This is a genomic window from Staphylococcus capitis subsp. capitis (genome assembly GCF_040739495.1).
In the GTDB taxonomy this organism is placed as follows: domain Bacteria; phylum Bacillota; class Bacilli; order Staphylococcales; family Staphylococcaceae; genus Staphylococcus; species Staphylococcus capitis.
Window position 1 is genome coordinate 461,371 of record NZ_CP145263.1, and the last position, 57,671, is coordinate 519,041.

Consider the following 57,671-nt stretch of genomic DNA (forward strand, 5'->3'; position numbering starts at 1 on the left):
ATTACGATTGCTAACATTATCCAAACAGTACCTGCCATTGCGATGCTAGCGATTTTAATGTTAGCTATGGGTCTAGGACCAACTACTGTTGTTGTGACCGTGTTTTTATATTCTTTACTACCAATTATTAAAAATACGTACACAGGTATCGTAGAAGTTGATGATAACATTAAAGATGCGGGTAAAGGTATGGGCATGACGGGCAACCAAATTTTAAGAATGATTGAGCTTCCTTTATCATTATCTGTGATTATTGGAGGTATTAGAATCGCACTTGTAGTAGCAATTGGTATTGTAGCGATAGGTTCATTTATAGGCGCGCCAACACTTGGGGATATTATCATTCGTGGTACAAATTCTACAGATGGAACAACATTCATTTTAGCTGGTGCCATTCCTATTGCATTAATCGCTATAATTATTGACATTGGATTACGCTTTTTAGAGAAGCGTTTAGATCCAACTCGCAAAAATAAAAAAACTCAGTCACAAGAAGACCAAGTTCAAAAATTAGGATAATATTCAGTGATTTGTAATTGTTAATAAGAAAGAGCTACATTTCCTATTAAAAGTATAAGGAAATGTAGCTCTATTTTTATATTATAAAGTTTAAAAATTTATAATAAGATTGGTGCGAGAATAGGTACAACAGCTACGACAATTACGCCTACAATAACAACGGCGATACTTCCCATAGATTCTTCTGTTTCACCTAAATCTTTAGCAGCAGCTACACCCAGAGTGTGGCCACTAGTACCTAAAGCTAATCCTCTCGCAATGGGGTTTGAAATTCTAAACATTTTAACTATTTTAGCACCTAGTGCAGAAATAACTACTGCATTTAAAATAACAGCCAAGGAAGTTAATTCTTTTACTCCGCCAATGCCTTCAGATACAGGTAAAGCAATTGCTGTTGTTGCTGCTTGAGGTAGCATTGATGCTGTAATCTGAGAACCAAATTGGAATAATCTAGCAACTAGGTATATTAAAATAAGTGCTACGACTGTACCTATGGCAATTCCACCAAATATTTGAATCCAGTATTTTTTTAATACATCACGTTTTTTATATAAAGGTATCGCAAAACTAATAGTAGCCGGTTCTAAGAAGAAGTTAATGATATTACCACCAATTTTGTAATCTTGATAGCTAATGCCAGTTACCTTTAAAAACACTATTCCTACAACCATACTGACAAATAATGGTGCCAATAAGAAGAAACCATTTGTTTTTTTATATAGGTATGTAGCAATTACGAAAGGAATTAATGAAAGTAATATTCCAAAGTATGGTGTGTGAATTCCTAAATGATCAAGCATTGTTTAACCTCCGATTTGACTAGTTTCTTCATTTTTTTCTTTAGATGGGAAAAGTGATTTCGTAACTAAAAGTTGTGAAGCAAAACCAGTGCTAATAAGTAATAAAATAGTTGAAATAATAATTAATAAAATAATTAAAACAGGACTCTGACTTAAGATTGGTAATGAGTTAATAACTGAAATACCAGCTGGAACGAAAAGAAAACTAATATTATTTGTTAAAGCAGTTCCTACAGATTCAACTTGTCCTAACTTGACTATGCCAGTGCATAGAGCGATGAATAATAATACTAAACCAATAACTGAAGCTGGCATAGGAATCGGGATAAATGATTCGATTATTTTAGAAATTAATAAAATAACTGCCAGTGTTAAGGCTTGTTGAAAAACATTATATGTTTTCTCTTGGGGGTTTTTATTATCTTCCTTATTTGAATTAGAGTTTGACAACTTTAATTCCTCCTTTGCTTTCTATAAAACACATTGTAATATGTATTTATTTTTTAAGGGTAATTCTATTGAAATAATACTAAAAACGTAAATAAATTGTCATGGAAATTATATTTTTTTGACTTATTTTTGTGAGTTCCAAGAATTCAATCAATAAATTAAGCCCTTACATATCTTAAACCTATAAGTTCAAACATTATAGTATGGAAATATTAAAGTAAATAGTGTAGAATAAGTTTCTATATTTACAAATTTTCTAAAAATTATAAGAAGTCATTTCTTGATAGAAGGTACTATACATAATAAGACTTAATTTAAAAATTTTACCATATTTGTTGGTATCATTTAAAAAGTAAATTTAAATGTGATAAAGTTTCTTAATGTAAAATTACGAAAAAATAATTAGGGGTATTTTCGTTAATTAAGATAAATAAATATATTTAAAGTGAGTTAGTCTTTCAGATTTAGGGTTTCTAATTCAAGTAGGAGGAATAAATGATAGATGAATACTTCAAAAGAATTTAGGGGAGATAACCGCCTTTTACTAGGGATTATATTAGGAGTTATCACGTTTTGGTTATTTGCACAGTCACTGGTTAACTTGGTTGTCCCGTTACAATCATCTTATAACAGTGATATCGGTACGATAAATATTGCTGTGAGTTTATCTGCATTATTTTCTGGCTTATTTATTGTTGGTGCCGGTGATATCGCGGATAAATTTGGACGCGTTAAACTTACATATATTGGATTAGCATTAAATATCATTGGTTCAATTCTTATCATTATTACACCATTACCGAGTCTATTAATTATTGGTCGTGCAGTTCAAGGACTTTCTGCTGCATGTATAATGCCCGCGACGTTAGCGATTATTAATGAATATTACATCGGCACAGCTAGACAACGCGCGCTCAGTTATTGGTCTATTGGCTCATGGGGTGGTAGTGGCGTCTGTACATTATTTGGTGGATTAATGGCGACAAATTTTGGCTGGCGTTCTATTTTTATTATCTCTATTATTTTGACGATATTAGCAATGTTTTTAATAAAACATACTCCCGAGACGAAAGCTGAACCTATCGGCAATAAACCTCTGGAACCTAAGAAATTTGATGTTATTGGATTAATCATTTTAGTGATTTGTATGTTAAGTATTAATGTTATTATTACTCAAACATCTAATTATGACTTGATGTCTCCACTTATATTAGGTTTAATTGCCGTTTTCGTTATCTCACTCATCGTATTCGTTATGTATGAGAATAGAATCAAACATCCTCTTGTTGACTTTGATTTATTTAAAAATAAAGGCTATACCGGTGCAACAGTTTCAAACTTTATGTTAAATGGTGTTGCAGGTGGTACGTTAATTGTGGTTAACACTTATTATCAACAGCAATTAGATTTTAATTCTCAACAAACAGGCTATATTTCACTTACATATTTAGTAGCGGTATTAATTATGATTCGTGTAGGTGAAAAGATTTTACAAGCATTAGGACCTAAACGACCACTACTTATGGGAAGTGGTTTTACAGTTATAGGTTTAATTCTACTTTCTTTAACATTTTTACCTGACGCATGGTACATCGCAGCGAGTGTTGTAGGGTATTTATTATTTGGTACTGGTTTAGGTATCTATGCGACGCCTTCAACAGATACAGCTGTTGCTCAAGCGCCAGACGAAAAAGTAGGTGTAGCTTCAGGTGTATACAAAATGGCTTCTTCTTTAGGGAATGCCTTTGGTGTCGCTATTTCAAGTACAGTTTATAGTGTGCTTGCTGCGCAATTAAATTTATCACTCGGTGGTTTTATGGGTGTGATATTTAACGCAATTGTAGCACTCCTCGCTCTAATAGCTATCTTGTTTTTAGTTCCGAAAAAACAATCAAATTTATAAATATCATGGATGGCGTATTGGCCATCCATTTTCTAAAATAAAAAATTAACAGAAAATTTAGAAAAAAGAGCGAATGTGCATTGACGCTTTATCTTTTAAGTAGTAGTTTAAAAATAATATCATTTAATAAAGGGGATGTAAGGAATGAAAATAGCAATTGCGGGTTCTGGCGCACTTGGAAGTGGGTTTGGAGCCAAACTGTTTCAAAATGGTTATGACGTATCTCTTATAGATGGTTGGGAACCCCAAGTCACATCTATTCAACAGGAAGGCTTACATATTGATATTAATGGTGAGGGATATCATTTTGACATTCCTATGCATTGTCTCTCACAAATTCCGTCAAATGAACTTTACGATGTTATATTTTTATTTCCTAAATCTATGCAATTAGAGTCAGTGTTAGATGCAATCAAACCTCATATTCATAAAGAAACCATTGTGGTTTGTACGATGAATGGGTTAAAACATGAACGACTCATTCGCAATTATGTAGAAGATGCCCGTATTGTTCGTGGTGTCACTACATGGACAGCGGGTATAGACGTTCCGGGTCATACTCACCTTATGGGAAGCGGTCCCGTAGAAGTTGGTTGTCTTGTTCCAGAGGGGATCGATAACGTAAAAATTATCGTAGATATCCTCAATCAAAGTGAATTAAATGGAGTCGTAAGCGAAGATTTACATCAATCAATTTGGAAGAAGATTTGTGTTAACGGCACAGCGAATGCATTGTGCAGTATCTTGGAGTGTAACTTAGCCACTTTAAATGAAAGTAGCTATGCCAAAAATTTAATTTATAAATTAACACAAGAAATTGTTCATGTTGCAACATCTGATCATGTTCACCTTAATGTTGATGAAGTTTTTGAATATCTAATAGACTTGAATGAAAAGGTAGGTCCGCACTATCCTTCTATGTATCAAGATTTAATCAAAGATCATCGTAAAACTGAAATTGACTATATTAATGGTGCAGTTGCACGATTAGGCAAAGAAAATCATATACCCGCTCCAGTGAATGAATTTGTGACAAATCTGATTCATTCAAAGGAAAGTCAGTTAAACGCACAATAAATAATGAAGTAGGACATTTGTTTTAACTTTTTTATAAGATGATAAAGAAGTTATTCAATGTGCTACTTCTTTTTTACAATATGCTTTAGCTTTTTTGAAAAGGGTAAACACAAAAGTGAGTATAAAAGGAGATGTTATGATGTCAAGTACATGTAAAAGAATCATGGTTACAGGCCTTGTTGGAGGCTTCATTGGAGGAGCTATTAAAATGGGATGGGAAGCGTTAGTACCGCCGAGAACTCCTGAACGTGAAGAAGAGCCGCCACCTATGACTTTATTAAATCAATTAGGCTTACCTGAGAAGATTAAACATGCTACTTATAACTACAATCAAAATGAAATACCAATAGCTGTGATGGGCATTCATTATGGCTTTTCAATTGCACATGCGTTCGCATATGCGATTCTTGCTGAAAGATATTCCAAAGTAACTGTTTTAAGAGGGAGTTTATTTGGCATAGCTATAAATATTGCATTTCATGAATACTTGTTACCTCGTGTAGGTTTAACTCCTGAAATTGATGAGTTACCTAAAGAAGAACGTATTTCTGAATTACTAGGTCATATTGTTTGGATGAATGCTATTGATTACGTTAGATCAGCTTTAAAATAAAGTTAAAGTTATTGAGGAAATTCATTTTAAAAAATAGAAAGAAAAGGTGAATAAAATGACTAAAATATTTGTAACAGGAGCAACAGGTTTAATTGGCACGAAATTAGTAAAACGTCTTAAAGAAGAGGGACATGAAGTCGCAGGTTTTACTACATCAGAACATGGTAAACAGAAATTGGAAAATGCAGGTGTGCAACCTTATGTCGGTGATATTCTTAAAGCCGACACAATTGATGCAGCTATAGAAGCTTTTAAACCTGAAATCATTATCAATCAGATTACTGATTTAAAAAATGTAGATATGAGTGCGAATACTAAAGTGAGAATTGATGGTTCTAAAAATTTAATGGATGCTGCAATTAAGCATAACGTTAGAAAAGTAATCGCGCAGAGCATTGCTTTTACCTATGAAGCTGGTGAAGGATTAGCTACAGAAGAAACGCCTTTAGACTATAATTCTACTGGAGACAGAAAGGTTACAGTCGATGGCGTAGAAGGTCTTGAAAATGAAACTAAACGTCTAGGAGAATATGTTGTTTTACGTTTTGGTTGGTTATATGGACCAGGTACTTGGTATGGCAAAGATGGCATGATTTATAACCAATTTATCGACGGTAATGTTACTTTAAGTGATGGTGTTACATCATTTGTGCATCTTGATGATGCTGTAGAAACGTCTATTCAAGCGATTAATTTTGATAATGGTATTTACAATGTAGCTGACGATGAACCTGTAAAAGGTTCTGATTTTGCTGAATGGTATAAGAATCAATTACAGGTTAATCCAAAAATAACAATACAACCCGCACAACCATTTGAACGAGGTGTGACGAATGACAAATTCAAAGCATAAGGTGGTAAACTCATCTATTCAACATGGAAAGATGGTATGAATCCTATAGAATAAAAGAAATGCACTATTTAGAGTGTTTAGTTCATCTACTATATAGATGTCTTCACGCTCTAAATAGTGCTATTTATATGGTCTATTAATTCAAATTATTACTCTGTTTTATTAGCTTGGTTTAGTTCTAATTGATTTTTAAGTTTGGCTGCTTCTTTTTTAGCTTGTTTCCCATAATAAGAGTGTGCAAGATGCATTTGAACTATTAGGAATGCTGCACTGATACTCCAGTATAGACCAAGTGCTGAAGCGGAAGTTAAAGAAGCATATGTAATGAATATCGGCGAAACTACCATAATTACATAATATGTTTTTCTTTGATCTTTAGGGTAATGAATTGAATTGACTAATGGTTGAATAAAGTACATACTAGCTGCGATGATTGTCATAATTAAATTTGGTTCTGTTAAGTTAAACCACAAGAAGTGAGGATACTTAGTGATTCCATCACTTGTTGGATATTTCAAACTCATGTATAACCCCATTAGTATTGGTATTTGAATAATTACCGGAAAGCATCCAATCATGTTTTTAAAAGGGTTAATTCCATATGATTTATATTTCTTCATTAATAATTGATTAGCCGCATTACGTTCTTCTTGAGTGTCAGCCTTTTTGATTTTCTCTCTAATCGCATCTAATTCTGGTTTTACCACATTCGTTTTCTCACGCATCATATGCATATTTTTCACTTGAATTACCATTAAAGGTAGTAATATAAATCGTACAATAAGAACAATAACAATAATAGCTAAACCATAATTGTCATTAAATAATCTACCTAAAAAGTGAAGTAAGCTGTCCATTGGTTTAACAAATAAATTATAGAAAAAGCCTGTTTGATTCTCTTTTTTCGAGTAATCACAGCCGGCTAAAAATATTATTAAACTTAACAATATTAATGCAAGTCGTTTGTGCATAGTCATCTTCCTTTTTATCTCTATCTCTAACAATATAATTGAATTTTAACAAAAAATTACGTACAAAGTATTTATAGATATAAAAAATTGCACACTCTAAAAGTATCAAAATTGAAACTTTAGAATGTGCAATCATTCTTAAATGTAAAGATTCATTGCTTAAGTGTTAAAATCTGATATTTAACTTTTGGGATGACGTGTCAAAACATTAATGGATAACCATATCATCATCATTAACAAGAAAAGGTAAACACTCGTTAACAGCCACTTCGCATGTGCAGGTAACCATGATAATACAAATGTCCAACTTACATTTCCTAATATAAACAGAGGAAGTAAATAAATAGCAATACTCAATATGACAAATAATGTGATGATCAGGAGGAATGTTATAAATGGAACTTTCCTTTTATCATAGATTACACGTTGGTGTTTTAAGTGATTAAGTCGTATTAAACTCAGAAGTAAAAACATGAATGCCCCAAGACCGGTTATAATAGTTATCGTATGATTAAAACTTTTAGACTCATCAATTTTTTGTTCAATAGTTGTATAGTGATCATTATTTAAAATTTGTGAACTTAAGTTTTCAGCTAGATTTGCTACTTGAGATGAATTCATATTTCCTAACACGACAATTCCGTAAGATTTCGTAGGATTAAGTAAAATTTCTGACGAGAAATTATTAAGAGTACCTGGATGAGAAATAATATGGATGCTCGAATTAATAAACCAACCTGCAGCATAACCATCATCGTCTGATTGATTTTCAGTTTCTGAAATCTTTTGATGTGATTGTTTGATTATAGAATTCATTTTAGATGAAGGTTTTAATTGTTGTTTAATCCAATTTTCTAAGTCTTTGGTGCTCGTCATCATAAAAGCTGATGGGGTATCACCAATATTAAATTCAGGTGTAGTCTTTATAGCTTCACCACTTACTAATTCATAGCCAGTAGCTTCGTTTTTACCTTTTTTACTTGTAGTTTTGAAACTAGTATGTCGCATGTGTAACGGCTCTAATATATGTTCTTTAATATATGATTGATAAGATTGATGTGAGACGTTTTGAATAATTAAACCTAGGATATCATAATTCATATTTGAATATTCGAAGCTGTCACCAGGCGCATTATTCAATTCTTTCCCTTTAGCATATTCAACGATATGTTTCAGACTATTATAATCTTCCGAATAATGATCCTCTTCAGTAATATCACTCGGTATGCCACTTGTATGTCCTAGCAATTGTTTAATAGTGATATCTTTTTTCTCATCGTTATATGTCATATAAAAGTCTGGAATGTACTTTGATACTTTATCATTTAAATTTAATTTACCTTCTTCAGCAAGTTGAAGAATCCCATATCCAGTAAAAGCTTTCGTATTTGAAGCAATTTCAAATTTTGTTTGAGGGGTCACTTTCATTTTTTGATCCACATTGGCATAACCATAACCTTTGTTTAAAAAGACTTTATTATCTTTAACAATAAGCACGGAGACACCAGGTATCTTACCATTATTCATTGCTGAGTGAACGATATGATCGATTTGTTTCTGTGAATGATGGGTAAGCATACTCTCCGTTTTACTATGAGCGGTATAATGTTTTGTTAATATACCACTTAATATAAGAATCATCATGGCTACAATAGTGATGATAAAATGTTTCTTTTTCATTGCGCTTTCCTCAATTAATCTTGGTATTTACATTCGATTGTGTACAACCCAAATGCGATAAGTGTTTATTATTATACCAGCTTTCTTGAAAAATACTTCATAAAAAGACTCATTACATTGCTATCAATCTTTTGTATAGTTAAAAATTTTGTAAAACGCAACTAAAAATAAGTGTACTTTAACACTAATGGAGTAAATGATATATTAAAAGATGACTTGAAAACCTATACATTTTATAGAGATGGGAGTATAGTTTAGCCATTGATAAAGAGTTAAAGAGGTAAGCGTTATGTTTAATCAATTTAAAAGACTTTTAATCGGGCGTCCAAAGAAAAATAGAGACTTAAAGGATGAAAAAATTACTAAATTTAAAGGTTTAGCAATCCTGTCTTCCGATGCTTTATCATCTGTCAACTATGGACCAGAGCAAATATTGATCACTTTATCAATAATTGGTGCTGTTGCTTCATGGTATACTTTACCAATCGCTGGTGCAGTTCTTATCTTACTTGCAGCTTTAATCATGTCATACAGACAAGTTATATACGCATATCCTAAAGGTGGAGGTACGTATATGGTTTCTAAAACGAACCTCGGTGAGAAATGGGGATTGCTCGCAGGTGGTTCACTATTAGTAGACTATATTCTAACCGTTGCAGTTAGTATTTCATCAGGTGCAGATGCGTTTGTCGCTGCTTTTCCAAGCTTATACCATTTTAAAGTGTTAATTGCTTGTTTATTAGTTTTGTTCATTTTAATTATGAATTTAAGAGGGCTTACAGAATCAGCCACTGTACTTTCTTATCCAGTCTATTTATTCATAATAGGATTAATTGTATTAATTATTGTAGGAACATATCGTGTTGCTATAGGAGACGTGCAACCACATATGCATTCAACTGTTGGCACTGCAGTACCGGGGGTAACATTATTCTTACTGTTAAAGGCTTTCTCTTCTGGAGCTTCTTCTTTAACAGGTGTGTAAGCTATTTCTAATGCTGTCACCAACTTTAAGGATCCTGCTCCGAAAAATGCAGTCAAAACATTAGTAACTATGGGGACTATTCTAGCAGTTTTACTTGTAGGAATCGTAGGGCTCTCTTACGTTTATGGTGTAATGCCTCAAACAGAGACTACTGTGTTATCTCAACTGGCCTCAAAAATATTTGGTAATAACGTTGCATTCTATTTCGTTCAAGCAACAACAGTAATGATATTAGTATTAGCTGCCAATACTGGATTTACTGCATTTCCAATGTTGACTGCATCAATGTCTAAAGATAAGTATATGCCACGTATGTTCATAGTTCGTGGTGATCGTTTAGGATATTCAAATTCAATTATTGTTTTAGGTGTCTTGGCGATTATATTAATTATTGTGTTTAACGGAATGACTGAAAATTTAATTCCATTATATGCTGTAGGTGTGTTTATTCCATTTACATTAGCACAATTTGGTATGGTCTTGAAGTGGGTAAAAGAACGTCCTAAAGGTTGGGGTATTAAACTATCATTTAACTTAGTGGGTGGAACAATTACTTTTATCGTATTTATGATTCTTCTAATCACTAAATTTACTCAAGTATGGCCAATATTATTCTTCTTACCATTTGTAGTATCTGTATTTATGAGAATTAATACGCATTATAAAAATATAGCTCAACAATTACGCTCAGATATCGATGTACATGACATTCCTGTTGTAGATCGTAATTTAGCTATTGTGCCAATACCTAGTATTACGACGGCGGTTGATAAGTCAATTTATTATGCTCAAATGTTAGCTGATAACGATGTTATCGCAGTCCATGTCACTTTTGGAGATGAAGATGATAAAGCATTAATGGAGAAATGGAAATGACACTTCCCAGATGTAAGATTAGTTATTTTACATTCAGAATATAGAAGTATCATTCGTCCAATCTCAAGATTTATCGACAAAATTCGTAAAAAAGCGAATGATCAAAACTATTTAATCACAGTAGTTGTGCCTGAATTTATTCCCAAAAAACCATGGCACAATCTACTTCACAATCAAACAAGCTTCAGATTGAAAATGCATTTGATCTATCAAAAAAACGTTATATTATGTACCATTCCATTTAAATTAACTAAATAATGTGAGACAGTATGAGAGAACAAGTAACCATACTAAATAAGGCTCAGAAAGATTGATCACAATCTTCTTTCTGAGCCTTTTTATATACATAGCTATTTAAAAGTCATATTTTTGAAATGATACGCCTTATTCTTTTGATTCGTGAGATAAAACAATTTCATTGTAATTAATATTTTCACGAATTTGTGTTGCAACATCATTCGTTATTTTATTACGTTGGATTAACTTATCCAGAATAGTTCTTTGTTTATATAAACCTTCTAATTTTAACTTTCTTAAATTTTCCGGAACAAGGTCATTTTTACTTTGTGTTTGGGATTTAGTGGATTTAAAGTCTTGGCGTGAACGACTACGTAACATACGTAATAATGAATAATACTGATTGATTACTAAACTTACCTCTAAAACATTCGAGCTATCTTGTTCCTCTCGTAATCTCAACACGATATGGTGGTTGACGATGCGCAAGATTTTTTGAACTTGTTTGTAACTATCATGGAACTGCTGTTTTCTCAATTTACGTTCTTCTTTTAATTCTTGTCTTGAATTTTTATATGCTTCACGCTGCTCACGAATTCTAGTTTTATTGTCACTTGTTGATTGGTGTAATTCTTTAAGTCTCGCATGCTCTTGTTTATGAACTAAACGTTCTTCTTTTTTACGATTTTTTCTAGCTTTAAAACGCAAGTAAATCATTTTAAAGAGTCGAGTAAATTTCTCTACAAACGTTTTCTCATTATAAGCTTGAGTAGCATCCATGACATTACGATAGTCTCGAACATTTGTAGCATCAATTTTCCCATTATCGATAAGCTTTTGTAACGTATTTGTTTCCACATCTTCTGCAATATCTTCTAAACGTCGCAACTCTTTTGTATTTTTACTATCAGGTTCAATATTTAATAGAAATGCTAATTCTTGAAAGTATTGGTTCATCACTTGTCTATAATCTATGGAAGTATTGTTTTTAGATTCATTTTTAAAATGATCTATCACATTCTGAACGATAAATATTTTCGCTTCTTGGTAACTCATGCCTTTGAAATGAGATACTTCTTCAGAAGGCGTGATGAGCGGTAAAATGACTTGAGCTAATATTAAGCTGATTAATACCATCAATGATGCAATAAATAATAAATCGTTGCGATATTCAAAACGATGTCCATTACTAATTACATACGGCAAGGTCAATGCCATAGATAGTGAAATCGTTCCGTGAATCCCACACATTGTCATTATAAAAGCATAGTGTGCTCGATTGGGAGGTGTTTCTTCTTCATCTGAGTTATCCATGTAATATTGAATATTTTTCGGGAAATAAAAGTCTTTATACCATACAAATACCCAAATAAAACGAAATACATAAATAGCAAGCGCAATGAGTAGGGTGATCATAATTAAGAATTTAATATTTTCAGGTTCATCTTTAACAATTTCCATAACAACCTCAGGTACGATGAATCCTAGTACAACAAAGACAAAGCCATTCAGTGCATAACTAAACGTATTCCAAATTTGTGTAAAGTTCATTTGTAATTCTGTTTGTGCACGGATTAATCTATCACGTTCTAAACCATGAATTAAACCTGCTACTACTACAGCTATAATACCTGATGCATGCAATGTTTCAGCTATATAGTAAATAGCGAAGGGTGTCAATAATTGGATAAATGTTAATGTGTTATTATCTTTTAATCCTTTGTTCGCTGTAAGGTAGATACGTATTCTCACGACAATAATACCGAAGATGGCACCGACTAATATTCCGATGATTGTCGAAATAATAAATTGTTCGATAGCGTTAATTGCTGAAAATGCACCAGTGACAAGCGCAGTGACCGCAATTTTAAATGAAATGATACCTGCTGCGTCATTCAGCAATGATTCCCCTTCTAGAATAGACATTGATCCTTTAGGTAAAACTTTCCCATTTGTAATGGCTGATACGGCCACAGCATCAGTAGGACATAAAATCGCAGCTATCGCGAAAGCAGCTGGCATTGGTAAATCGGTCCAAATCCAATGTATAAAGTAACCGACGCCAATAACCGTTGTAAAAACTAAGGCCATTGCCATTAAAATGACGGGTTTACGGTATTCCAATAATTTAGAACGAGACACATGCGTTCCTTCAACAAATAATAATGGGGCAATAACGGCCATCATAAATACTTCTGAATCAAATTCGAAATGCATTGGAATAGGTAGAGTAAAGATGATAACACCTAAACCAATCTGAATAAATGCAGTTGGAATTTTAGGAAACATATTATGTAAGACAGAACTTACAATGACTGCAAATATAAAAATTAAAAAAGCTTCTAATAATTCCATATGATTCTCCTCTATAAATCAATAACATATATTTTACCATTTAAAAATGTAAATCACATATACACAACTTTTAGCAGAATTTAACTTTAATTTGTATTAATTATTACCCCAAAAAAAGAAAGCGGAACAAAAAGAATTGTTTATAATTCTTTTATAGTTCCGCCACTCTAAGAGTAATAATTGAAGACATCTTATATAAGCGCAAGAATAACAAATATTATTCTTTAAGATGTTTTTAAAGAGAACATTTATATGTTTTTAGTTTGCTTTTGATTGCTTAAATGTTGTTTTTCAGCTAACGCTTTGGCATTTGATTTATATTTTTTATAGTAGAAGAATAAGAATATGAACCAGATTGGCGAAATAAAGATTGCTGCACGTGTATCAGCACTAAAGAATAATAATATAAATACAAAGAAGAAGAAAGCTAATACGACAAACGCAACCCCTTGACCACCGAATAATTTAAATTTACTATTTCTATGTGCTTCAGAATTCTTTCTAACATAAACTATATATGACACGATAATCATTGCCCAAACTACTAAAAAGAGTACAGTTGATAAAGTCGTAACATATATAAATAGTTTAATTGCATCTGGGAAGATAAAATTTAACAACGCTGCTACAAGTAAAGTAATCGATGATACGAACATTGAAAGGTAGGGTACGCCGTTAGAATTTGTTTTAGTTAATACTTTAGGTCCCAAACCTTGTTTAGCTAAACCAAACAAGATACGACTGTTAGAGTAAATACCGCTATTTGTAGCAGAAGCGGCTGCAGTTAGGACAACAAAGTTCACTATACCAGCTGCAAAAGGTATGCCAATAATACTAAATAGCTTTACGAAAGGACTACTATCTGGGTCAATGTTATCCCATGGAATGACTGACATGATGACTAATAAACCACCGATGTAGAAGAGTAAAATTCTAATAGGAACGTTATTAATAGCCTTAGGGATAGTCTTTTCAGGATCTTTTGTTTCACCAGCTGTTACACCGATAAGCTCAATACCAATAAAGGAATAGACTGCTATTTGAAATGACATTAAGAATCCGAAAGGACCATGTGGGAACATGCCTCCGTGCTTAACTAAATTGGTGAATGAAGCATGACCGTAATGCGTTTTAAATGATAGGAAAATTAAAACCAACCCAACAATTACCATCGCTACGATAGTTACAACTTTAATGATTGAGAACCAAAATTCAAGTTCTCCAAATAAACGGGCGCCTAATAAATTAAATGAAATTAAAATCAGTACAATAAATAACACAGTTAACCAATGAGGGACCTGAGGATACCAAAATGCGAAATATTGCCCCATGGCTGTTAAATCTGACATACTCGAAACGACCCAACAAATCCAATAAGTCCAACCTATTACGAATCCTCCAAAAGGCCCTAAATATTCATTTGCGATATCTACAAATGAATTAAATTTAGAGTTACTTAATAACAATTCTCCCAAAGCACGTATAAATGCGAATAAAATAATCCCAATAATCATATAAGTAAATAATAGTGACGGTCCAGTTAAAGAAATAGTTTGCCCAGAACCTAGAAATAATCCAGTTCCAATAGCACCACCAATAGCAATTAATTGGATATGCCTATTATTTAACTCCCTATGCAATTGTCTAGCCATAGACTTCCTCCTCAGAAAAACAAATGTTTATGAAAGCGTTTTCTTTCGTCTAATATTATAGAAACAATTTTGATAAAGCAATGATTTACAGAAATATAAGTAAATACATTTATAAGAGTGTTTATGATAATAAATACTTATGATTTTTTAGAATAATCAAAAAAATTAGATTGATATTATTTGTATCTATAAAAATTCAGTAAAGCTAAAAAATATACTTAATTATAATCTTATTTTTGTAAATAGCAAGTAATATTACTAAACTGATTAATTAACTTTAATTTCTGGATATGTAATAATAAAAATTATTGTAATCTAATGTAAGAAGGGTCAAATCATGAAAATAGGTACAATTTCAGATTTACATATTGATCGCCACCCAAAACTCAAACCGGAAAGCTATCTCAATATTTTGGCAGAGGTAGTTAATGAGAGGAAATTGGATATATTATTGATTGCCGGAGATATTTCTAATGATTATAAAATGAGTTATCAGTTTATTGTCCATTTAAAAGCCATGATACAAATTCCAACTTATTTTATACCTGGGAATCACGATTTGTGGTCCGATGGCTCGGATAAATCATCAACTGAGATCTTAGAATTTTATAAAACACAAGAAGAATGTTTAATAGGACGTCCATTGATTGTTAATGATGAGTGGGCCATCGTTGGTCATACAGGTTGGTATGATTATAGTTATGCAGATAAGCGATTTTCATTAGACAAAATTAAAAAAGGCAAACATTACGGGGCGACATGGCAAGATAAAGTAAGAATTGACTGGACTACGTCAGACCAACAGTTGTCAAAAGTGGCAGCCCAAATGGTAGATGAAGATATCAAGAACGTTGATGACCGTAATATTATTTTAATGACACATGTGGTTACACATCCACAATTTGTTGTACCTACACCACATCGAATTTTTGATTTTTTTAATGCATTTATTGGGACGCAAGATTTTGATTATATTTATGAGAAATATCCTATTAAATATAGTATTATGGGGCATGTTCATTTTCGAAAAGAACTAAGAGATAGTGATACAACTTACATGTGCCCATGTCTAGGTTATCAAAGACAATGGAGAACATCAGATTTAGCTAAAGAAATCAATCATGCGTTAATAGATTTCCATATTTAAAATTTAATTGTAATTAAAAAATATCTCGAGACAACAACGCTTTGTCTCGAGATTTTACTTTTTATTATGGTTGAACGAATACACACATTTGGCCTGGTGCATTATAACTACGTTCTAATTTTTGTTTTTTTATTTTGATTATCTGTTTATGATTTGGAATGATTGAAGGTATGACAATTCCTTTAGTTAGTTGTGTCCACAAAGGATCAATATAATAGTAATAAGTATCATCATAACCTATTAATAATGTGACATGAATGTTCGATACAAGTCTAGTAGGTTTATTATCAAGACGGAACACGCGGTGAAAGGGTCTAGCACCTAAACTTGTATGATATATAATGACAGGTTGTCCTTGATCAATTACGCGTTCAAGTTGTTTTAAGCTAGAACCTGAACCATCTTTAACACGATTGTCATATTGCTTGAGGAAAGGAACGAATGCAGCAGGAAAGATGGTTTGGTGGTAACCTAACTTCACTAACAGTGGGTGGCCGACGTAACCTTTATATGGATTGTTAGGATGTTTAGGCCATTTGCTCATAATTTCCATTGCTTTAATTGAATGATGATTAAATTGTAGTAACATTGCTGCAGATACGCCTTCACATCCCATAACCATAGGGATTGGAAATAATTGACTTATAGGTTTAACTGGTAAAATGGTTTTCTTCATAATTTCTTCCTCAACAAATTGGTATTCATTTAATATTTAATATTATATAACGTGCCATTCATTTAGTATATTAAAATGTTTGTTCTATTTGATGAGGTTATTATTTTGAAAATGGGTTATAAGATAATTGAGTAAAATTAAAATGGGGGAGATGAACATGGACTATAGAATAGAAAATCTTGAAAGCACAAAAGTCATAGGCGCTTATAGGCATTATAAAAGCGGAGGACACGCTCAAAGTAATATTCCGGATTTCTGGGAAGATGTGCATACTATGAAATTAGATGAACGATTATTGCAAAAAAGCGATAACCAATTGAACGGTTTGTTAGGTGTTTGTCTGCCTAAAGAAGATAGAACAATGGATTACGCTATAGGTGTGACAAGTACAGAAGATCCTCATGATGGTTTAGAGACATTCAACTTAGAAGGTGGAAAGTATTTAGTTGTCGAAGCTAAAGGACCTGTCCCTAAAAGTGTTCAGCAAACAATGAATGATATACATCATGAACTTATTCCTAGAGAAAATATTGAAATAAAACAAGCCCCATTCTTTGAGCTATACGGACCAGGTGATACACAAAGTGAATCTTACGTCACTGAGATATGGATGCCAATTCAATAATAATAATGAAACCTCACTTCTACATTTTGAAGGGAGGCTTTACTTTTTAATGAGATATAGTGTTTTTTGAATAAAGCTTAAAATAAATGAATTGTAGTAAAACTAGTAAGATAGCAGTAACACTAATTATAAGTAAGTAGGGAGTCATATCATGTTCACCATTTAAACCAACTAATGGAGAGATAATTCCTCCTAATATAAATTGGAACAAACCTAGCAAGCTAGAGGCATTACCACTACCTCCTGTTCGCTCTTCCATTGCCATTGAAAAGCCTAATGGCGCAATTGAAGTAACTGGCGAAATATTAATGAAAAATGCGATGAGTAATACATATAAAGGAAGATGTAAAGCTAACGTCGCAATAAGTAATATTACACCTACAATTTGCATAATCGTTAAATAAATTAATAATTTTTGACGACTAATTTTTTCTACTAGTAGTGCAACAATTTGGCTAACTATGATTAATCCTACACCGTTAATAGCAAGCATCACGCTGAATTGAGGTGCACTCATGTGATAAATTTTTTGAGTAATAAAAGGAGATGCTGATGAATAACTAAATAACATCACATAGGTTAAACCTTGTAGCAACATAGGAATAACGAATGTCGGTTTTTTAAGTAAATACAAGAAATCTTTAAGTATATCTTTAAATTGAAGACGTGTTTGCATTGTTTGAGTATGGGCTGGCATTTTTAAGAAAATACCAATTAAAACTATAAAAGCGATAAGCGTTAAAAATGCAAATATCATTCTCCAGTTAGATATAGATAATACAAAACCGCCTAGCAATGGTGCTAATATGGAAATAATCCCGTTAACTACCATTAATGAGGCTAAAAATTTAGCTAATTCATTACCATGGTATTTATCTCCAACAGACGCTTTGGCGATGACGATAGCACCGCCACTTGTTAAACCTTGTATCAATCGTAGAATTAAAAATAACGTTAAGTGACCGATAAATATAGATAAAAAAGTGGCTACTAAATATATCATCATTAATATCGTGGCAATTCGTTTACGACCAAAGACATCTGAAATAGGTCCAAATAAGAATTGCCCAAGCGCGAGTCCTATCATTGCAAAGGATAGTGTCAATTGGATTTCTGAAGTTGTAGTTCCAAAATCATGTTGTACTTTAGGTAAAGAAGGTGTATATGTATCGATCGTAAGTGGACCGAATGCTGTCATGACACCTAAGATAATGATTAATATCATTGAAAAGTGCTTGGCACTTGAATGAGTCATAAATAATCTCCTTTGAACAAATTACAACATCAATTATATACGTTTTACATGAGTTTGTAAGTACTAAACTTAAATACTAATTTGTGTATACATAAAAAACCTAGCAAAGTCGTTATCCTAAACGACCTTGCTAGGTTAGTATGATTAATTACTTTGTCCATCAGAACTTGAACCGTTTAATATACTTTCTAATTTTGATTTAATGCTATCAAATTTAGTGTTGATATCTTCAAGCATACTATTAATTTTACTTTGATTTTCATTGTTTTGTTGTGCGTTATTAGCATTTTTTAGTTTATCAAGTTGTTTTTGATAAAATTGTGTGAATTTAGAATCAGCATTATTTTCTTCTTTTTGTTTTAATTTATCAATTTCATTTTGTAATTTGCTAATTTGAGATTCACTATTTTTATTATTTTTAATATCACTTTTCGCTGAGTCAACTTGTTTGTTGATATCATCATTTTGACTTTCAACTTGCTTTTTATAATTTTGAGACACATTAGGATCATTATTTACTTTATCATCATTGTGATTCATGATGGCACGGGTAACAAAAATGGCTACTATAATAAGTAAAATAACTATGATAGCAATAAGCCATTTTTTAGTTCGACCTGATTTTTCATTTTCCTCTTCAAGTTGTTGTTCACGACGATAATCACGACCATTATAGTAACGTTCTGGTTCATCCTCAAATTCTCGTTGATTAGAACGTTGACCGTTCATTTTATTTGGAGATTGAGCTCGATTTCGAAATTCGTCTTCTTCAGCTCGACGTCGGTGGTTTTGATATTGATTATCGTATTTGTATGAATCTCTATACTTATCTGTTCTTTTCATAATGTCACCTCATTGTAATGGTAAACTTCAATTTTATGGTTTTAATTTCAAATTCAATTTGATGAGACGGGCGATATTTGTTGCAGTTCTTTGCATGAATTGTGGTCCATTTTCAAGGGTGGTCTTTAAATCAGAAGGATACTCAGTAATGCTAAAGACAGTGTCAATGCCGTGGCGGTAAACTTCTTGATACTGATCACCGAGGCTACCACAAATTGCAATAACCGGGATGTCATATGCCTTTGCAACTTTCGCAACGCCTATGGGTGTTTTACCATAAATCGTTTGCTTATCCATTTTACCTTCCCCTGTAATAACAATTTGAGCATCTTTCACTCTCTCTTGAAAACGTGTTTCATCTAGAACTACATCTATACCTGCTTGCAAATTAGCATCAAGAAAAGCTAGTAAAGCAGTACCCATGCCACCAGCTGCGCCTGCACCCGGTATATCTTTGACAGACTTTTGTAATTCTTCTTTAATTTTATCATGATAGTGACTTAATGCGGAATCCAACTTTGGTATCATCTTTTCAGTAGCGCCTTTTTGAGGTCCATATATTACAGTAGCGCCTTGGTCACCCAATAATGGGTTTGTAACGTCACAAGCTACTTTAATTTCAACGTTTTGTAGCAAAGGATTGAGATGAGAGGTGTCAATCTTATCAATTGTGTTTAACGCTGCTCCACCAGGTTTAATTTCATTATGCTCAACATCTTTAAAAGAAACTCCTAATGCTTGCAACATACCCACGCCACCGTCATTGGTCGCGCTTCCTCCTATTCCTAAAATGATTTTCTTTACACCATGTTTAAGTGCTTCATTAATGAGTTGTCCAGTTCCATAGGAGGAAGTTTGAAGTGGATTTCTCTCCTCATGGGTTAATAAATGAAGGCCAGACGCCTCAGCCATTTCTATAATAGCTGTTTCATATTGATCACTTCTTGCATAACTTGCATCAATATTTCTAAAGAGAGGGTCTTTAACTTGAACGGTATAGGAAGTCGCCTTTAAAGCTTCTTTCAAAGCTTCAGTTGTTCCTTCGCCACCATCCGCCATAGGTATAAGGTCGTAAGTAACTTGATCATTAAACACTTCTTGAAAGCCATTTTGAATTGCAGTAGCTGCCTCTTTCGCTGTCATACTCTCTTTAAACGAATCTGGGGCAATAACTATTTTAAATTGTGACACGCAATCACTTCCTATTATTATGTTTTATTGCTATTTCATAAAAAAATAAACTTCAACTAAAGTCACACTTATCATTATCTTTTGGAAAGGTATAGTCATTTATATGTTTTTAAGTCTATAATAAAATTAAATAAATTAAGCTTACGATAAAACATCATGAACATGCAGAGAGGACATCTTATGAAACAACTTAAACAACACGAACAATTATGTTGGTATATAGGTATTATATTATTTTATTTCATTATGGCTATTCTAACACCATTATCTTTTGTGGACTGGCATTGGTATTTAAATTCACACATAAGTTCACTTGGGCAAGATTTAATGAGAACGAATGGAAGATATCTCGGGAATTTTTTAGAGATTCTCGCGATGCATAGCGCTATTTTCAAATATTTAAGTTATACTGCTTTATCGTGTTTAATGATTTACTTTTGTTCAATGATAGTGAATGTAAATAAAAAGTTTATATATATTTTGATATGTTTTACATTGTTAATAATGATTCCAAGTGGAGTTTATAGTGAAAGTTATGGATGGATAGCAGGATTCTACAATTATATTCCTTCATCAATAATCTCATTATTCATCTTATATACTATCATTTATATTCTTTATGGAGATGAGGAGGCTAGTATTAATCATCTTTGGCTGTTTCTCACAGCTTGTTTGTTTGGGCAGTTATTTATTGAAAATATCACTATATACAATAGTCTTATCATTTTAATTGGTGCTAGTATATATGGCATCCAACATAAAAAGCTAAACTACTATTTAATTGTAGGCTTTATGCTAAGTTGCATTGGCGCAATCATTATGTTTTTAAATCCTATTTACTTTAAAATCATCGATGGTAAAACAATCTACCATTCTATTTCAGATAAAGTAGGCATTATACATAAAATAGGAACGACTTTATTAATGGACTTTCCTAAGTATATATTTCTTAATCAATATTTAATACTCGTAGTTATTTCGGTTATCATTACAATACTTTTGGTTCGTAATACAATTTTTGTAAACCAACATGTTGTTATTAAATTTGCAATTATGTATGGTTTGTACAGTTTACCGTTTTATAAATTACTCATCTATGATCAATTCCATTTTGAAATATATACAAAATCATTTTCAATAGCTTTATTAAACTTCTTGATTTGTGCAGTTTTCTTTGCGGTCTTTATATATAGTACAGTCATATTAATATCAGAAAAATATTTAAGAGCCATCGCTTTAGGATGTTTAATTTCAATCGTGTTATCGACACTACCATTATTGGTTGTGGCTCCAATAGGAAATAGAAACTTTTATTTCATATACGTGCTGTGGTTAATATTTTTACTTTGTTTTGTAAAGCAATTTGATGGAAATATCAATAAAGTAACGACTATCGTTAAGGCAATTGCATGTGTTTATAGTTTGATATTCGTTATAGGATTTAGCTTGATTTATCAAAGTAGTGTCAATAGAATTGAAAATGTTGAAGAACAATTAAAAAATGGTAAGCGTCATCAAAGTATTATATTAGAGAGATTACCTTTCGAAAAATATACGCATTTAACAACACCGTCAACGAAGACGGATTTCAATGACTTTAAAGCATATTATGATTTGCCAAAAGATCTAAAGTTTAAAGTAGTACCATTTGGTTATGATGGAGAATAATTAAAGGAGATAGAGAATGAGATTAACCCAGACACATTTTGAAATTATCAAATTTGTAATAGTGGGTGGAATCAATACTTTAAATTACTATATTGTATATTTATTACTTCTAAAGTTATTAGGTGTTAATTACTTGGTCAGTCATATCACGGGATTTATTGTGAGTTTCATCATTTCTTATTACTTAAATTGTTATTTTGTTTATAGGGTAAAACCAACGCTAAAAAAGTTTTTAAGTTTTCCACTTACACAGGTGATTAATATGGGAATGCAAACATTACTTTTATACATATTTGTGCAGTGGTTTCATTTCCCTTCAGAGATAGCCCCATTTGTAGGATTAATTATTACGATACCGGTAACATTTATTTTGTCTAAGTGGATCTTACGAGATTAATTGAGTTTAGATAAAGCAACCGACTAAGTACGTTGTACTGAGTGGGTTGCTTTTTTTAAAAAGAGATTTGAGATTGTGATTAAATTTGAATAAATATAAATTATAAATTAGGCAAATCTAAAAATTTCATTAGTTTATTTTCATAAAAAATATAGAAATAAAAAAACGTTGTAATACCTCAGTTATTGTTTCATACTAAAGTTATTAAAGCATATTAAGGTGGTAAATAAGCATGTCTCAAAGTGAAAATTTGAAGATTGCTCAACGTGGTGCCTATCTTAGTTTAGTCGTGTATATTATTCTTTCAATAGCCAAATATGTTACCGGATATATATACCAATCTGCAGCGGTTCGAGCAGATGCGTTAAATAATATGACAGATATTATCGTTTCAATTGCAGTTATTGTCGGACTAAAAATTTCTATTAAACCTGCAGATAAAAATCATCAATACGGTCATTTAAAATCTGAGAATATTTCGACATTACTTGTATCTTTTATTATTATGTTTGTCGGGATACAGGTTGTAACGGAAAATGCACCAAGACTTATTACACAAGATAGACATGTACCTAATGTAATTACAATTATTGTCAGTGTAGTCAGTGGTGTGATTATGTTAGGTGTATTTTATGTTAATCATAGACTCGCTAAAAAAACTAATAGCAGTTCGTTACGATCTGCAGCAAAAGATAACTTATCCGATAGTTTAGTCAGTATCGGTACAGCTATAGGTCTTATATTCACGCAAATTGGATTTCCAATTGTAGATATTATTTTAGCGACACTTCTAGGTTTATTAATAATTTATACCGGGTTTGGGATTTTTAAAGAGTCAATCTTTACTTTAAGTGACGGATTTAATGAAAGAGATCTAGAAGACTATCGTAATGATATATTAGAAGTGAAAGATGTTATCGACGTGAATAATATTAAAGGGCGTTATCATGGAAGTAGTATTTTTCTTGATGTAACTATCGTCGTGAAACCGAATCTGTCATTGTATGAAGCTCATCAAATTTGTGATAGAGTAGAGCATCATTTACATGAAAAAGGTATTTCTTCAGTATATGTTCATCCCGAACCTTATAATCAAGAAGAAAATGGTAAAACGATTAAAGAGTAAAAACATAATTAGAGTGAGAAAATAATTTAAAATAAACCCCTAAATGAATTGATTTTAAAAAGTTCATTTAGGGGTTTTGGCTATATTAATACGTAGAGAGATGTTGAATTATTAAGATAATAGTTGAAATATAGCTTTAGTTAATAGTAGATCGTATCTTAAACAATCATTATATTTTTATAGGTTTAACCTAATTATAAATTACCAATACCCGTTAGTTTCGCGGAAAGAAATAGCATCATCTATAGAACCATAACGTTCTTTGGCATAATTAATCATACCTTTAGTTTGAGTAGCGACTGAACCATATCCCCATGATTGATTAGTTTGACCTAATCCATGATATTGTCCATTAGATGCATTTGGATCTCCGCCTGATTCAGGAAGTACGATTTTTTCCCAAAGTGCTTTTGTACCTCCAGCTTTTATGAATTCTTGATATACTTCGCTTGTTGACTCACTACTTGCATTAGAGCTATGGCTAGATGATGTTTGAGTAGCTGTAGAATTATAATTTTGATTAGTATTTTCGGCAGCATGTGCATTACCGGCTTCTAAACCTGTAGCGCCTATTGAAACTGTAGCTAGAATTGCTAGTATTGATTTTTTCATAATTAATAACTCCTTTTACTAGAATCTGTCTGAAAATGCAGTTCATGATGCAGGTATCACAGATCTATTTTAATTTGTGTCTTTCTCAAGTTGTAAATACACTATATCATCGCAATTGTTTTCATAGGTTACATCAAAGTAAAAATACAAAGTCAGATATTTTATTCATAAAACAAACATTTCAATATATCAATGTCTTGTGACAATATATTACGAAAATAGCCATACAATTACTTGGGAAAATAAGTTTTAACGGTCTATAATAATAGTAGTGAGAGAGAAAAATGAGGTCAGTTATTCATGTAATCATTAAGTCATGTTAGCAATCTCATTGTTATATTTACGCTCATGTTTTGAGATTGTGTAGTGGTTGATTACGTAATTTTAAATTAGGAAGGTGTTTTTTTATGCCAAAATTAATATTATGTCGTCATGGACAAAGTGAATGGAATGCTAAAAACTTATTTACCGGTTGGGCAGATGTGAAGTTGTCTGAACAAGGAATTGAAGAAGCTAAAACTGCAGGTGAAAAAGTAGCAGATAATAAATTAGAAATTGATGTTGCCTATACATCGTTATTAACTAGAGCTTTAGAAACAACACAATATATTTTAGCAGGTTCTAATCAACAGTGGATTCCAGTGCATAAAAGTTGGCGATTAAATGAACGTCACTATGGTGGATTACAAGGTTTAAATAAAGATGATGCACGTGAAAAATGGGGAGAAGAACAAGTTCATCAATGGAGACGTTCTTATGATGTGCAACCACCAGCAGAAAGTGAAGAACAACGTGAAGAATATTTAAACAATCGTAGATATAGACATTTAGATAAAAGAATGATGCCATATTCTGAAAGTTTAAAGGATACATTAGATCGCGTTGTGCCTATTTGGACTGATCGAATTTCACAACATCTATTAGATGGTGAAACTGTACTTGTGTCTGCACATGGTAACTCCATTAGAGCATTAATTAAATACCTTGAAAATTTATCTAGTGAAGAGATTGTTGGTTATGAAATAAAAACAGGTGCGCCACTTGTTTATGAATTAACTGATGATTTGGAAGTGAAAGATAAATACTATTTATAATAGACCAGAATAGAGTAAGCCATTAAATGATAAGTTTAAATCATTTAATGGCTTTTATTATGTGAAGTTATAAGTTGAAAGAATAATAAGGAAATTGTCTGGGAAATATGTCTTACTCATTTCGGGTAAATGATTAACATATCAAATTTAGATGTTTAAATATAAGTGTTAGAATTTAAAAGATTTTATTTCGCTCTTTTATGTTGTTTTATTATTTTCAGAGCACGTTTTCTTGTTTTTATATTTGGACTATTCAAATTGCGTCTAGCAGTTTGTAAATCTAATTTCATTTTATCTTCCTCCTTGTGTATCTATATTATGGAAGAAAATGATGCTTTTGTAAATAGTAATAATTACGATTTAACAGAAATACATAAGTCGTAGTATTTTTTTAGAAACAAAAGTGAGCCAACTAAATGATTAACTTATTCAAAATATGTATAATAGGCAAATATCTGTTTGATGTTATAAAAGGGGGGAAGGTCATGTCTTTAAAAACAAAGTTAGTCATGATTATCACTATGTTACTTGGCGGATTTTTTGGTTTGTTAAATGAGACATTATTAACAACAGCTTTACCAAGTATAATGAAAGATTTTCACATTCAGTATTCTCAAGTTCAATGGTTAACAACAGCGTTTTTACTTACCAATGGAGTGGTTATTCCATTATCAGCATTAGTTATACAACGATTTACTACAAGACAAGTTTTCCTAACAGGAATTTTAATCTTCTTTGTAGGTACAATTGTTGGAGGTTTTAGTCCCAATTTTACTACGTTATTATTTGCAAGAATTGTTCAAGCTTTAGGTTCAGGTATTATGATGCCTTTAATGATGACATCTATTCTAGATATCTTTGAACCTCATGAACGTGGTAAATATATGGGATTCTTTGGACTTGTAATCGGCTTAGCACCTGCGATTGGTCCAACATTATCTGGTTATTTAGTTGAATATTTTAATTGGAGATCTTTATTCCATGTTGTTGCACCGATAGCAGCAATCACGTTTATTATCGCCTTATTCACTGTTAAGAATGTAGGACAAAATATTAAAGTTCCTATTGATGTAATCTCAATTATATTATCTATATTAGGATTCGGTGGTTTACTTTATGGTACGAGCTCCATTTCACATGATGGTTGGGACGATCCAATAGTCTTGTCTACGATTATCGGCGGTATTATTTTAGTGGTGTTATTCATTTGGAGACAATCACGCTTGGATACGCCTTTACTCAATTTTGGTGTCTTTAAAAATAAACAATTTACAATTGGTTTACTTATTATGGCAGTAACAATGATTTCAATGATCGGTTCAGAAACAGTGTTACCAATGTTTGTTCAAAATTTATTAAATAAGCCCGCTTTAGACTCAGGACTCATTTTATTACCTGGCGCAATCGTGATGGCTATCATGTCAATGACTTCAGGAGCAATGTATGAAAAGTTTGGTGCTAAGCCTTTAGCTATCATCGGAATGTTAATTGTAATCATAACAACTTCGTATTTTGTGGTGATGGATGAACATACCTCAACAGTAATGTTAGCTACAGTTTACGCGATTCGTATGATTGGTATAGCATTAGGATTAATGCCAGTAATGACACATACCATGAACCAATTAACTCCTGAAATGAATGCGCATGGCTCGTCTATGACTAACACCGTACAACAAGTGGCAGGTTCAATTGGAACAGCTGGATTAATTACTATTTTAAGTCAAGCGAGTCAACATTTTTCACCTAAAATGAGTGATTATAAAGGTATGAATAAACAAGAAATGGTCAGTCAAATTAAAATAGATACGATGTTGCATGGTTATCATGCAGGATTTTTATTTGCAGTGATAATTACGGTGATCAGTTTCTTATGCACATTTATGCTTAAAAAACGTACTAAAAAAGAAAAAGAACAAACTTCATGAACGGTATAAAAAATATATTAGAACTTTCTGAACACTTGATATAAGGGAACTTCTTATTGACTATTACACTCTAAAGGGATAAAATATTTTTATTCCGATTAGAATAATAAGATTAAGGAGTTTAACTAAATGAAGAGACTTTTATTTTGCATTATCGCTTTAGTATTTGTATTGGCAGCATGTGGTAATAACGATTCATCAAGTGATAAAGATAGCAAATCAAGTAGTAAAGATGATAATACATTACGAGTAGGTACTGAAAGTACTTACGCACCATTCACTTTTCACAATAAACAAGATAAATTAACTGGTTACGATATTGGTGTTATTAAAGCTGTAGCGAAAGCAGAAAACCTCAAATTAAAATTCAATGAAACATCATGGGATTCTATGTTTGCAGGTTTAGATGCAGGGCGCTTTGATGTCATTGCAAACCAAGTTGGTATCAATAAAGATAGAGAGAAGAAATATAAATTCTCTAATCCTTACACTTATTCAAGCGCAGTATTAGTTGTACGTGATAATGAGAAAAATATTAAATCATTTAATGATGTTAAAGGTAAAAAATTAGCACAAACATTCACTTCTAACTACGGTAAATTAGCAAAAGATAAAGGTGCCGACATCACTAAAGTTGATGGTTTCAACCAATCAATGGATTTATTACTTTCTAAACGTGTGGATGCTACGTTTAATGATAGTTTATCTTATTTAGATTATAAGAAACAAAAACCTAATGCTAAGATCAAAGCTATTAAAGGTAACGCTGAACAAAATAAATCAGCTTTCGCATTTTCTAAGAAAGTAGATGATAAAACAATTAAAAAATTCAATGATGGTCTTAAGAAAATCAGAGATAATGGTGAATTAGCTAAAATAGGTAAGAAATGGTTTGGTCAAGATGTTTCTAAGTCTAAATAATGAACAGCAACACGCTTTAGATGCAGCTAAGCAAGCATTTGGTCCAATGTTAGAGGGATTGGTGAAATATTCAATCCCTATTACTATAGTTACATTTATTCTAGGCCTTGCTATTGCTTTGTTTACTGCATTAATGCGTATTTCAACAAGTAAAATTTTAAGAGGCATAGCACGCGTATATGTATCAATTATTCGTGGAACACCGATGATTGTTCAATTATTTATTATATTTTATGGTATTCCAGAATTAGGAAGACTCATTACGAATGATGCGGATAATCAATGGACTTTAGCACCGGTTGTAGCTGCTATTATAGGTTTATCATTCAACGTGGGAGCGTATGCATCTGAAATTATTCGTGGTGGTATTATTTCAATTCCTAAAGGGCAAACTGAAGCGGCGTATTCAATCGGAATGAATTATCGCCAAACAGTTCAACGAATTATATTACCTCAAGCAATACGTGTTTCCATACCAGCATTAGGTAATACATTTTTAGGATTAATTAAAGATACTTCACTATTAGGTTTCATTCTTGTGGCTGAAATGTTCAGAAAAGCACAAGAAGTTGCGTCTACTTCATACGAATATTTAACTATTTATATTTTAGTAGCAATTATGTACTGGGTTGTATGCTTTATCATCTCAATTATTCAAGGATGGTATGAATCACGCATTGAAAGAGGGTATCGCTCATGATTGAATTAAAAAATATCCATAAGTCTTTTAATGAAACCGAAGTGATTAAAGGCATTGATTTAACTGTAGATAAAGGTGAAGTTGTAACTTTAATAGGGCGTTCAGGTTCTGGTAAGACAACGTTACTTCGTATGATGAATGCTTTAGAGATTCCAACAGACGGTACAGTCTATGTTAATGGTAAAACTTATACTGAAAAGGATAAAAAATCTCAAATCGAAGTACGCAAACAGTCTGGAATGGTCTTCCAAAATTATAATTTATTCCCACATAAATCTGCTTTAGAAAATGTGATGGAAGGACTTGTTACGGTTAAGAAAATGAAAAAGTCTGAAGCCGAACGTAAATCAATGGAATTATTAGAAAAAGTTGGACTTGATCACGTGAAAGACCAACGTCCTCATGCTTTATCAGGTGGACAACAACAACGTGTTGTCATTGCTCGAGCATTAGCAATGAATCCTAAGGTCATGCTATTTGATGAACCTACATCAGCACTTGATCCAGAATTAGTTAATGATGTTTTGAAGGTAATCAAAGAACTCGCTGATGAAGGTATGACGATGGTCATTGTGACGCATGAAATGCGTTTTGCTAGGGAAGTCTCAAATCATACAGTTTTTATTCATGAAGGTAAAATTGCTGAGCAAGGCTCGCCAGACGAAATGTTTAATCAACCTCAAACTGAGGAATTAAAACGCTTTTTAAATGTAATTAAATAAGTTTGATACATGCTATGCTGACGGTTATTTGACGTTTGCATAGCTTTTTTATGTTAAAATAATTATAAATTAATTTTCACAAAGAAGATTTGAGGAGTGAAATAATGGAACACTCGATGAAGTTAAATGTGGAGCCATTCGAAGCCATTCGTAATCATAAGAAAACGGTAGAAATTAGACTGAATGATGAGAAAAGACAAAAAGTTAAAATTGGTGACACGATTGTCTTTACAAATATAGACGACTCAGAGAAAAAATGAGAGTCAAAGTAACTGAAAAGCGAGTTTTTGATACATTTCAGAAGTTATTTAACTACTATGATAATGCTGAAATAGGTTATGAGACAGACGCGACCTTGGCGCAAAAAGTAGCAAGTATTTATTCCATCTATAACCAAACTGATGAATTAAATTATGGTGTAGTTGCTTTAAAAATAGAGCTTGTATAATATAAAAGGATCACATCTAAAGGGGAGTTTAGATGTGATCCTTTTTAATTTATGATTTGCGATTATCTAAGATTTCTTTTAGTTTGTAGAATATAGGTTTTATTGGTTTAACAAAATCACCAATATATTCATAAACGTCAGCATTGAAACCTTCTTTGAATTTTTGTACACCTGCGTCTTCAGCATCTTCACTAAAGTCTCCAGTGATACCATAGAAATTATAACGATTAATATCATGCTCTTTAGCAAATTTAATCATTTCCCACTGTAAACGGTAAGCACCCATATAAGCATTATATTTAGGGTTTGAACCACTAGAGAGATAATATACTTCATGGTCATTATAAATATATAACGCAGCGGCTAGATTAAGTACTTGTCCTTCTTCAGCAATCTTATCTTTAGTTTGATTAATTTTACGTTCATTACTATCATATTGCTGTTTTACTTGCGTGTGTTTAGTTTTATTTTTCTTAGAATTTGGATTTTCTTCTAATGTTTTTTCAACTTCTTTTAGTTGTTTTTCTAAGTTATCATGTTTTTCTTGTAATGTATTTAGGTAGTCTTGTAAGTCTATATAAGCAAGTTTCAGCATTGCATGATCTTCATACGTTTTTTGCATATCTTCGAAGTAAGGTTTTTCACGGAATTTGAAACCATGTTTTTCCTCAGCCATTTGGAACAATTCAAAGAATGTGTCTGTTTCTTCTATAGGAAGTGTTTTAACTTGAACACCCATCTCATAAGTTTTCTTAATATTACGACGTGTTTGGTAATCCATTTCTTTTAATAGTTGATCTTCAGTCTTGTCTTTAAGATCTAATACTGATAGCCAACGAATTTGGCTCATTGTATCATAGCCGACTGTATAACCTTGATGTTTATAACCTAAATCTTCCATTGTTTTGATGAATGGTCGATTGTCGAATGATTCGATAATCTCACCATCAGCGTTTCTCAAGTTTTCTAGTAGGTAAGGATCAACAAGAACGTATAAGCAGTTACGTTTTTTCAAGTAATCTGTAAGAGATTTAAAGAAGAAACGAACTAATGATTGATTATTATAATCCATTACTGGACCTCTATGTGTGTAGAAATATTTAAAGAATTTAAGCGAGCGTGCCTCTGTTAAAAGGCAACCAGCAATGACTTTGTCATCTTCATCTTTAACTCCTACAAGATGAACATCGCCTTTCATTTTATTACGGTTATCAAAATGTATACTTGATTGTGTATAATGTGAAAAATTTTCTGAAGTAAATTGATCGAATTCTTCAGAAGATAAGTTAACAAATTTCATCATTAATCTTCCCCTCTAAATCTATTTAGTTATCTAAATTGTCATGATTTATCTATTTTACCAAACCCAAGTCATCATTACACATAATAACACAAAACATTGCATCATACTTTTGTATGAGATAAATTTACCCCAACTTAAATTTAATTAATAGAAAAATCACAAAAAATAAAAACAACTAGCTTCGTCGTAACACTTATTATGTGATAATATTTATAATGAAAGAATGGAATCTAACATGGGACAATAAATGAAGAATGTATAGATTTTCAAGGTAATTTATTTTTTCTATAGATAAAATAGGTTGAAAAGGTAGGAGTGAGTAGTTTGAAGAAATTAGCAGTTGCTTTATCAGTAGTAGCACTTATATTGGCGGGATGTAGTAGTGGTAAATATACTGATAAAATTGATAAAGCTGTAAAAATGCAAGACAAAAAACAAGAAAAAATAGCTAAGCACGATACAGGAGATGAAGTAAAACACTTTGATAAGAAAGATGCGAATATTTATGTATTTAAAAAAGGGAAATACGTTATTCTTGCATATAAACCATTGAGTGATGATGCTGAAGTACATTATTACACATATGAGTTTAAAGGCAAAAAAGCGCATTACAAAGAAAACTTTAACTCCAAAGGTTATTATGAAGAACATGAACCTGATTACAAGGAAGAAAACATGAATTAATCGTTGTATAGCTACAAAGGGAGTACTAATGAAAAAATTAATTGGAATTATAGCCATTTTAACCATCATTTTTATATATGGGTGTTCAAAACAACCAAGTTCTATTAAAGCTAAACAAGATGGCAAGCCATTAATAGTTATGTATGGAGATTTTAAATGTCCATATTGTAAAAAAGTAGAAGATAAAGTGATGCCAAAGTTGAGAAATAAATATATTGATAAAAATAAAGTTAAGTTTCAATATGTGAACCTTGCCTTTATAGGAAAGGACTCAATTATTGGTTCAAGAGCACAACAAGCAGTAAATCATTATGCACCAAAGTATTCACTCCAATTTCAAAAGTTAATGTTTGAACATCAAAAAGACGAAGATAAGAAATGGATTACACATACATTAATAGATAAACAAATTGATAAATTAAACATTAGTAATAAAACTAAAGATAAGATTAAAACAAATTATAAAACTAAAAATTCAACATCATGGAAAGCTGCTGAAAAAGATAAAAAACTAGGTAAGGAACATCATATAAAACAAACTCCTACAGTATTCATTGAAGGTAAAAAAGTTAAAGATCCATATGATTTTAGTAGTTATCAAAAACTTTTAGAAGAGTAATTTTCTTTAATGAAGATTAGGGCATAAATAATTTTAAAGAATATAATATGTCAATCTTCTTTGCAAATGTCGACAAGGCTTAAGCTTTTGTCGGCATTTTTTATTTTTAAAAGTTACTTGCAGATGATGCACTACAAAACTACCAATAGTTCTATTTTCCAAATGATTGTGAGAAATATTTTTAAAAGCCCTTGTCAATTAAGAAATAAAAGTATATACTTTTAAATCGTAATAATAACTATTTAGGAGGTTGTTTATGAAAAGACTATTGAGTTTATTAGTCATTCTCCCTTTATTTGCCCTCATTTTAACGGCGTGTGGAAATGATGATAATAAAAAAGAAGATGGTAAGATTACTATCAATACTACAGTTTATCCACTTAAATCTTTTGCAGAACAAATTGGTGGTAAACATGTAAACGTTAAATCAATTTATCCAGCAGGTACTGATTTACATAGCTATGAGCCAACACAAAAGGATATCTTAAATGCGAGTAAGGCAGATTTATTTATCTATACAGGTGATGATTTAGATCCAGTTGCTAAAAAAGTAGCAGGAACAATCAAAGATAAAGATAAGAAATTATCTTTACAAGATAAATTAAGTAAAAGTAGTTTACTTCCTGATCATCACCATCATGGAGAAGAGCACGAGGAACACGAACATCACCATCATGGTGAATATGACCCGCACATTTGGCTAGACCCAAAAATGGATCAAACATTCGCTAAAGAAATCAAAGATGCTTTAATTAAGAAAGATCCAAAACATAAGAAAGAATATGAAAAGAATTACAAAAAACTTAACAAAGAACTTGCTAATTTAGATAAAGAAATGAAGAAAGTAACTAAAGACAAGAAAGATAATGTTGTATTTATCTCTCATGAGTCAATCGGTTATCTAGCTCATAGATATGGATTTAAGCAAGAAGGTATTCAAAATATGAATGCAGAGGATCCATCGCAAAAAGAATTAACTCAAATTGTTAAAGAGATAAGAGCTAGTAAAGCGAAATATATTCTTTATGAGGATAATGTAGCAAATAAAGTTACAGATACAATTCGTAAAGAAACAGATGCTAAACCGCTTAAGTTTTACAACATGGAATCTTTAAATAAAGATCAACAAGAAGAAAAAGACTTGTCTTATCAAAAATTAATGAAAGAAAATATTAAAAACATAGATAAGTCATTATCAAGTAATGTGAAAGAACAATAATTAATTCTTAACCACCGAAGCATGATTTTTTATTACGTTGGTTAAACTGAGAGCCTCCATTCATATGAGTGGGGGCATTTTATTATTTGTTATTTGACGAATTTTGTTACTATATAATCATTAAAATAAAAGATAAAGTGTGAGGGTTCGTTATGCCAATTAAAAAAGAAAAAAATAGAATTATTTTTTCTAGAACATTTCAAGCATCTATTGAAAAAGTATTTGATGCTTATACTAAGAAAGAATTATTTGAACAGTGGTTTCATCCTAAAGGCGCTTCAATAGAGGTTTATCATTTTAACGCTGTTGAGGGTGGAGAGGCGTTTTTCGCGATTCAAGCGCCTAACATGACAAGTTATACTGTTACTAAATATCAAAAAGTAGACAAACCTAATCATATTGAATATCTAGATTACTTTGCTAATTCTAAAGGTGAGAAAGATACTTCAATGCCTGGTATGCAAATTTTCATGAATTTTGAAGAGCAAAATGGCCAAACAACAGTTACCTCAACATCAGTATTTCCAACTCAAGAAGCTGCTCAACAAGCATTAGATATGGGCGTTGAGCAAGGGATGGATTCAACTTTAGATCAATTAGATAAGTTACTTAAATCTTAGTTGTCAAAAATCTGTCAGAGTCAGTCGCTTCTTTTTCAATTATAATTGGTATAGAAATCAATTATTTGTTAAAGAGGTATTATTATGAAAAAAAGATATTTAAAAGTATTGGGATTGTACACATTTACTACAGGCATCTCGTCTATCGTAATTAACTCAAATTGTGTATCTAATAAAATTCTGAGATTTATTTTAAGAACTGCATTGGGTTATGGCATTTTCGCGTATAGTTTACATTTTTTAGCACAACGTAAACATTAACTATAACTAAAGGTGAATAGCTTTATATCGCCCTAGGTACAGGGCGATATTTTTATTAGAAATTTTATTATAGAGATACACAATACATAGATGAATTAGTATAATGTATTATTATAAATGTTGAGTTTAATTAAGGAGAGATCGCATGATACATAATAATAAAAATGTTCAAGATACACATGCAACAAAGACAATTGTTCAAAATATTGCCGGTCAAGTACAAATGAAAGAGGTTATGGCTGATAAAACTCCGAGTCGATATGCTTTAAAATCAATGATGGCCGGTTTTTTACTTTCAATTGTTACAGTGTTTATGTTAGCAATCAAAACCCAATTTGCTTCAACACATATTGACGGCTTAATCAATTTGATGGGTGCAATTTCATTTAGTTTAGGGCTAGTGCTTGTTGTATTAACTCATTCTGAATTACTTACAAGTAATTTCATGTATTTAACCGTCGGCTGGTATTATAAAGTTATAAGTATGAAGAAAGTGACGTGGATATTCATCTTTTGTTTCATAGGAAATATTGTTGGTGGATTTATACTATTCTTCTTACTTAAATTTTCTCATGTAATGACACCAGAGATGACCAATAGTTTAACGACACTAGTACATAAGAAAACAGTTGAATCTACATGGGTGAGTATATTAATTAAAGGTATATTTTGTAATTTCTTTATCAATATTGGCATCTTCATTTCTCTACAATTTAAAGAGGGCTTAGCTAAAGCGTTTTTCATCGCTTGTGGTGTGATTGTCTTTGTATTTATGGGTTATGAACACGTAGTATTTAACGCAGGTCTTTATGCAGGAATGATATTCTTTAATATCGAGGCATTGTCTTGGTTAGACGTGTTAAAGAATATTGTTTTTGCATTTATTGGTAACTATATCGGTGGCGGTATATGTGTTGGTTTAGTTTACGCGTATCTTAATGGGAAACGTGATAGTTTAACTGAATAATTGGTTAAGCAGGTTCATATAGATGGATCTGCTTATTTTTAAAAAGATGGTTAAAATTGAAAATAACTTTAAATATAGTCTGACCTTCTTAAGCTTAATCAATGGACGTTCATTTGATTAAAAGTTAGCCTATTATTCAAGTAGAATGTTAGATTTGGGGGAGTGAAATTATGCCAGAGACAAATATAAGAATTGCTAACTTGGGAGATGCAGAGGAGCTACATCAATTAATGTATGATGCTTTCACACCATTAAGAGAGCTAGGAATTGATTGGCCTTCAGTCAATGCAGATTTAGAAATGGTTAAAAATAATTTAGAAAACAATACGACCTTTGTTATGGTAAAGGATAATGAAATTATTTCCACAATTACTGTACGTTATCCTTGGGGCAGTGTGAGAAGTATTTCTGGATATCCTTTTATATGGTGGTTTGCGACTAAACCATCTTATGATGGTCAGGGCTATGGTAGTCAATTGCTACGTTATGTTGAAGAGGATTTTTTAAGAGATACATTAAAAGCGGCAGCTGTAACTTTAGGTACCTCTGCAAGACTCCATCCTTGGTTACTTAAAATTTATGAAAAAAGAGGCTATGAAAAATATGCTGAACATGAAAATGATGATGGTGATTTAGGAGTCATAATGCGTAAAATTTTAATCCCTGAACGTTTTGAAGAACAAATATTAGGGCAACCACCATTTTAAGACAACTATGAGTATCATTGTCTAAGTATTAAAAGTCTTTATTAGTAAAATAAAAAACTCCTTATAAAGTAGACATTTCAAAGTGAATACTTTATAGGGAGTTTTTTATATAATTATTCTTTTTTACTTACTTTGTAATCAATAAGGTAAATTGATTCAGGAGTGACATTGAAAATTTTAACTTTACTACTTACGCCATCAATTTGATCATTGTACGTAATATAACTATTTGGAATGTCTCCTTTAGACTTTTCTAAAATTTCATTGGTAACTGATGCACGTTGTTTTTCACCAAAAGAGGTGTTTAATTTTTTAATAAGTTGAGTGACTTCTTTATTATTATAATGTCCTTTATTGAGTGCACCGTTAGGCAAATATGCAGTATTGAAGAAATAGCCAGTATCTCCTCGAGGTATAGTTAAATAACTATACATAGACACATCCCAAGCTTTTGGATCTTTAAGGTAACCATCTATATCATCTACATTACGTAACTGAATATCAATATTAGCTTTTTTAGCTTCTGATTGGATCACTTGGCCAATTTTAGGTAATTCTGGACGACCATCGTATGTGACCATGTTGATTTTAAGTGGATGTGACTTACTAAATCCTTCTTGTGCTAATAATTTTTTAGCCTTTTCAATATCTTGGGGTTGAACTTTATCGTTTTTCACATTTTTTAATCGATCATTAAATGGAGTTGAGGCAGGCTTAGCATAATTTTTAGAAATGTTTTTAGCGATTTCTTTACGATTAATAACCATGTCGAATGCTTCTCGAACATTTTTATTAATCTTTTTACTTTGATGATTGTATAACAGTAGATGTGTTCGGAAACCTGACGTACTTTGGATATTAGCTTTCTTAGAATTTTTTACATCACTTATACGATCGATAGGAACATCTGTGGTTAAATCCGATTTACCAGATAATAAGTTATCAACGCGTGTATTACCATCTTCATGATAAGTGACATTTACTTTATTGAGTTTTGGTTTTCCTTGCCAATAATCTTTGAACTTTGTGAGTTCAAGCTTCTGTGCGCGTTTATAGTTATCTATTTGGTATGGACCTGTTCCGACTGGTTTGTCGGTAACTTTACTTTTGGCTTTAGTATCATAAATTGCCGCAAACGGACTGGCTAGTTCTGATTTTAATTCTGGATAAGGTTCTTCTGTAGTAATCGTCACTTTTTGACCTTTAGCAGAAATTGATTTAATAGGTAATGAACCCTTTAATAAATCACTTTTTTTCATTCCCTCCTCTAAACTTGATTTCACAGCATTCCCAGTCAATTTATGACCATTTTGGAATTTAATATTATCTTTTAATGTCAATTCGAGGGTGTTATCAGATTTTTGATGTGTGCTTTTAACTAGTAATGGTTTAACTTTACCGTCTTTTGACATTTTGAAAAGTGACTCCAAAGCACCTACTTTAACAGGAATATCGGTTTCATAGGGGGCGATTGATTTTGTTTTTAAGGGAATTTCAACATTTAATGTATTTTTATCAGAGTTTGATTTCCCTCCACAACTTGCTAAAATAAAAGATACTAATATGTTAAGGATTAAAATTTTCTTCATTAAACAAGTCCTTTCTTAACATGAACATTGAATTTATTGAAGCAACTTATGTCTAACATTAAAAGTAACATTTATTTAGTATTTATGTTTGAAGTGATTGCGTTATGATGTTAAACCTTATTATTTTTAATTTTAGACATATTTGTTAACTACCAATATATTAATTATATAACTTATAAAGAAAAATTTAAAATTTTCGTCAGATTTAATGATATGACATTTATTATGAGGAATTCCCCTCATGTTTGAGATAAGGGTATTCCCTACTTTTCAAAAATAATGTGAATAAAATCACAATTAATCAAAAAATTATTATACAATGCAGATGAAAGGATTGGTAATAGTGATAGGTAATATCTTAGTGGCACACGGTATGAGGAAAGGTCAACAAAATGAGGCACTAGAGGAGTTTATTACTACACTTTTAAAAGATGAAGATTATCATTATGAGCTTGCATTTTTAGAAAGTGATACGCAAAATCTTGAATTGACTATGGAAAAAATGATTAAGCAAGGTGTGACACGATTTAGAATTGTACCCTTACTTATATTCAGAGCGATGCACTATATAGGCGACATACCTGAGATTTTAAAAAGCATGAAAGAGAAATATCCTCATATTAATAGTGAAATGAGTGAGCCACTTGGTACGCATCCTTATATGAAGGATTTAGTTGAAAGAAGAATGGCAGATGTAGACTTACCAGCTAATGCGAATGTAGCAACAGTCATCATTGCACATGGTAACGGTAGTGGTCGTTTCACAAAAGCCCATGAAGAATTAAAAGAATTTGTGAAAAGTATTGATTCAAATAAACCAGTATACGCGAGAGCACTATATGGTGTAATGACATTTAAAAATGATTTGGATGAAATATCTAAAAAATACGATGATTTAATCATCGTACCGCTATTTTTATTTGATGGCCGTTTAGTTAATAAAGTTAAACGTTTAATATCAGAAATGGATATTCATTGTAATCTTCATATTACACCATCTATTAATTTTGACCACATTTTAAAATTAATTATTCGCGCACGTATAGAACAATTAGCTGTATAAATAATCACTAAATACTTAGCTTCCTTAGTTTAGACTCTTTTACCAATCCTTTAGTAATAAATTATAGATTAATTTTTACATTAGAGGAGCATAGATATGTCTAAACAAAAATTAGTAATGATTGGTAACGGTATGGCAGGTATACGAACTATAGAAGAACTGATTAGTCGAGATGCGAATCGCTATGATATCACAGTAGTCGGTAAAGAACCTTATCCAAACTATAATCGAATTATGTTATCCAATATTTTACAAAATAAAATGACTGTCGAAGAGACGATTATGAACAGTTATGAATGGTATGAAGAAAATCATATTACACTTATCAATGATGACCCAGTTGAAAAGGTAGACCGACAATCTAAAAAAATTATTACACAAAAAGGTATAGAACTAGAATATGATATTTGTATTTTCGCAACAGGTTCTAAAGCTTTTGTGTTACCCATTGAGGGGTCTAACTTACCGAGTGTTATCGGGTGGAGAACGATACAAGATACAGAACAAATCATCGATATCGCTAGTAAAAAGAAAAAAGCTATTGTCATCGGTGGTGGGCTACTTGGATTAGAGTGTGCACGTGGTTTATTAGACCAAGGTATGGATGTCACAGTACTTCATCTTGCTGAATGGTTAATGGAGATGCAACTGGATAGAAAAGCTGGCGATATGTTGAGAGCGGATCTTGAAAAGCAAGGCATGAAATTTGAATTGCAAGCCAACTCAAAACGCATTATAGGTCATGAGGATGTTGAAGCTGTTGAATTAGCGGACGGACGTGTGATTGAGACAGATTTAGTCGTTATGGCTGTAGGAATTAGACCTTATACAGAGGTGGCTAAAGATGCTGGATTAGATGTTCAAAGAGGTATTGTAGTCAATGATTTTCTACAAACGTCCGATTCAAATATCTATGCAATTGGAGAATGTGCTGAACACAATGGTAAAGTTTATGGTTTAGTTGCACCACTTTATGAACAGGGTAAAGTTCTTGCTGACTATTTAACTGGAAATGAAACAGAAGGTTACAAAGGTTCAACAACTTTCACTTCTTTAAAGGTTTCTGGTTGTGATTTATACAGTGCTGGTCAGATTGTTGAAAATGATGACATACACGGTATCGAGATTTTTAATAGCATTGACAATATTTATAAAAAGGTATATTTAAATCAAGGACAAGTTGTAGGAGCAGTACTTTATGGAGATACAGATGATGGATCTCGATTTTATAATATGATGAAGAAACATGAATCCCTCGAAGATTATACGCTTGTCTCATTATTACACAAAGGTGATGATACAGGTTCAGTTTCAATTGCTGATATGGCAGATGATGAAACAATTTGTGGTTGTAATGGTGTCAATAAAGGTACGATAGTGAACGCTATTACTAAAGAAGGTCTTACATCTGTCAATGAAGTAACCCAATCTACTAAAGCAGGTAATTCATGTGGTAAATGTAAAAAACAAATAGGAGAAATACTTCAATATACACTCGGGGATGACTTTGTAGCTGCTAAACCTTCAGGAATATGCAGTTGTACAGAACTTACTAGAGATCAAATTGTGACTCAAATCAGAGCTAAAGGTCTTAAAACATCCAAGGAAGTAAGACGTGTGTTGAATTTTAAAGATAAAAATGGATGCCCTAAATGTCGTCCTGCAATTAATTATTATCTAAATATGGTATATCCATTGGAGCATCAAGATAAACAAGACTCTCGATTTGCAAATGAGCGTTATCATGCCAATATACAAAATGATGGTACATTTTCTGTCATACCTCAAATGAGAGGAGGCGTAACAGATCCAGACCAGCTTATCAAACTTGGAGAAGTTGCTAAGAAATACAATGTGCCACTCGTAAAAGTAACAGGATCACAACGTATTGGATTATATGGCTTAAACAAAGAAGAATTACCTAATGTATGGAAGGATTTAGGGATGCGTTCAGCTTCCGCTTATGGTAAAAAAACGCGTTCTGTAAAAAGTTGTGTCGGAAAAGAATTTTGCCGTTTTGGTACACAATACACAACTCGTCTAGGTATTCGTCTCGAAAAAACTTTCGAATATATTGATACACCTCATAAGTTTAAAATGGGCGTCTCCGGTTGTCCTAGAAGTTGTGTAGAATCTGGTGTGAAAGACTTCGGTGTCATCTCAGTTGAAAATGGATACCAAATATATATTGGTGGCAATGGAGGTACTGATGTTACAGTCGGACAATTACTAACAACAGTAGAAACTGAAGATGAAGTCATTCAATTATGCGGTGCTTTAATGCAATATTATAGAGAAACTGGTATTTATGCCGAGAGAACTGCACCGTGGATTCGTCGATTAGGTTTTGAAAATGTGAAAGAAGTTTTATTAGATAAAGAAAGACAAGAAGAATTATTTAATAGAATTATGGAAGCGAAAAAAGCTATAGAAAATGAACCATGGCAAGCCATTGTAGAAAATAAAAATGCACAAAAAATCTTTGAAGTTGAGAAGGTGTAAGAGATGAAAGCAATGGAAAAGGTGAAAGTTACAACATTAGATGCGTTAACACCACTTATAGGTAAAAAAGTCATTGTAGATAATAAAGAAATTGGAATATTTCTTACTGAAAAGGGAGATGTTTACGCTGTAAGTAATATCTGTCCGCATAAAAAAGGTCCATTGTCTGAAGGGACTGTAAGTGGAAATTATGTTTACTGTCCTTTACATGACCAAAAAATAGATTTGTTATCTGGAAAAGTACAAGAGCCAGATTCAGGTTGTGTCCAAACCTATACTGTTGAGGTTATCGATAATGAGGTTTATATATGTCTTTAAAATCAATGGGAAAGGTATATTTAATTGGGGCAGGACCTGGTAACCCTAATTTATTAACTAAAAAAGCAGAACGTATCATTAGAAATGCAGATGTCATTCTCTATGATCGTTTAGTCAATCCTCTTATTCTACAGTATTCAAGTTTTCAAACTGAACTGATTGATGTAGGGAAAAAACCTTACTGCAAACACATTCAACAAGAGGATATCAATCTAAAAATAGTTCAAATGGCTGAAAAATACCAATGTGTTGTACGCTTAAAAGGTGGAGATCCTGCTATATTTGGCAGGGTTACTGAAGAAATTAATACTTTAAAATCATATGGCATTGAACATGAAATTATACCAGGCGTGACATCAGCAAGTGCCGCAGTAGCTTCTCTCAATATAGGATTAACTATGAGAGGAATAGCGCCTAGTGTAACTTTTTCAACTGGACATTTTAAAGAGTCTACTAATAAAGATATTGATATAAGAAATTTAATGAATGGTGGAACTTTGGCCATTTACATGGGAATTAAACGACTAGGTGCAATCATCGAACAAATTAAAAATTATACTAGTGAAGATTATCCAATAGCTATCGTTTTTAATGCTACTTGCTATAATCAAAAAGTGATTACCGGGAAGTTAAGCACGATTGAACAACTATTAAATGAAGATAATTCAGAGGGACAACCGGGAATTTGTATATTAGGTCCATTAGTGAATGAAATAGATAAAATGGTACTGGATAGCACCATGGAAGATGTCAATCATATTTTGTACGTGATTAATGGAGATAAAGAGAACGCTATGTTAAAAGCTGAAGCATTGTATGAAGAAGGGAAGAATTGTTTACTCAATTTTGATAACAGTTACCACCATACTCAACAAGTATTATACAAAAATATAATAGACCAACACGATATTAGTTATATTCAAGCATAAATAGAATTAATTTTGATACTCCTCGGAAGCCTGGGGCGACAAATTGGATTCACTCGAATTCAATATTGTCGTCCCTTTTTTTAGGGATTAAAACTATTCAATTAGGTATTTCCCTAATATTAAAACTTTGTGAAAAAATGTACAATCATTGTGAACACGAATACTACGATATAAATGCGAAATGATAAAAGCATTCAAAGTGGAAGGATGTCATTAATGGGAAAATTTGGATTAAATTTCTTTAAGCCTACTGAAAAGTTTAATGGAAATTGGTCAGTTTTAGAGCAAAAGAGTAGAGAATGGGAGAAAATGTATCGTGAAAGATGGAGCCATGATAAGGTAGTTAGAACGACTCACGGCGTCAATTGTACTGGTTCATGCTCGTGGAAAGTATTTGTTAAAAATGGAGTGATTACTTGGGAAAATCAACAAACTGACTACCCAAGTTGCGGACCTGATATGCCGGAATTTGAACCTCGTGGATGTCCAAGGGGCGCTTCATTTTCATGGTATGAGTACAGTCCTCTAAGAGTAAAATATCCATACATTAGAGGGAAATTATTAGATTTATGGACTCAAGCATTAGAGGAAAATAACGGCAATCGAATCGCAGCATGGGCCTCTATAGTAGAAGATGAAAATAAAGCTAAAGCATATAAAGAAGCTCGAGGAAAAGGTGGTAATGTTAGAGCAAACTGGAGAGACGTTACAGATATTATTGCAGCACAAATTTTATATACGATTAAAAAAGATGGTCCTGACCGAATTGCAGGATTCACTCCTATACCTGCAATGTCTATGATTAGTTATGCCTCAGGAACAAGATTTATTAATCTATTGGGCGGAGAAATGCTTAGCTTCTATGACTGGTACGCTGACTTACCTCCTGCTTCACCTCAAATATGGGGAGAACAAACAGACGTACCTGAATCGAGTGATTGGTATAACACTGCTTACATTATCATGTGGGGATCCAATGTACCATTAACACGAACACCAGACGCACATTTTATGACTGAAGTAAGATATAAAGGGACTAAAGTCATTTCAGTTGCACCAGATTATGCAGAAAACGTGAAATTTGCTGACAATTGGTTAGCGCCTCATCCAGGTACAGATGCTGCAGTAGCGCAAGCTATGACGCACGTTATTTTACAGGAATTTTATGAAAATGAACCTAACGATATGTTTATCAATTATGCGAAGCAATATACTGATATGCCGTTCGTGATTATGTTAGATCAAGATGAAAATGGTTATAAAGCAGGTCGATTTTTACGAGCAAGTGATTTAGGTATTGATAGTGAGAATAGTGAATGGAAGCCAGTAATTTTTGATTGTGAAAGTCAACAATTAGTAGTACCAAATGGAACGATGGGCCAGCGTTGGGAAGAAGGTAAGAAATGGAATTTAAAATTAGAGAATGAAGATGGAACAAAAATTAATCCGGCTTTATCTATGGTTGAAGAAGATTATGAATTACAAACTATCCAGTTCCCATACTTTGATAGTAAGGGTGACGGCGTGTTTAAGAGACCTATTCCATCTCGCAAGATTAGATTGTCTAATGATCAAGAAGTATATATATCAACTGTTTATGACCTTATGGCGAGTCAATATGGTATTCAACGTTTTAACCATGAACTTGAAGCTCAATCCTATGATGACGTTAAATCCAAATATACACCAGCATGGCAAGAATCTATTACTGGTATCAATAGAGGATTAGTCATTCAAGTTGCTAAAGAATTCGCTCAAAATGCAATTGATACGGATGGACGGTCTATGATTATTATGGGCGCAGGCATTAATCATTGGTTTAATTCAGATACGATTTACCGTTCGATTTTAAATTTAGTAATACTTTGTGGATGTCAAGGAGTCAATGGAGGCGGTTGGGCACATTATGTAGGTCAAGAAAAGTGTCGACCTATTGAAGGATGGAATACTGTTGCCTTTGCTAAGGATTGGCAAGGACCGCCACGTTTACAAAATGGTACAAGTTGGTTCTATTTTGCAACAGATCAATGGAAATATGAGGAGTCAAATGTTGATCAATTTAAATCACCATTAGCTGAGAATATTAAGCATCAACATCCAGCAGATTACAATGTGACGGCTGCTCGATTAGGTTGGCTACCTTCATATCCTCAATTTAATAAAAATAGTCTGTTGTTCGGAGAAGAAGCCAAAGAGGAAGGAAACGACTCTAATGAGGCTATTCTTAAAAAAGCAATTGACTCAATAAAAAATAAAGAGACTCAATTTGCAATTGAAGATCCAGATTTAAGAAAGAACCATCCTAAAACACTATTTGTTTGGAGATCAAACTTAATATCCAGTTCCGCTAAAGGACAAGAATATTTCATGAAACATTTATTAGGCACACGGTCAGGTTTAATGGCTGAACCTAATGAAGATGATAAACCTTCAGAAATTAAATGGAGAGAAGATACTGTTGGTAAATTAGACTTATTAGTGTCATTAGATTTTAGAATGACTGCGACGCCTTTATATTCCGATATCGTTCTACCAGCTGCAACTTGGTATGAAAAACACGATTTATCTTCAACAGATATGCATCCGTTTATACATCCTTTCAATCCTGCGATAGATCCTTTATGGGAATCACGCTCAGATTGGGATATTTATAAAACTTTAAGTAAAGCAATTTCAGAAATGGCAAAGGATTATTTACCAGGAACATTCAAAGATGTTGTAACAACACCTCTAGGTCATGATTCTAAACAAGAATTAGGTTCTGAATTTGGAATTGTTAAAGATTGGTCGAAAGGTGAAATTGAAGGTATTCCAGGAAAAACAATGCCCAACTTTGCCATTGTAGAACGTGATTACACTAAAATTTACGATAAATTTGTCACGCTTGGCCCTTTACTTGAAAAAGCCAACGTAGGCGCTCATGGAGTAAGTTTCAGTGTAAAAGATGAATATGAAGAACTGAAAAGCATGCTCGGTACATGGAATGATAATGATAAAAACTCGGTAAGAAATCATCGACCTCGAATTGACACTGCACGTAAAGTCGCAGATGCAATATTAAATATTTCCTCTGCGACTAATGGGAAATTATCACAACTATCTTATGAAGATTTAGAACATCAAACTGGAATGCCATTGAAGGATATCTCTCAAGCTCGTGCTTCAGAGAAGATTTCATTTTTGAATATAACATCACAACCACGAGAAGTAATTCCAACGGCGGTATTTCCAGGTTCAAATAAAAATGGTCGAAGATACTCTCCTTTCACAACTAATATTGAGAGACTCGTACCATTTAGAACATTAACAGGTAGACAAAGCTATTATATCGATCATGAAATATTTCAACAGTTTGGAGAAAGCTTACCCGTTTATAAACCAACATTACCACCAATGGTATTTGGAACACGAGATAAGAAGGTTAAAGGTGGGAAAGATGCTTTAGTACTTAGATATTTAACCCCACATGGTAAATGGAATATTCATTCAACTTATCAGGACAATGAACGTATGCTAACGCTATTTAGAGGTGGGCCTGTAGTATGGCTATCAAACGAAGATGCAGAAGAACATGACATTAAAGACAATGATTGGTTAGAAGTGTACAACCGAAATGGTGTTGTAACCGCGAGAGCTGTAACATCACATCGTATGCCTAAAGGAACAATGTTTATGTATCATGCACAAGATAAACATATTGAAACACCTGGTTCAGAAATCACAGATACTCGTGGAGGCTCTCATAATGCACCTACTAGAATTCACCTAAAGCCTACACAATTAGTTGGAGGTTACGCTCAAATTAGTTATCACTTTAATTACTATGGTCCGATTGGAAACCAAAGAGATGTATATGTTGCGGTAAGAAAAATGAAAGAGGTGAATTGGCTTGAAGATTAAAGCGCAGATAGCAATGGTACTGAACTTAGACAAATGTATTGGATGTCATACATGTAGTGTGACATGCAAAAACACTTGGACTAACAGACCTGGTGCAGAATATATGTGGTTTAATAATGTGGAAACGAAGCCAGGTGTTGGCTATCCTAAGCGTTGGGAGGATCAAAGCCATTATAAAGGTGGTTGGGTGTTAAATAAGAAAGGTCAACTTGAATTAAAATCTGGAAATAGATGGTCAAAAATTGCTTTAGGTAAAATCTTTTACAATCCAGATATGCCTTTGATTAAAGATTATTATGAGCCTTGGACATATAATTACGAGCATTTAACTACTGCTAAGGAGGGGAAACATTCTCCTGTTGCTAAGGCACACTCTCTCATTTCAGGTGACAAGCTTGACTTAGAGTGGGGGCCTAACTGGGAAGATGATTTAGCCGGTGGACACGTTACAGGTCCTAAAGACCCTAACATTCAACAAATTGAAGAAGATATCAAATTTCAATTTGATGAAACATTTATGATGTATTTACCACGTTTGTGTGAACATTGTCTTAATCCAAGTTGTGTTGCTTCTTGTCCCTCAGGCGCAATGTATAAAAGAGATGAAGATGGGATTGTATTAGTTGACCAAGACGCTTGTCGAGGCTGGCGTTATTGTATGACAGGATGTCCTTATAAAAAAGTATATTTTAATTGGAAAACGAATAAAGCAGAAAAATGTACGTTTTGTTTTCCTAGAATCGAAACGGGCATGCCAACAGTGTGTTCTGAAACATGTACAGGTAGAATGAGATACCTAGGTGTGATGTTATATGATGCAGATCGAGTGCAAGAAGCGGCTTCTGCAACTAATGAAGAGGATTTATATGAAAAACAACTAGACTTATTTTTAGACCCATTTGATGAAGAGGTGATTGCCGAAGCCGAAAGAGAAGGTATCAGTCATGAATGGATTACTGCAGCTCAAAATTCTCCAGTGTATAAATTAGCAGTGGAATATAAGATGGCTTTTCCATTACATCCAGAATTTAGAACGATGCCGATGGTATGGTACTGTCCACCGTTAAGTCCAATTATGAGCTATTTTGAAGGGCAAAATGCTGGAAATAACTCAGATATGATATTCCCAGCAATAGAAGAGATGCGATTACCTATTGAATATTTAGCTAATTTATTAACTGCTGGTGATGTAGCACCAATAAAATTAGGGTTACAAAAAATGGCGATGATGCGAAGCTATATGAGAGCGAAAGTGACCCAACAACCATTCGATGTGTCTAAGCTTGAACGATTGAATTTAACAGAAAGTCAATTAAATGACATGTATCGTTTATTAGGAATTGCCAAATATGAAGATCGTTTTGTTGTTCCAACTTCGCACAAAGAAACATATTTAGATACCTATAGAGCACAAGGTAGTCAAGGTTATGGTGGAGAATACTTTGGTGCAAATTGTGAAGGTTGTGGTGTAGCAGTTGGCTCAGGTAAATCAGGACAAGAGATATACAATGATAACTTCTATGGAGGGATTTTCCGTGATTAATCTTCAGAAATTAGCTCAATATCAAGAAAGTTTAGGTTACTTGGGCCAACAAATTAACTTTCCAGAAAAGTTAACCTTTCACCCTAATGTGTTTCAAGAAACAATTGAAGCATCTCACCCAGCATACGAAGATTTATGTGCATTTAGAGAAATAATAATGAATTATTCTTTGTCCGAAATTAAAGCAATTTATACAGACACATTTGATTTCAGTAAAAACTATCCTCTATACATGACATATAATCGATTTGATACTCAAAAAGAACGTGGGCAAATGTTAGCTAAACTTAAAGTGTTATATGAAATGTTTGGTCTTAAAATGATAGACAATGAATTATCGGATTACTTACCATTAATGCTTCAATTTTTGCAAGTAGCTCGCTGGGAAAATGATGTTCGTGCAGAAGACAATTTAAAATTAATCATCATGATTATTGAGGATGGAACTTATGAGATGGCTAATCATCTTGCTAAAAATAACAACCCTTATGCGTATGTCATCAAAGCGTTAAGACAAACTTTAAAAGCATGTATTGTTTCTAATAAAGAGGTGGGGAATCATGCTTAATCAATTTACATGGGTCATTTATCCTTATTTATGTTTAAGTATTTTTGTTATTGGACATATTGCTCGTTATAAATATGATCAATTTTCTTGGACGGCTAAATCAAGTGAATTAATTGAAAAGAAACAGTTAAAATGGGGAAGTTTGATGTTTCATCTTGGCGTGATTCCAGTATTCTTTGGTCATGTTGTAGGTTTGTTGATTCCAGCAAATTGGCTTGAATCTATAGGTGTTAATAATCACATCTATCACATAGGAGCAGTATATATTGGTAGTATTTTTGGTATAATAACATTGTTAGGAATGATACTTCTTACTTCAAGAAGATTAACTATTAAAAATGTTAGGAAACTTAGTTCAACTTCTGATATTTTCGTTAATATTTTATTAGTGATTATATTAATTATGGGTTGTTATTCAACAATTTTCACCAACGCAGTTCAACCTGATTTTGATTATCGTCAAACTATAGCGATATGGTTTAGACATCTGTTTATGTTTACACCTAATGCTGATTTTATGATTCACGTCCCTTGGTCTTTTAAATTGCACATTTTACTAGGATTTACAATATTTGCATGTTGGCCATTTACAAGATTAGTCCACGTATGGAGTGTACCGATTTCATATATGAATAGAAGATATATTATTTATCGCAAGAATAAAGTTTGATGACGAGAGGATGGGAAAATTGAGACCAGAATCCTTATTAAACAATCAAAGTTTACAGAATAATTTAGACCGATTGAGAATAGATGGTGGTTATGATTTTGGGGGGATTGCGATGTATGAACGATCGCTTAGATCATCGCCAATCAAATGGAAATATGTTTCAGGTAATACGAATGAACGATATAAGTTAATTATATTAAGAAAAGGAAGAGGTTTAGCTGGGACTGTAATGAAAACTGGAAAACGCATGGTAATTGCTGATGTAGATACAGCACTAACTCAAGCAGAGAAAATTGCCTTTCCAATTATTTTGAATGAATCGTTAACAGCTGTTGTAGCAGTTCCACTTTGGCTTGACCATCAAATGTATGGAGTATTATTGTTAGGTCAAAGAAATCATCATCCTCTGCCACAGTCTTTAGAACAACTTGATATTCAAAGTCAAATAGGGTTTTTTACAGAAACGAATTAGGTGAATAGGATGCTAAATAAATTTGAATTAAATGTAGAAGACTTGTTGCATAAATATTATGATACTACGACTGAAAAGATTGTCTTTGTCGATCGTCTTGGTAAAATTATTGCAATGAACGGAGCTGCTAGAGATATATTATCTGAAGAAGATAATTATAAAGCAATGACGCATGCCATTTGCAATCGCTGTGAAGGATATTCCAATGAATATGATTTACAGTCATGTGAAGAATGCTTTTTAGAAGCGAATCATTTGCAGAAATCAAACTTCCAAGTATTTATGAAGACAAAGGACAATAAAATAGAACCTTATACAGCTACTTATCAAACTATTGATGATGAAAGAGGAATTAGTGCTTTTACTTTGCAAAATGTTTCTCCACAAATTGAAAGACAGGAGAAAATGTATCAACAGAAAATGCTTCACAAATCTATACAAGCTCAAGAGAATGAAAGAAAGCGCATTTCTCGTGAGTTACATGATAGCGTGATTCAAGAAATGTTAAATATTGATGTTGAACTACGACTATTAAAATACAAGTTTCAAGATGAAACAGTTGTTGAAAGTACGCAACAAATAGAAGGTTTAGTGTCGCAACTCATTGATGACATTCGTAATCTATCAGTGGAACTACGTCCTTCGTCATTAGATGATTTAGGCATAGAAGCCGCTTTTAATTCCTACTTTAAGCAATTTGAAGAAAATTATGGTATTCAAATTAATTACCATTCCAATATTAAAGGATTACGGTTTGATAATGAAGTTGAAACTGTTGTCTATCGTGTGATTCAAGAAGCGGTTCTAAATGCGTTAAAGTACGCAGAAGTAAATGAAATAGAGGTTCATATTAGTAAAAATGAACATCGCTTGTTAGCGGAAGTAGTAGATAGAGGTAAAGGTTTTAATTTGGATGACAAGCCCAGAGGATCAGGACTAGGCTTTTACGGTATGAGAGAGCGTGCGGAATTAGTAAATGGAAATATTAATATTGAATCACACCTCAATAAAGGAACCATAGTCACACTAGACATACCTATTTAAAATAGTGGGGGAATGAATGTGAAGATCGTTATAGCAGATGACCACGCTGTAGTAAGAACAGGATTTTCGATGATATTAAACTATCAAGAAGATATGGAAGTTGTCGCAACAGCAGCTGATGGTGTTGAAGCATATCAAAAGGTTTTAGAGTATAAACCAGATGTTTTAATTTTAGATTTGAGCATGCCACCTGGTGAATCAGGGTTAGTCGCTACAAGTAAAATTTCAGAAAGTTTTCCAGAAACTAAGATTCTTATTTTAACGATGTATGATGATGAGGAATACCTATTTCACGTTTTAAAAAGTGGAGCGAAAGGATATATTTTAAAAAATGCACCTGATGAGCAATTAATTTTAGCTGTAAGAACAGTATATAAAGGAGAAACATATGTAGATATGAAGATGACCACTTCTTTAGTAAATGAGTTTATTAATCAATCTCATCAGGAAGAAGTGAGTTATTCTTCAGATCCCTTTAAGATATTATCAAAAAGAGAACTTGAAATACTACCGCTTATTGCAAAAGGTTATGGTAATAAAGATATAGCTGAAAAGTTATTTGTTTCAGTGAAAACAGTTGAAGCACATAAAACACACATCATGAATAAACTCAACCTTAAGAGTAAACCTGAACTTGTTGAATATGCACTAAAAAAGAAATTACTCGAGTTTTAAAAACATATTGTTGATTAATCAAGTCCTAAAAGATGATAAGCTCATCATTTTTTAGGATTTTTTTGTGTTTTAAAATTAGCATGTATCATATGATGTTTATTTTTTAGAGTTAACTATTAATACTTTTTATAGGGAAAAAGCTGAGTATATTAAGGGTAAATCCTTATGTTCATTTTTTCACAATAAAACTAAAATAAAGTTGTAATTAGTACTATGTCTATTCCCGTATGTATTATTTATAGATTTCATTATTTTGACCTCTCTTAAAAATAGACATGGTACTAATCATTATTCTATCAACTTAATGAAGGTGAAAAAGAAATGAAAAAAGGAGTTTACCAGCTTACATTACAAACGTTTAGTTTGATAGTAGGTTTTATGGCGTGGAGTATTATATCTCCGTTAATGCCATTTATCACTCAAGATATTAAAATTTCTGCTAGTCAAATTTCTATTATTTTAGCTATACCTGTTATTTTAGGATCAGTTTTAAGAGCTCCTTTTGGGTACCTTACAAATATTATAGGTGCCAAATGGGTATTCTTTAGTAGTTTTATAGTGTTGCTATTCCCAATATTTTTCTTAGGACAAGCCCAAAGTACGACGATGCTTATAATTTGTGGCTTCTTTCTTGGAGTCGGTGGGGCGATATTCTCAGTAGGAGTAACTGCGCTACCTAAATATTTTACGAAAGATAAAGTTGGATTAGCTAACGGAATTTATGGAATGGGCAATATAGGAACAGCAATTTCATCTTTTTGTGCACCTGTTTTGGCAGGATTAATAGGGTGGCAAAATACCGTTAGAAGTTATTTAATCATTATCAGCTTGTTTGCAGTATTAATGTTCTTATTGGGAGATAATAAAGAACCTAAAGTCAAAGTACCGTTAATATCTCAAGTCAAAGTATTGGCTAAAAATTATAAATTATACTATTTGAGTTTTTGGTACTTCATAACATTTGGTGCGTTTGTGGCATTTGGATTATTCTTACCAAATTATTTAGTGCATCATTTTACTATCGATAAGGTAGATGCAGGGATTCGATCCGGTATTTTTATAGCTCTTGCAACATTTTTACGTCCACTTGGTGGCGTTTTAGGGGATAAATTTAATGCTGTGAAAGTACTCATTATAGATTTTGTAATAATGATTATTGGAGGTTTAATTTTAACTTTATTCGATGGAATCATCTATTTTACTATTGGTTGTCTAACTATAAGCGTTTTTGCAGGTATAGGTAATGGCCTCGTGTTTAAGTTAGTACCTTCTTATTTCTCGAAAGAAGCAGGCTCTGCAAATGGAATTGTTTCTATGATGGGAGGTTTGGGTGGTTTCTTCCCACCTTTAGTGATTACATTTGTCACAGGACTAACAGGTTCAAGTCATCTTGCATTTGGTTTATTAGTACTATTTGCACTTATTGCTTTAATCACAATGGTTCATTTATATAAAAAAGAGACTGTAATAGGTACAACACTCTATAGTGATTAATGATAGTTAATATGTAGATAAATAATTGTATTTAACATATTTTTGCATATTATACAGTAAAAACCCTCAACTTTTTTCAGAGTTGAGGGTCCTTTTATTATTATTGAATTGAAATTGTAGTAGCTTTGTCATCTTCATTGATTTGTTTAGGTAATGTGACATATAATACGCCATCAGTGTAATTAGCTACTATACCTTCTTTATCAATATCATCGAATTCAAAGCGTCTTTCTAATTCACCATTAGAACGTTCATTAAGTTGTGATTTATAATTTTCATTATTGATTTTTTTGTATGCTTTAATAGTTAAAATATGTTGTTCAAATTTAAGTGAAATATCTTCTTTGCTTAAACCAGGAAGTTCAGCTTCTAATACATAAGCATCATTTTTATCATAAATATTAGTAGGAAATGCTCTTGATGAAAATTGATTGTATACTTGTTTCCCTAAGTCTTTAAATAATTCGCTAGGATCATTTTTGAAGAAATTATTATTGAAAAAATCATTATTATTCATTAGAATTCACTCCTTAAAGTGTTAAATGAGTAGTTAGAATATATTAGAATAATTTTTCAACTACATTATATTAAGAGAGCGAAAAGAGGTAAAGTGATAACACTTAATAAAAAATAGGTATTCTATAAGTTTAGTAGGAATTAGGGGATAAAAAAAGTCAAAAATTGTACGAGAGAATAAGACAAAAGCTTACTATACATACTGATGTTATTAAATTGTGTCGTTAATGCTGAAGTTGAATTTGCCTAAGATTTTCAAAAAGTCTACTTTTGTCTTTTTCTCTACAAGTATCACTTTTCTATACTATTGTCAAAATTTTTAGATACAAAATTTTGCAAGTTTTCAATTAATTCTTTAGCTTCATCTTGATTAATATCGAATTCACTATAGACTTTCATTGATATTTCAGATAACGGTTTTTTAATTTCTTTACCTCGTTCTGTTAGTGAAATTTGAAGATTTCGTTCATCTTTTTCTTCACGACTTCGAACAACGTAATCTTTCTTTTCTAATTTCTTGAGCAGTGGTGTCAGTGTGCCTGAATCTAAAAAGACTCGCTCACCTAGTTTTTTAATATTAAGTTTCTCATCATTTTCGATCGCCATTAGTACAATATACCCTGTGTATGTTAGTTCATACTCTTTGAGGTAATTTGTGTACTTCTTTATGATTTCTTTTGAAGAAACATAAAATAAAAAACATAATTGTTTACTTAAATAACTATTCTCTACATACATTTAATCACTCCTTGTTAAAGTAACAATATTATGAAGTGTATGACTTGTCAAGTGCCGATTTCATCATTATAATCAAATTGTTTTAAATTAAATTTAGACGACATTTGAATATATTTTGTTTGATTTTGAAACTCAAATAAATACAGAATAAAGGAGTATTATCCCATGACAAGATTAAATGATTTCAATGAAGTACTTAACGGAAGAAAATCAGTAAAGGTATTCGATAGTGAATATAAAATTCCTCATGAAGAAATGGATGAAATGATTACTAAAGCTACAAAGGCACCTTCATCAGTTAATATGCAACCATGGAGAATTGCTGTTGTAGAGAGTGACGAAGGAAAAGAAAAAATCAAAGAAGCTTTTGGATTTAATTCAAGACAACTTACTACTTCTTCGGCTATGGTGATTATTTTCGGAGATTTACAAAATTACGAAAAAGCTGAACAAATTTATAATGATGCAGTAGACCAAGCCCATATGACAGAGGAAATTAAAACTCAAATGTTAGAATGGATTCTTCCTTATTATAAAAGTTTGTCAAGAGAAGGTATGAAGGACATTGTAAATATTGATAGTAGTTTAATGGCTATGCAATTTATGCTAACTGCTAAAGCTTATGGATATGACACAAATCCTATTGGTGGCTTTGATAAAGAAAATATCGCTAAGATTATTGGTTATGATTCAGATAGATATGTCCCAGTATTAGCAATTGCTATTGGTAAAAAAGCTCAAGAAGCTCATGGTTCTGTAAGATTACCTGTTCATGAAGTGAGAGAATATTTATAAAGTAATATTCATGAGATGAGAACATTTTGTTACAATGTTAAATAATCTCTTTTATATAACCAACTTTTAGTTCATACTTAATAAGATAAGTATAAAAGGAGTTTCTATCATGAGTAGAAAACAAGTCATTTTAAGAATAATTATTATATTAATCATTTCACTTATTTTAGCCATAGTATTTTTCTTTGGTCTAAAAAGTTATCAAGGTCATAAAAATATCGAACTTATGGATAGTTATATCAAAGAACATCATTTACAAGATAAAATTAAAAAGCAAGATAATTTGTATAGTGCTAAAAAAGGGATGTATTACAAAGAAATCGTTTTCAAAGACGAATCTAATGTCACTTATGTTATGCAACCAATTAGTACAAATAAAGGTATATTTGTAGAAGGCTTTGATAGTGAAACGAAGAAAAGCATAAAGAAAGCGAAACATAGTGATTTTGATAAAAATTATAAACCATCTAAATAAATAATTTAGAGTACACACGACTTCATGATCCACTTTGAAGTCGTGTGTTTTTTTACTATTATTAACATTTTTGACTTCAAGTCATAAATATTTTATTTATTAATAGCTTTAAAATTTAAGTAGCTATTTTAATATTATCTGATATAATTAAGTGATGTCAGATGAAGGGGAGTTTGCATTATGGCTCTATTCAAGAGAAAAATAAGTTTACCAACGCAAGTTATTATTGCTTTGGTACTAGGTGTCATCGTAGGACTTTTATTATTTGGACAAGATAATTTAGCAAATTATATAAAGCCTTTTGGTGACATATTCTTAAATTTAATAAAAATGATCATTATTCCGATTGTATTCTGTGCACTTGCTTTGTCTATATCGAATTTAGGGGATTCGAAAAAGGTAGGCAGTTATGGATGGAAAGCAATCCTTTACTTTGAAATTATAACGACAGTTGCTATTGGGTTAGGTATTATAATTGGTAACCTGTTCAAACCAGGTGCCGGATTAGATTATAATAAACTACCTAAAGGTGACATTTCTAAATATCAATCTTCTGCACATTCAGCTGAACAAGCTTCTACATACGGTAATCATTTAATTGATACTATTGTAAATATTGTGCCAACCAATCTATTTGAATCATTAGCTAAAGGTGATTTATTACCAATTATATTCTTTGCAGTATTCTTTGGTTTAGGTCTCGCAGCAATAGGAGAAAAAGCTGAACCAGTTAAAGGTTTTCTAAGTGGCACATTAGAAGCAGTGTTTTGGATGATTAATAAAATCTTAAAACTTGCTCCAATAGGAGTATTTGCATTTATATGTACAACTGTTATGACATTTGGAGTATCAGCTTTAGTTCCATTATTAAAACTTTTATTAGTAGTAGTTGGAGCAATGATTTTCTTTGTTGTAGTTGTATTAGGAATTGTTGCTCGAATGGTTGGAGTTAGTATCTTCTCAATCATGAAAATTTTAAAAAGCGAGTTGTTACTAGCATTTTCAACTTCAAGTTCAGAAGCAGTATTACCAGTTATTATGAAGAAAATGGAAAATTTTGGTGCGCCAAAAGATGTAACCTCATTTGTTATTCCAATAGGTTATTCATTCAACTTAGACGGATCCGCATTATATCAATCAATTGCAGCATTATTTGTAGCTCAAATGTATGATGTACATTTATCGTTAACAGAACAAATAGTGTTAATGGCTACGTTAATGATTGCTTCTAAAGGTATGGCTGGGGTTCCAGGTGTTTCTATTGTAGTTTTATTAACAACATTAGGCTCTATGCACTTGCCAGCACAAGGTCTTGCATTAATTATCGGAATTGACCGATTACTAGACATGGTTCGCACATGCGTTAACGTAATGGGTAACGCTTTATCAACGATTGTTGTTGCGAAATGGGAGAAGGTATACGATAAAGAAAAAGGCCAAAAGTATCTTAATTCACTATAAAAATCTATATCTGACATTTTTTTTTTAGCGAATCTTAAAACTTAAGTTTTTAGATTCGCTTATGCATTTGTCGCAAGACAAATGAAAACAATATACATAAATAAATTAAAAAGACCTTGAGTTGGGGAATATTATTCCACTTCAAGGTCTTTTCAATTCTTTCAATATTCGTTTACATGCCGTGGTTCATGCCTTTCATATCATGAATTTTAGAC

At 32.2% G+C, this 57,671-nt stretch carries 55 protein-coding genes and 2 pseudogenes (2 of these 57 only partly in view); 40 read left to right on the forward strand and 17 right to left on the reverse strand.

The window, feature by feature from the left end:
• Nucleotides 1–519, forward strand: partial view of an ABC transporter permease gene (locus V6C74_RS02230; protein ID WP_002453953.1) — the 3' portion only. It extends 177 nt beyond the left edge of the window; only the last 519 of its 696 coding nucleotides appear in the window; its start codon lies off the left edge, out of view; the stop codon is at nt 517–519.
• Between the two features lie 98 nt (nt 520–617).
• On the opposite strand, the gene lrgB is transcribed toward V6C74_RS02230, so the two are convergent.
• Together lrgB and lrgA are read right to left on the reverse strand one after the other, a co-directional pair.
• On the reverse strand, nt 618–1,319 hold the full coding sequence (gene lrgB / locus V6C74_RS02235; protein WP_002453952.1) for an antiholin-like protein LrgB: 702 nt from the start codon (nt 1,317–1,319) through the stop codon (nt 618–620).
• A 3-nt stretch (nt 1,320–1,322) separates the two neighbouring features.
• A complete protein-coding gene (gene lrgA / locus V6C74_RS02240; RefSeq protein ID WP_002453951.1) occupies nt 1,323–1,769 on the reverse strand; it encodes an antiholin-like murein hydrolase modulator LrgA in 447 nt (148 codons plus the stop codon).
• A 502-nt stretch (nt 1,770–2,271) separates the two neighbouring features.
• Here lrgA and V6C74_RS02245 point away from each other — a divergent pair.
• The 4 genes from V6C74_RS02245 to V6C74_RS02260 all read left to right on the forward strand — a co-directional run bounded on the left by V6C74_RS02245 (nt 2,272) and on the right by V6C74_RS02260 (nt 6,215).
• Nucleotides 2,272–3,672, forward strand: coding sequence for an MFS transporter (locus tag V6C74_RS02245; protein ID WP_002453950.1), 1,401 nt, complete (start codon nt 2,272–2,274; stop codon nt 3,670–3,672).
• A gap of 144 nt (nt 3,673–3,816) precedes the next feature.
• The gene (locus V6C74_RS02250) at nt 3,817–4,749 is read left to right on the forward strand and encodes a 2-dehydropantoate 2-reductase (RefSeq protein WP_002453949.1); all 933 of its coding nucleotides are present in this window, start codon (nt 3,817–3,819) and stop codon (nt 4,747–4,749) included.
• A gap of 139 nt (nt 4,750–4,888) precedes the next feature.
• Complete coding sequence (locus V6C74_RS02255) at nt 4,889–5,362, forward strand: DUF1440 domain-containing protein (protein WP_016898595.1); 474 nt, start codon at nt 4,889–4,891, stop codon at nt 5,360–5,362.
• A 55-nt stretch (nt 5,363–5,417) separates the two neighbouring features.
• The gene (locus tag V6C74_RS02260; RefSeq protein WP_016898596.1) at nt 5,418–6,215 is read left to right on the forward strand and encodes an NAD(P)-dependent oxidoreductase; all 798 of its coding nucleotides are present in this window, start codon (nt 5,418–5,420) and stop codon (nt 6,213–6,215) included.
• A 149-nt stretch (nt 6,216–6,364) separates the two neighbouring features.
• On the opposite strand, the gene yidC is transcribed toward V6C74_RS02260, so the two are convergent.
• A complete protein-coding gene (gene yidC / locus V6C74_RS02265) occupies nt 6,365–7,186 on the reverse strand; it encodes a membrane protein insertase YidC (RefSeq protein WP_002453947.1) in 822 nt (273 codons plus the stop codon).
• A gap of 180 nt (nt 7,187–7,366) precedes the next feature.
• Nucleotides 7,367–8,866: a serine hydrolase FLP gene (locus V6C74_RS02270; RefSeq protein ID WP_002453946.1), complete on the reverse strand. Its 1,500-nt coding sequence runs from the start codon at nt 8,864–8,866 to the stop codon at nt 7,367–7,369.
• Between the two features lie 289 nt (nt 8,867–9,155).
• Between V6C74_RS02270 and V6C74_RS02275 the strand changes: the two are divergent.
• Nucleotides 9,156–10,985, forward strand: a pseudogene (locus tag V6C74_RS02275) (APC family permease).
• Nucleotides 10,986–11,111: 126 nt separating this feature from the next.
• On the opposite strand, the gene V6C74_RS02280 reads toward V6C74_RS02275, so the two are convergent.
• Both V6C74_RS02280 and V6C74_RS02285 read right to left on the reverse strand, forming a co-directional pair.
• Nucleotides 11,112–13,319, reverse strand: a complete 2,208-nt coding sequence (locus tag V6C74_RS02280; RefSeq protein ID WP_103175484.1) for a sodium:proton antiporter — start codon at nt 13,317–13,319, stop codon at nt 11,112–11,114.
• 248 nt (nt 13,320–13,567) lie between these two features.
• Nucleotides 13,568–14,971: an amino acid permease gene (locus V6C74_RS02285; RefSeq protein ID WP_103175485.1), complete on the reverse strand. Its 1,404-nt coding sequence runs from the start codon at nt 14,969–14,971 to the stop codon at nt 13,568–13,570.
• Between the two features lie 337 nt (nt 14,972–15,308).
• On the opposite strand from V6C74_RS02285, the gene V6C74_RS02290 reads away from it, so the two are divergent.
• Nucleotides 15,309–16,118, forward strand: a complete 810-nt coding sequence (locus V6C74_RS02290; RefSeq protein WP_002453941.1) for a metallophosphoesterase — start codon at nt 15,309–15,311, stop codon at nt 16,116–16,118.
• A gap of 64 nt (nt 16,119–16,182) precedes the next feature.
• Here V6C74_RS02290 and V6C74_RS02295 read toward each other — a convergent pair whose 3' ends face one another.
• Nucleotides 16,183–16,794 carry a C39 family peptidase gene (locus V6C74_RS02295; RefSeq protein ID WP_002453940.1) on the reverse strand — a complete coding sequence of 204 codons (612 nt, stop codon included), beginning with the start codon at nt 16,792–16,794 and terminating at the stop codon, nt 16,183–16,185.
• Nucleotides 16,795–16,951: 157 nt separating this feature from the next.
• Between V6C74_RS02295 and V6C74_RS02300 the strand changes: the two genes are divergently transcribed.
• Nucleotides 16,952–17,419: a GyrI-like domain-containing protein gene (locus V6C74_RS02300; RefSeq protein WP_016898598.1), complete on the forward strand. Its 468-nt coding sequence runs from the start codon at nt 16,952–16,954 to the stop codon at nt 17,417–17,419.
• A 46-nt stretch (nt 17,420–17,465) separates the two neighbouring features.
• Here V6C74_RS02300 and V6C74_RS02305 read toward each other — a convergent pair whose 3' ends face one another.
• The 3 genes from V6C74_RS02305 to V6C74_RS02315 all read right to left on the reverse strand — a co-directional run bounded on the left by V6C74_RS02305 (nt 17,466) and on the right by V6C74_RS02315 (nt 20,708).
• Entirely contained in the window at nt 17,466–18,674 is a 1,209-nt protein-coding gene (locus tag V6C74_RS02305) for a multidrug effflux MFS transporter (protein WP_002453938.1), read from the reverse strand.
• Between the two features lie 144 nt (nt 18,675–18,818).
• On the reverse strand, nt 18,819–19,517 hold the full coding sequence (locus V6C74_RS02310; RefSeq protein WP_002432309.1) for a hypothetical protein: 699 nt from the start codon (nt 19,515–19,517) through the stop codon (nt 18,819–18,821).
• 33 nt (nt 19,518–19,550) lie between these two features.
• Complete coding sequence (locus V6C74_RS02315) at nt 19,551–20,708, reverse strand: glycerate kinase (protein ID WP_002453937.1); 1,158 nt, start codon at nt 20,706–20,708, stop codon at nt 19,551–19,553.
• A 180-nt stretch (nt 20,709–20,888) separates the two neighbouring features.
• Between V6C74_RS02315 and V6C74_RS02320 the strand changes: the two genes are divergently transcribed.
• From V6C74_RS02320 to V6C74_RS02330, 3 genes are all read left to right on the forward strand, one after another.
• Nucleotides 20,889–22,376, forward strand: a complete 1,488-nt coding sequence (locus tag V6C74_RS02320; RefSeq protein ID WP_002453936.1) for a DUF6056 family protein — start codon at nt 20,889–20,891, stop codon at nt 22,374–22,376.
• Between the two features lie 16 nt (nt 22,377–22,392).
• On the forward strand, nt 22,393–22,773 hold the full coding sequence (locus V6C74_RS02325; RefSeq protein ID WP_002453935.1) for a GtrA family protein: 381 nt from the start codon (nt 22,393–22,395) through the stop codon (nt 22,771–22,773).
• 232 nt (nt 22,774–23,005) lie between these two features.
• Nucleotides 23,006–23,899 (forward strand): cation diffusion facilitator family transporter, encoded by an 894-nt coding sequence (locus V6C74_RS02330; protein WP_002453934.1) that lies wholly within the window; start codon nt 23,006–23,008, stop codon nt 23,897–23,899.
• A gap of 201 nt (nt 23,900–24,100) precedes the next feature.
• Here the strand turns inward: V6C74_RS02330 and V6C74_RS02335 are convergent, their stop codons facing one another.
• Nucleotides 24,101–24,511: a hypothetical protein gene (locus V6C74_RS02335; RefSeq protein ID WP_002453933.1), complete on the reverse strand. Its 411-nt coding sequence runs from the start codon at nt 24,509–24,511 to the stop codon at nt 24,101–24,103.
• A 407-nt stretch (nt 24,512–24,918) separates the two neighbouring features.
• On the opposite strand from V6C74_RS02335, the gene V6C74_RS02340 reads away from it, so the two are divergent.
• Nucleotides 24,919–25,605, forward strand: coding sequence for a 2,3-diphosphoglycerate-dependent phosphoglycerate mutase (locus V6C74_RS02340; protein WP_002432310.1), 687 nt, complete (start codon nt 24,919–24,921; stop codon nt 25,603–25,605).
• A 185-nt stretch (nt 25,606–25,790) separates the two neighbouring features.
• Here the strand turns inward: V6C74_RS02340 and V6C74_RS02345 are convergent, their stop codons facing one another.
• A complete protein-coding gene (locus V6C74_RS02345; protein WP_000762708.1) occupies nt 25,791–25,895 on the reverse strand; it encodes a putative metal homeostasis protein in 105 nt (34 codons plus the stop codon).
• A 195-nt stretch (nt 25,896–26,090) separates the two neighbouring features.
• Between V6C74_RS02345 and V6C74_RS02350 the strand changes: the two genes are divergently transcribed.
• From V6C74_RS02350 to V6C74_RS02375, 6 genes are all read left to right on the forward strand, one after another.
• Nucleotides 26,091–27,533, forward strand: a complete 1,443-nt coding sequence (locus tag V6C74_RS02350; RefSeq protein ID WP_016898600.1) for an MDR family MFS transporter — start codon at nt 26,091–26,093, stop codon at nt 27,531–27,533.
• Nucleotides 27,534–27,662: 129 nt separating this feature from the next.
• Entirely contained in the window at nt 27,663–28,454 is a 792-nt protein-coding gene (locus V6C74_RS02355) for a transporter substrate-binding domain-containing protein (RefSeq protein ID WP_002453931.1), read from the forward strand.
• Nucleotides 28,435–29,154 (forward strand): amino acid ABC transporter permease, encoded by a 720-nt coding sequence (locus V6C74_RS02360; RefSeq protein WP_002453930.1) that lies wholly within the window; start codon nt 28,435–28,437, stop codon nt 29,152–29,154. The genes V6C74_RS02355 and V6C74_RS02360 overlap by 20 nt, the downstream gene beginning before the upstream one ends.
• Nucleotides 29,151–29,876, forward strand: coding sequence for an amino acid ABC transporter ATP-binding protein (locus tag V6C74_RS02365; RefSeq protein ID WP_002453929.1), 726 nt, complete (start codon nt 29,151–29,153; stop codon nt 29,874–29,876). The genes V6C74_RS02360 and V6C74_RS02365 overlap by 4 nt, the downstream gene beginning before the upstream one ends.
• A gap of 104 nt (nt 29,877–29,980) precedes the next feature.
• The gene (locus tag V6C74_RS02370) at nt 29,981–30,136 is read left to right on the forward strand and encodes a DUF3850 domain-containing protein (RefSeq protein ID WP_002453928.1); all 156 of its coding nucleotides are present in this window, start codon (nt 29,981–29,983) and stop codon (nt 30,134–30,136) included.
• A complete protein-coding gene (locus V6C74_RS02375) occupies nt 30,133–30,324 on the forward strand; it encodes a hypothetical protein (RefSeq protein ID WP_002453927.1) in 192 nt (63 codons plus the stop codon). Before V6C74_RS02370 ends, V6C74_RS02375 begins: the two co-directional genes overlap by 4 nt.
• A 49-nt stretch (nt 30,325–30,373) precedes the next feature.
• Here the strand turns inward: V6C74_RS02375 and V6C74_RS02380 are convergent, their stop codons facing one another.
• Nucleotides 30,374–31,624 carry an aminoacyltransferase gene (locus V6C74_RS02380; RefSeq protein WP_029625752.1) on the reverse strand — a complete coding sequence of 417 codons (1,251 nt, stop codon included), beginning with the start codon at nt 31,622–31,624 and terminating at the stop codon, nt 30,374–30,376.
• A 327-nt stretch (nt 31,625–31,951) separates the two neighbouring features.
• Between V6C74_RS02380 and V6C74_RS02385 the strand changes: the two genes are divergently transcribed.
• The 7 genes and pseudogenes from V6C74_RS02385 to V6C74_RS02415 all read left to right on the forward strand — a co-directional run bounded on the left by V6C74_RS02385 (nt 31,952) and on the right by V6C74_RS02415 (nt 36,704).
• On the forward strand, nt 31,952–32,311 hold the full coding sequence (locus tag V6C74_RS02385) for a DUF4467 domain-containing protein (RefSeq protein WP_002432307.1): 360 nt from the start codon (nt 31,952–31,954) through the stop codon (nt 32,309–32,311).
• Between the two features lie 28 nt (nt 32,312–32,339).
• Nucleotides 32,340–32,930: a DsbA family protein gene (locus V6C74_RS02390; RefSeq protein ID WP_002453925.1), complete on the forward strand. Its 591-nt coding sequence runs from the start codon at nt 32,340–32,342 to the stop codon at nt 32,928–32,930.
• A gap of 256 nt (nt 32,931–33,186) precedes the next feature.
• A pseudogene (locus V6C74_RS02395) lies at nt 33,187–34,140 on the forward strand (zinc ABC transporter substrate-binding protein); the annotation flags it as partial.
• 161 nt (nt 34,141–34,301) lie between these two features.
• Nucleotides 34,302–34,769, forward strand: a complete 468-nt coding sequence (locus V6C74_RS02400; RefSeq protein WP_002453923.1) for an SRPBCC domain-containing protein — start codon at nt 34,302–34,304, stop codon at nt 34,767–34,769.
• Nucleotides 34,770–34,853: 84 nt separating this feature from the next.
• Nucleotides 34,854–35,030 carry a hypothetical protein gene (locus V6C74_RS02405; protein ID WP_002453922.1) on the forward strand — a complete coding sequence of 59 codons (177 nt, stop codon included), beginning with the start codon at nt 34,854–34,856 and terminating at the stop codon, nt 35,028–35,030.
• A gap of 145 nt (nt 35,031–35,175) precedes the next feature.
• The gene (locus tag V6C74_RS02410) at nt 35,176–35,997 is read left to right on the forward strand and encodes a formate/nitrite transporter family protein (RefSeq protein ID WP_002453921.1); all 822 of its coding nucleotides are present in this window, start codon (nt 35,176–35,178) and stop codon (nt 35,995–35,997) included.
• A gap of 170 nt (nt 35,998–36,167) precedes the next feature.
• Nucleotides 36,168–36,704, forward strand: coding sequence for a GNAT family N-acetyltransferase (locus V6C74_RS02415; RefSeq protein WP_002453920.1), 537 nt, complete (start codon nt 36,168–36,170; stop codon nt 36,702–36,704).
• Nucleotides 36,705–36,817: 113 nt separating this feature from the next.
• On the opposite strand, the gene nikA is transcribed toward V6C74_RS02415, so the two are convergent.
• Nucleotides 36,818–38,293 (reverse strand): nickel ABC transporter substrate-binding protein, encoded by a 1,476-nt coding sequence (gene nikA / locus V6C74_RS02420; RefSeq protein ID WP_103175486.1) that lies wholly within the window; start codon nt 38,291–38,293, stop codon nt 36,818–36,820.
• Nucleotides 38,294–38,636: 343 nt separating this feature from the next.
• On the opposite strand from nikA, the gene V6C74_RS02425 reads away from it, so the two are divergent.
• The 12 genes from V6C74_RS02425 to V6C74_RS02480 all read left to right on the forward strand — a co-directional run bounded on the left by V6C74_RS02425 (nt 38,637) and on the right by V6C74_RS02480 (nt 53,471).
• Nucleotides 38,637–39,356, forward strand: coding sequence for a sirohydrochlorin chelatase (locus V6C74_RS02425; protein WP_002432663.1), 720 nt, complete (start codon nt 38,637–38,639; stop codon nt 39,354–39,356).
• 96 nt (nt 39,357–39,452) lie between these two features.
• Nucleotides 39,453–41,858 (forward strand): nitrite reductase large subunit NirB, encoded by a 2,406-nt coding sequence (gene nirB / locus V6C74_RS02430; RefSeq protein ID WP_002453918.1) that lies wholly within the window; start codon nt 39,453–39,455, stop codon nt 41,856–41,858.
• 3 nt (nt 41,859–41,861) lie between these two features.
• Nucleotides 41,862–42,176: a nitrite reductase small subunit NirD gene (gene nirD / locus V6C74_RS02435; RefSeq protein ID WP_002432729.1), complete on the forward strand. Its 315-nt coding sequence runs from the start codon at nt 41,862–41,864 to the stop codon at nt 42,174–42,176.
• Nucleotides 42,167–43,105, forward strand: a complete 939-nt coding sequence (gene cobA / locus V6C74_RS02440) for a uroporphyrinogen-III C-methyltransferase (RefSeq protein WP_002453917.1) — start codon at nt 42,167–42,169, stop codon at nt 43,103–43,105. The genes nirD and cobA overlap by 10 nt, the downstream gene beginning before the upstream one ends.
• A gap of 216 nt (nt 43,106–43,321) precedes the next feature.
• Entirely contained in the window at nt 43,322–47,005 is a 3,684-nt protein-coding gene (locus V6C74_RS02445; protein ID WP_002453916.1) for a nitrate reductase subunit alpha, read from the forward strand.
• Nucleotides 46,995–48,548, forward strand: a complete 1,554-nt coding sequence (gene narH, locus V6C74_RS02450) for a nitrate reductase subunit beta (protein ID WP_016898602.1) — start codon at nt 46,995–46,997, stop codon at nt 48,546–48,548. The genes V6C74_RS02445 and narH overlap by 11 nt, the downstream gene beginning before the upstream one ends.
• Nucleotides 48,526–49,116, forward strand: a complete 591-nt coding sequence (narJ, locus tag V6C74_RS02455) for a nitrate reductase molybdenum cofactor assembly chaperone (protein ID WP_161799210.1) — start codon at nt 48,526–48,528, stop codon at nt 49,114–49,116. Before narH ends, narJ begins: the two co-directional genes overlap by 23 nt.
• The gene (gene narI / locus V6C74_RS02460) at nt 49,109–49,786 is read left to right on the forward strand and encodes a respiratory nitrate reductase subunit gamma (protein ID WP_002453913.1); all 678 of its coding nucleotides are present in this window, start codon (nt 49,109–49,111) and stop codon (nt 49,784–49,786) included. The genes narJ and narI overlap by 8 nt, the downstream gene beginning before the upstream one ends.
• A 19-nt stretch (nt 49,787–49,805) precedes the next feature.
• A complete protein-coding gene (nreA, locus tag V6C74_RS02465; protein WP_002453912.1) occupies nt 49,806–50,258 on the forward strand; it encodes a nitrate respiration regulation accessory nitrate sensor NreA in 453 nt (150 codons plus the stop codon).
• A gap of 9 nt (nt 50,259–50,267) precedes the next feature.
• Nucleotides 50,268–51,302: a sensor histidine kinase gene (locus tag V6C74_RS02470; protein ID WP_002453911.1), complete on the forward strand. Its 1,035-nt coding sequence runs from the start codon at nt 50,268–50,270 to the stop codon at nt 51,300–51,302.
• A gap of 18 nt (nt 51,303–51,320) precedes the next feature.
• Nucleotides 51,321–51,977, forward strand: a complete 657-nt coding sequence (nreC, locus tag V6C74_RS02475; RefSeq protein WP_002432902.1) for a nitrate respiration regulation response regulator NreC — start codon at nt 51,321–51,323, stop codon at nt 51,975–51,977.
• A 321-nt stretch (nt 51,978–52,298) separates the two neighbouring features.
• Complete coding sequence (locus tag V6C74_RS02480) at nt 52,299–53,471, forward strand: NarK/NasA family nitrate transporter (RefSeq protein WP_103175487.1); 1,173 nt, start codon at nt 52,299–52,301, stop codon at nt 53,469–53,471.
• Between the two features lie 100 nt (nt 53,472–53,571).
• Here the strand turns inward: V6C74_RS02480 and V6C74_RS02485 are convergent, their stop codons facing one another.
• A complete protein-coding gene (locus V6C74_RS02485; RefSeq protein ID WP_002432517.1) occupies nt 53,572–53,988 on the reverse strand; it encodes an Hsp20/alpha crystallin family protein in 417 nt (138 codons plus the stop codon).
• 290 nt (nt 53,989–54,278) lie between these two features.
• On the reverse strand, nt 54,279–54,725 hold the full coding sequence (locus V6C74_RS02490) for a MarR family winged helix-turn-helix transcriptional regulator (RefSeq protein WP_002432941.1): 447 nt from the start codon (nt 54,723–54,725) through the stop codon (nt 54,279–54,281).
• 165 nt (nt 54,726–54,890) lie between these two features.
• On the opposite strand from V6C74_RS02490, the gene V6C74_RS02495 reads away from it, so the two are divergent.
• From V6C74_RS02495 to V6C74_RS02505, 3 genes are all read left to right on the forward strand, one after another.
• Nucleotides 54,891–55,520: a nitroreductase family protein gene (locus V6C74_RS02495; protein WP_002453908.1), complete on the forward strand. Its 630-nt coding sequence runs from the start codon at nt 54,891–54,893 to the stop codon at nt 55,518–55,520.
• Nucleotides 55,521–55,629: 109 nt separating this feature from the next.
• A complete protein-coding gene (locus tag V6C74_RS02500) occupies nt 55,630–55,995 on the forward strand; it encodes a DUF3139 domain-containing protein (protein WP_002432567.1) in 366 nt (121 codons plus the stop codon).
• A 180-nt stretch (nt 55,996–56,175) separates the two neighbouring features.
• Nucleotides 56,176–57,456: a cation:dicarboxylase symporter family transporter gene (locus V6C74_RS02505; RefSeq protein ID WP_002432290.1), complete on the forward strand. Its 1,281-nt coding sequence runs from the start codon at nt 56,176–56,178 to the stop codon at nt 57,454–57,456.
• A 172-nt stretch (nt 57,457–57,628) separates the two neighbouring features.
• On the opposite strand, the gene V6C74_RS02510 is transcribed toward V6C74_RS02505, so the two are convergent.
• Nucleotides 57,629–57,671: the end of a DUF4889 domain-containing protein gene (locus tag V6C74_RS02510; protein WP_002432288.1), read on the reverse strand. 308 nt of this gene lie beyond the right edge of the window; 43 of the gene's 351 nt are visible here — the last part of the coding sequence; the start codon falls outside the window, past its right edge — the gene reads right to left on this strand; the stop codon is at nt 57,629–57,631.

Bases quoted from the DNA above. Each gene is read 5' to 3' on its own strand.
- V6C74_RS02355 (WP_002453931.1), top strand. From the start codon at position 27,663: ATGAAGAGACTTTTATTTTGCATTATCGCTTTAGTATTTGTATTGGCA.
- V6C74_RS02400 (WP_002453923.1), top strand. From the start codon at position 34,302: ATGCCAATTAAAAAAGAAAAAAATAGAATTATTTTTTCTAGAACATTT.
- narJ (WP_161799210.1), top strand. From the start codon at position 48,526: ATGGAGGGATTTTCCGTGATTAATCTTCAGAAATTAGCTCAATATCAA.
- V6C74_RS02320 (WP_002453936.1), top strand. From the start codon at position 20,889: ATGAAACAACTTAAACAACACGAACAATTATGTTGGTATATAGGTATT.
- nirD (WP_002432729.1), top strand. From the start codon at position 41,862: ATGAAAGCAATGGAAAAGGTGAAAGTTACAACATTAGATGCGTTAACA.
- V6C74_RS02390 (WP_002453925.1), top strand. From the start codon at position 32,340: ATGAAAAAATTAATTGGAATTATAGCCATTTTAACCATCATTTTTATA.
- V6C74_RS02245 (WP_002453950.1), top strand. From the start codon at position 2,272: ATGAATACTTCAAAAGAATTTAGGGGAGATAACCGCCTTTTACTAGGG.
- V6C74_RS02260 (WP_016898596.1), top strand. From the start codon at position 5,418: ATGACTAAAATATTTGTAACAGGAGCAACAGGTTTAATTGGCACGAAA.
- V6C74_RS02270 (WP_002453946.1), bottom strand. From the start codon at position 8,866: ATGAAAAAGAAACATTTTATCATCACTATTGTAGCCATGATGATTCTT.
- cobA (WP_002453917.1), top strand. From the start codon at position 42,167: ATGTCTTTAAAATCAATGGGAAAGGTATATTTAATTGGGGCAGGACCT.
- V6C74_RS02295 (WP_002453940.1), bottom strand. From the start codon at position 16,794: ATGAAGAAAACCATTTTACCAGTTAAACCTATAAGTCAATTATTTCCA.
- V6C74_RS02255 (WP_016898595.1), top strand. From the start codon at position 4,889: ATGTCAAGTACATGTAAAAGAATCATGGTTACAGGCCTTGTTGGAGGC.
- narI (WP_002453913.1), top strand. From the start codon at position 49,109: ATGCTTAATCAATTTACATGGGTCATTTATCCTTATTTATGTTTAAGT.
- V6C74_RS02405 (WP_002453922.1), top strand. From the start codon at position 34,854: ATGAAAAAAAGATATTTAAAAGTATTGGGATTGTACACATTTACTACA.
- V6C74_RS02290 (WP_002453941.1), top strand. From the start codon at position 15,309: ATGAAAATAGGTACAATTTCAGATTTACATATTGATCGCCACCCAAAA.
- V6C74_RS02360 (WP_002453930.1), top strand. From the start codon at position 28,435: ATGTTTCTAAGTCTAAATAATGAACAGCAACACGCTTTAGATGCAGCT.
- V6C74_RS02345 (WP_000762708.1), bottom strand. From the start codon at position 25,895: ATGAAATTAGATTTACAAACTGCTAGACGCAATTTGAATAGTCCAAAT.
- V6C74_RS02330 (WP_002453934.1), top strand. From the start codon at position 23,006: ATGTCTCAAAGTGAAAATTTGAAGATTGCTCAACGTGGTGCCTATCTT.
- V6C74_RS02310 (WP_002432309.1), bottom strand. From the start codon at position 19,517: ATGAAAAGAACAGATAAGTATAGAGATTCATACAAATACGATAATCAA.
- V6C74_RS02410 (WP_002453921.1), top strand. From the start codon at position 35,176: ATGATACATAATAATAAAAATGTTCAAGATACACATGCAACAAAGACA.
- lrgB (WP_002453952.1), bottom strand. From the start codon at position 1,319: ATGCTTGATCATTTAGGAATTCACACACCATACTTTGGAATATTACTT.
- V6C74_RS02490 (WP_002432941.1), bottom strand. From the start codon at position 54,725: ATGTATGTAGAGAATAGTTATTTAAGTAAACAATTATGTTTTTTATTT.
- nikA (WP_103175486.1), bottom strand. From the start codon at position 38,293: ATGAAGAAAATTTTAATCCTTAACATATTAGTATCTTTTATTTTAGCA.
- V6C74_RS02350 (WP_016898600.1), top strand. From the start codon at position 26,091: ATGTCTTTAAAAACAAAGTTAGTCATGATTATCACTATGTTACTTGGC.
- V6C74_RS02280 (WP_103175484.1), bottom strand. From the start codon at position 13,319: ATGGAATTATTAGAAGCTTTTTTAATTTTTATATTTGCAGTCATTGTA.
- V6C74_RS02250 (WP_002453949.1), top strand. From the start codon at position 3,817: ATGAAAATAGCAATTGCGGGTTCTGGCGCACTTGGAAGTGGGTTTGGA.
- V6C74_RS02500 (WP_002432567.1), top strand. From the start codon at position 55,630: ATGAGTAGAAAACAAGTCATTTTAAGAATAATTATTATATTAATCATT.
- V6C74_RS02305 (WP_002453938.1), bottom strand. From the start codon at position 18,674: ATGACTCATTCAAGTGCCAAGCACTTTTCAATGATATTAATCATTATC.
- V6C74_RS02375 (WP_002453927.1), top strand. From the start codon at position 30,133: ATGAGAGTCAAAGTAACTGAAAAGCGAGTTTTTGATACATTTCAGAAG.
- V6C74_RS02480 (WP_103175487.1), top strand. From the start codon at position 52,299: ATGAAAAAAGGAGTTTACCAGCTTACATTACAAACGTTTAGTTTGATA.
- V6C74_RS02300 (WP_016898598.1), top strand. From the start codon at position 16,952: ATGGACTATAGAATAGAAAATCTTGAAAGCACAAAAGTCATAGGCGCT.
- V6C74_RS02415 (WP_002453920.1), top strand. From the start codon at position 36,168: ATGCCAGAGACAAATATAAGAATTGCTAACTTGGGAGATGCAGAGGAG.
- yidC (WP_002453947.1), bottom strand. From the start codon at position 7,186: ATGCACAAACGACTTGCATTAATATTGTTAAGTTTAATAATATTTTTA.
- V6C74_RS02335 (WP_002453933.1), bottom strand. From the start codon at position 24,511: ATGAAAAAATCAATACTAGCAATTCTAGCTACAGTTTCAATAGGCGCT.
- V6C74_RS02370 (WP_002453928.1), top strand. From the start codon at position 29,981: ATGGAACACTCGATGAAGTTAAATGTGGAGCCATTCGAAGCCATTCGT.
- V6C74_RS02285 (WP_103175485.1), bottom strand. From the start codon at position 14,971: ATGGCTAGACAATTGCATAGGGAGTTAAATAATAGGCATATCCAATTA.
- nirB (WP_002453918.1), top strand. From the start codon at position 39,453: ATGTCTAAACAAAAATTAGTAATGATTGGTAACGGTATGGCAGGTATA.
- V6C74_RS02485 (WP_002432517.1), bottom strand. From the start codon at position 53,988: ATGAATAATAATGATTTTTTCAATAATAATTTCTTCAAAAATGATCCT.
- V6C74_RS02365 (WP_002453929.1), top strand. From the start codon at position 29,151: ATGATTGAATTAAAAAATATCCATAAGTCTTTTAATGAAACCGAAGTG.
- V6C74_RS02470 (WP_002453911.1), top strand. From the start codon at position 50,268: ATGCTAAATAAATTTGAATTAAATGTAGAAGACTTGTTGCATAAATAT.
- V6C74_RS02445 (WP_002453916.1), top strand. From the start codon at position 43,322: ATGGGAAAATTTGGATTAAATTTCTTTAAGCCTACTGAAAAGTTTAAT.
- V6C74_RS02340 (WP_002432310.1), top strand. From the start codon at position 24,919: ATGCCAAAATTAATATTATGTCGTCATGGACAAAGTGAATGGAATGCT.
- V6C74_RS02505 (WP_002432290.1), top strand. From the start codon at position 56,176: ATGGCTCTATTCAAGAGAAAAATAAGTTTACCAACGCAAGTTATTATT.
- V6C74_RS02325 (WP_002453935.1), top strand. From the start codon at position 22,393: ATGAGATTAACCCAGACACATTTTGAAATTATCAAATTTGTAATAGTG.
- V6C74_RS02495 (WP_002453908.1), top strand. From the start codon at position 54,891: ATGACAAGATTAAATGATTTCAATGAAGTACTTAACGGAAGAAAATCA.
- V6C74_RS02380 (WP_029625752.1), bottom strand. From the start codon at position 31,624: ATGAAATTTGTTAACTTATCTTCTGAAGAATTCGATCAATTTACTTCA.